This window comes from Oscillospiraceae bacterium MB08-C2-2 (assembly GCA_035621215.1).
In the GTDB taxonomy this organism is placed as follows: domain Bacteria; phylum Bacillota; class Clostridia; order Oscillospirales; family Ruminococcaceae; genus WRAV01.
The window spans coordinates 2,248,814-2,306,484 of sequence record CP141729.1; the positions used below are offsets into that span (position 1 = coordinate 2,248,814).

Below are 57,671 nucleotides of genomic sequence, written 5' to 3' on the forward strand. Positions count from 1 at the left end.
TGAACAAAGTCAAAAACAACGCCAAGCCGATCAGCACCTGATTGGGTGGGGTCTGCTGGAGACCCAAGGCGTTTCGCAGCAGCGAAAATACAATGATGATTCGGGTGAAGCAGGTCATCATAATCAGAATGGAGGGCAGCAGAGTCAGCAAAGTCATCAGCAGGATGATTTTTACCGAATCGGAGCTTTTTCCATTGATGCTGACATTAATGCCCGGCTCCGCCTCCCCCACCTGTTCGGGAACCTCCGGCGCCGTGGGAGCCTGAGGCTGGGTGGGGCCAACGGCCGCCAGCACACTGATGCCAAGCCCGCAAATCAGCAGGAGTGCCACCAAAAGGGCAGCCAACCATTTTCCTTTGATTTTCTTCATTATGAGTCACCGTTATCTTTGGAATTTCGCCCTTTACCCGTAAAGCCTGCCTTGCTAAGAAGCTCACGGAAGCTTTCTCCATAAGGGAAGGCTCCCTGAGGCCCGGTAGGGGCATCGGGTGTAAAATCCTCCAGCCGGGTGATCAGCTGCATATTCTTATCACTAATCCCCAACAGGTAATAGCTTCCTTGAATTTCCACAATCATCAAGCTGGAGCCCGGCGCAAGACCGGCCTGATCCACAACCTTTATATAGTGGCCGCCGGAAACCCGCCCAATACGCTTTGCATACCAGCGGCTGGCATAATAGGTGGCCACCAGCAACAGCACAATCAAAATACCCGAGCCCAGCAGGGCCAGTATATCGGTTAAACCCAAGGCGTTCATTCTCCTTTAATGGATACAGAGCATCTCCGCCAGAGCGGAAGCAGCCCTGCCAAAAAACCGCAGCAGAGCCAAAGGGACTCAGCCCAATACCGCTTTCATAGTCTTGGCAATCCGATCGGGCTTAAAGGGCTTCACAATGAAATCCAAAGCGCCCAGCTTAATAGCCTCCACAACCATGGATTCCTGACCCATTGCAGAGCACATAACGACCTTGGCAGCGGGATTCATCTCCTTAATGGCTTTCAGCGCACCAATTCCATCCAGATTGGGCATGGTTACATCCAGCATAACAAGATCGGGATTCAGCTGCTGAAATTTTTCCACCGCAATGGCGCCGTCCGCAGCCTCCTCTACATCGGTATAGCCCAGCTTATTAAGGGTATCCTTGATCATCATTCTCATAAAAGCAGCATCATCAACCACTAATATTTTACTCATAATCCTGCACCACCTAAAAATTATTTATTAACCCACAGCCTTTTACCAAAAGCTGTCATCTATACTCAGCCACCCTGACTCCGGGCAGACCGACTATATGCTTTTAACTTATCTGGAACAGCGGCATTGCCGCACAAAAGCATGCTGCTACAGTATGCTGAGATCATCCCGGTTTTTGAGTATCTCTGTAATGCGAATGCTGAAATTATCATCCACCACAACCACATCACCACGGGCAATGAGCTGGCCGTTTACAATCACATCCACCTGCGAACCGGCCTGTTTATCCAACTCCACAATAGAGCCCTGCCCAAATTCCAGTATCTCCCGGATCTTGCGTCTGGTGCGGCCAAGCTCTACTGTGACCGTAACCGGAACATTCATAACCAAATCAAGATTGCTGCCGGCAATGTGATCGCCGCCATCCTTGAACTCGTTATAGGCATAGCTCTGCACCTTCATCTGGCTATCCTGAGCAGGCGGAGGATAAGCGCCATACGGCTGCTGGGGCGGATAACCCGGCTGTTGGGGATAAGGGGGGTAATAGGCCTGCTGGGGCGGATAGCCCGGAACCGGCGGGTAGCCGGGAGGCGGCATCATGGGCATCTCCTGCTGGATAGGCGGCATTGCAGGTGCAGGGGGGGCCTGAACCGGCGCCGGAGGTGCTTGCTGTGCCACCGGGGCGGCAGGGGCCTGTGGTGTGGGTGGTGCCTCTGTCACAACTGGTTGCGGAGCCGAATCTTCCACAGCCGCAGGTGCGGAATCAGAATCTTCGCCACTTTCAAAATTCAGAGAAACATCGATGATTTCTTTGGCCAGCTCCACCTGCATAATGCACATGAATTCGCTTTCAATCAGCCCATCTACCGTTAGAGTAAAGGAAACAGTAATAACCGCTTCTTCTCCTTTAAAATAGGTGGCCTTCAGCTCCTCAAACTCATTGATCTGCACCACAACCGGTGTGGAAATATTAATGTTGCGCCCCAAGAAGCAGGAAAGCACCGTTGCGGAGGAGCCCATCATCTGGTTCATCAGCTCACAGATGGCACTTTGAGCCATTTCATCCATTTCAAAGTCTTCGGGGATATCCATCTGCATCATACGGGCAAGAATCTTTTTAATATCATCGGCCCGCAGAACCAGAATATTGGAACCGGTAATCCCCTCAACATAGCGGATATCCACTGCAACTGCCGGCTCCAGTGAAGCAATCTCCAGTTCAGCTACCGGCAGGATTCTCACCACCGGGGTTGTGATGCTCACCTTGCTATCCAACAGGGTTGAGGCGGCTGTAGAAGCCGAGCCCATGCTGATATTCATGATTTCACCGATGGTATCAATCTCCAGGTTGGAGAACAGCGTATCATTGGCATTGCTCATTTATGTTCACACCTCTCTTACTAAAGGACTTCTGCAATACGGATTGCCTTTTTACGGCGCTGCACTCCAATCGCACCTTTGAACCAGCAGGATTCTCCCACATACAAGCTCACCGGGGAACCGATGGGCTTGTTAAGCTGTAGGATATCCCCCACATTCAAATACACCACATCGCCAAGGCTGACTTCCACCTCGCCGATAATCCCTCTCAGCTCCAGCTCGCTTTCGCTGAGATACTTCAGAACCAACGCCTGACGCTCTTTATCGCTGGCGCTGTTGATGGTTTTGAGATTGCGCAGATACTGGGAATTGATCTTTTTAATCACATCCTCCAGACAGACTGCGGGAACGCATATGGTAATGTTGCCCTGCGTTTCCTTAACCAGAATATCCAGCACAATGATCACAACGGTTTCATCCGGCGCAATGCCCTGCGCCAATCGGGAGTTGGTTTCGATTTTCCGGTAACGGGTATCCAGCTCAAAGTAGCTGGCCCATGCATCGGACATTCTGGGAAAAACCCCCTTAAACACACTATCCATCAGCGAGATTTCGATCTCGGTGAAATCCCGGCTAACGGTTAATCCATCTCCCGAGCCGCCCAGCAGCCTTTCGATAACAGCAAAGGTGGTGGCTCTGGAAATATCCATAATCATAATGTTGTTTTCTTCCGGGCTGCCGGGGAAGATCATCTCTCCCATACCGAACATAACCGAATCGGGCATGGCGTTGCTGAACTCCGAATAACGCAGCTCCTCCACATTCACCAGCTCCACGTTTACGAATAACCGCAGTAGGCTGGTAAGATAGGTTGAAAGCTGACGGGAATAGTTTTCATAAACGCTGTTAACGATTTTGAGGTTTTCTTTGGTGAAGCGCTTGGGTGTTTTAAAATCGTATTCCTTAACCTTTTTAGCGGCAGGCTCATCGCCCACAGCGGTAATATCCACATCTCCCGATGTTAGCGAATTGAGCAAATCATCGATCTGGCTTTGTGACAGTACCTCCACTAACTCTTTCCCCCTCGCCCCGTGTTTGTATGAGGGCTTCTATTTATGCAGCCTTAAAAACCGAGGCCGCTTTCAATACCCTGCCCTCTGTCGGCACAAACGCCGAAAGAACTCCTGTGCCTTTTTCCTGCCGAAAAGCGGCAGGCACCGCAAGGTAAAAATGGAAATTGCATTAAAGCGGATTATGACCTCATTATTGTATAGCGGTGGATTCTGAATGTCAATCATTAAGCAGCTTTTCATAGATCAGGTCAGCCTCTTTGGAAAGCGAGTTTTCATCGCTGATTAATATCTCAACACGGCGGTTCCTGGCCATGTTTTCTTCGGTATCGTTATCGGCGATTGGGCGGTATTTTCCGTGAGAAACTGCGATCAGCTTTTCTCCGTCTATGCCAATTACATCTTCGAAATAGATGAGAACCGCATTCGCCCGATTGCTGGAAAGCCTGCGGTCCGAAACCGGATAGTTGGGGTTATCCAGAATCGCCGCAGTAAAGCCATCGATACGAATAACAGCGGCTTTATCCTGCACAGCCTTGATTCCATAACCAATAAAGTTGAGCATTTCCAAATCGCTTGCTTTTAGCGTATCGCTGTTTGGCTGAAACAAGAGGCCATCCATAAAGCGAATAAACACATACCCATCACCTTGGCTAATCTGAACCTGATCGCCCATAGGGTGCTCATCCAGATATTCCTTAAGGTGCTCATAAACCTCCGGCAGGGTGGTTACATCAACCTCCGGTTCGGCTTGCGCCTGCTCAACGCCTCTGCCTTCAGAAGCTGAGTTGGGAGTAGTGGTTCCTCCCGAAGTGCCGGTATCAATGGCAATCCGATCCATCCAGTTGCTGCCGTGTGCACGGAAAGCCTCTGCCAATTGATTGAACTTCTGCTCATTCACATTGGACATAGCAAACATCAGAATAAAAAAGGTAAGAAGCAAGGTTACCATATCGGCATAGGTGTTCAGCCAATCGCCGCTTCCGCCACTTGTATCTGGGGCTTTTCTTCGGGCCATCTCAAACAGCCTCCTAATCTATTATAGCAATAAGGCTAATTTTCTGCTCAGGACTCCTTGGGCTTCATCTTGGCCTGCTGTGCCTGAGAAAGATAGGTCATCAGCTTTTCCCGAATATTTCTCGGGTTATCGCCGGCCTGCATTGCCAAAACGCCTTCCATTACAATCTCTTTGCAGATCATTTCCTTCTCGTGAGCCTGCCGGAGCTGGTTGCCGATGGGAATAAACAAAACATTGGCCATAAAGGAACCGTAGAAGGTTGTGACAAGGGCAACTGCCATGTTTTTGGCCAGCTTTTGCGCACCGCCCTCTTCGGCAAGATCCATTCCCGCCAGCATGTTAATCAGGCCGATCAGTGTACCGATCATACCAAAACCCGGTGCCAAGGCGGCTCCTTTATCAAAAATCGCCCACACCTGTGCGTGGCGCATTTCGATGTTGCTCAGCTCGCTATCCAACTGCTGGCGCACCTTATCCGGCTCAATGGCATCCACAATCAGCATCACGCTGCTTTTCAAAAAGCTGTCGGTAAAGCCGGATACCTGATCTTCCAAGGCAAGAAGCCCCTTTTTCCGGGCATCCTCCGAAAGCTCGCCGATGGTGTTGATATAGTATTCGGGATCGAACTTCTGGCGCCCCAGTACAATCTTGGTAACCTTAAACATTTTGAGGTATACCTTCATGGGGAACGACGCCATCATCGCCAGCAGTGTTCCAAAAACGGTAATCCATATGCTGGACAAATCGATAAAGTTGCCTATATCTCCGCTGGAAACAATACCATATACGATTACAGCGGCAGCACCTAAAAAGCCTAATATAAATGACAGATCCACCTGCTCGCCTCTCCTTTAGCGTAGAAATTTTTAGAGAATGCCCTTCTTATATTTAAGCACGCTCTCCACGATCTCATCCGGAGACTCTGCCACAATATAGAGCTTTCCATTCCGAAGAGTGATCACCGTATCCGGTGTTGCCTCCACTGTTTCGATCAGTTCGCAGTTGAGATAGAATTCCTTTTTATTGAGTTTTGTCAGCTTGATCATAGCCTTTTCGCCCTCCAAAATATACTTCCGGCAGCCGACAGGCCGGGCAGGGCCGCTCGCCTGCCGGAATACACAATTTTTTCTCTTTTACTCAAAGGGTATACCGCATCGTACCGCGCTGTTGCCAAGGGCCGTTACGCCCAAGAAGGCTCACGGACTAAACACCAGAGAATCAGCGCTTCAGGTTAACAAGCTCCTGCAGCATTTCATCCGAAACGGTAATAATACGGGTGTTGGCCTGAAAACCACGCTGGGTGGTGATCATATCGGTAAACTCCTGCGAGATATCCACATTGGACATTTCCAAATAGTTGGAGGCAAGAGCACCTGTTCCCTTGGAACCGGGGCGGCTGTATTCCGCTTCACCAGAGTTGGCGCTGGCAGCAAAGTAGCTGTCGCCGGTTTGTTCCAGAGCCATGGCGTTGGGGAATTTGGCCAGTGCCAAGGTGCCGAAGGTGATGGTCTCCGTATCCGAAGTGATGGTGGCCATCTCACCGAAATAAGGCTTGGTCACCGTTCCGAGGGTGAACTTGATATCCCCGGCGGTGATCACGGAACCGGCGGTAAAGGCAGAAGGCCCGGCGGGGAAAGTTTGGAGGTTGCCGCCCTTATCGGTGACCTTAACCTGATAGAGATTTTCGATGTCGGCGGCTGCAAAAGTAGTCGAGCTGGCCGCAGTGGGGATTGTGGCACCTGTGGAAATCACCATCCCAACTTTTCCGGAGCTATCCTTCAAATCAAAGGTGCCGTTGGCCGTAACGTTGGCGGTATAGCTCGTGCCATCCACCGTCATTTTCAGCTCACCGGGAGTCCCGTTGGTATAGGAAAAAGCAAAATCATTGTTTGCAAAAGCCATATCGCCGAACTGCACATCGGTAATCCAGTTAAAAGCACCCTGCATCTGAGCCAGTTTGGGCAGTGCGCCAACCTTCATCTGCATTTTGCCGGAATAGTTGGAGCCTTCGGCAATGGTCAGGTTGGTCAGATCGTAGTATTCACTCAAGCCTGCGCTGGCCTTAATGGTGGTAGCGCCGGGCTTGGTTCCCACAATATCACCGTTGTTGTTTACACCAAGACCGGTGAGCTCGTTGAGAATATCGGTGGGGATGCTCAGGGAACGCAGAGCACTTTCATCCAAAGTGCCGTCGGCGTTAAACTTCTGCTCCACATTGATGCCCTGCACAAAGTTACCGTTGGAATCGATGATGTTGCCGTTGGCATCAAAGCCCAGAATGCCCAAGCGGGTATACAGGTTGTTGCCGGAGGCATCCTTAACGGTCAGGTAGCCATCGCCGGAGATATACACATCCATGGCCCGGCCGGTGGAGGCGGAGCCGGCTTGAGAAATCAAAACGTCGGTGGTGGCAACAGCCGAGCCATAACCGATCTGGGTGGGGTTGGTACCACCGGTGGTGGTTCCCGGCTTGGAACCGGAGGAAAGGCTTTGGTAATAAACATCCGCAAAGGTTACCCGGCTTCTTTTAAAGCCGTAAGTGTTGACGTTGGCAATGTTGTTACCGATAACGTCCATCTTGGTCTGGTGGCTCTTAAGCCCCGCAACAGCGGAGGAAAGTGATCTCATCATAGGGCAGCTTACTTCCTTTCGAATAATGAACAGGCACCGGGATAAGGCTTTATCGGTCAGTCAAAAGCCCGCAGCTTCCTTGAAAAGGTCCGGCTACAAAATAACGGCGCCATCGATGTTGGTGAATACATTTTCTTGCCGGTCGTTTTGCCCCACAACGGTGACAACCACCCGGCTGGGAACGTTGATGATAAAGGCGGTGCTATCCATCAGCACAAGGGTATCGGTAAGGCCCTTTTTCTCGGCGGTTTCCACCGCGCCCTCCAAACGGAGCATATCCGCCTGTGAAAGTGAAATATCTCTTTGCTCCACCCTAGCTTTGGCGTGCTTGGAAAGAGTAAGGCCTTCCTGCTTTTCCAGTTGCTGCCGCAGCAGCTCTTCAAAGGATGTGCCGGTGGTTTTGGAGGCTGCCGGTGTGCTGACCGGCCGGGTTACAGGCTGTATCCTCCCAGTGGTTACCGCATAAGGTAAACCTTGAATGAACTGGCTCATTGCTATACCACTTTCTCAGGTTTAATCGGATGATTTATCTTGATCGGGATCGGTTGTCTTCGCTCCGAGGGCCTTGATCTCCATTACCTTGTAAAGGTCATAGGATTTGCCGCCCACAATCAAGCGGGGGCTTCCATCGTAAAAAGTGACACTTTCCACAACACCGGCAATGGTTTTCAGATCGCCGTTTTTCTCAGTATCGGCAATGGTGACCGATTTGCCCACATAAGAGGCCGCATAAGACGAAAGCTGCTGCTGCTGGATGGACTGAATGCCCTGCAAGGCGGTGAACTGAGCCATCTGGGCAATGAATTCGGTATCGTTGACCGGGTTCATCATATCCTGATTGGTCATCTGGGCCACCAACAGCTTGAAAAAATCATCCATATCCAGCTTGCTGGAATCTTTGCCCTCGACCTTATCGGTGGTTAGCTTGGTTTTATTGGAGGTATTGGTCATCATATAATCGTTGATATTAAAGGCAGTGCTCATTAAGAAGTTTCTCCTTTCCGGTTTTTAAACCATATAGTTGAGCAGCGTGCTTTGCTGGGGCAAGCTTTCAGTGCCGCTATCGCTTTGCTCGGAGATAACAGAACCGCTGAAAGAGTGTCTCGTGCCCGATTGCTGTTCCTGCTGGCTGCCGGCCCGGCTGTTCATATCAAACTGACCCTCCATATGGCCATCCTTGCCTTGGGTGAGTGTGACAGTGGTGGTGGCCTCCACATCCCGGTAAACTGAGCCAAGAGCGGCGGTTAATGCCTCGGAATTCTTTTGCAGTGCAGAATAGGCTTTCAGGCTGCCAGCCGTAATTTCCACAGCCAGCTTGCCGTTTTCCAGCACCATTTTAACACCCACTGTGCCAAGCTCCCGGGGATTGAGCTGCATCTGAAACTCCATACGGTCTTGGCTGAGTTCGGTGAGAATTCGCTCCCGAACCTGTATTTCCGGATCAGACGTTGCTGGTGCCTCCGGTGCCGTCCGAACCTGTTCAGTCACAATTGTTTCTGTATTTAGTTCGCTATCAGCCTCTATTGTGACCAACCCTTCCTGAATTTCCTGCTTTTTCAGGGGGATATCCAAAACCTTGTCTTCAGGCGCCACAGAGGTTTCCAGCTTGTTCTCCGTTACCGGATGCAAAGGTGCAGTTTCTGTCTTGGGGGCAGTGGGTTCCAGCTCTTTAACCGCCTGACTAAGCTTCTGGTCAAAGCGAAGCTGCTTCTCCTCTTGCTGGGCCGGTTTTATCTGCAAGCTTTCCAGCGGAACGGTAGCGGTCTGCTCCCGCCGTGTTTCAGGGGACTGGGCCTGAGGCTGCGCCAAAACCTGAATCAAAGGGGCATGCTCAGTATGGCTCTGGGCCTGTGTTTGCTGGTCGGTGGAATCCTTGGCCGCCTGTGTGACAGGGGCAGTCTGCATGGGCTGAACCGACTGGGTCTGGAGAGGTGCGGCGGATTCCGTAACCGTCTGAATCGTAGCGGCAGTCAAGGATTGCTGAACCACTCCCACTGCCTGGGTTTCACCGGTATCCACCGCTGTGGCAGGCACTGTGGGCACATCCGGCTGAATCACAACAGGAACCAGAACCATTCCAGCGGCTAAAGCGGCCTGTGCACCGGCTTCGGCTGCCGTTTCGGGCTGCAAAGGCTGGTCGGAATCGGCAGATGCATCGGTCTGCACAGCCTTATCGGTCTTTTTCCCACTTTGCTGCCTGGAGCTTTCACTCTTTTGGCTGGGAGAAGCCGTTTTCTCCGGCTGCTTTGAGGCTGTACCGGCAGAAGAAGCACCCAACGATGTAAGCCCAGCCGCAGTCAGCATTTTCTGAAAATCCACAACAGCCTGTTGAGCGGTGGTTTTATCGGATTTTAGCTGTGCTTTGGGTTCCGGGGCAGATGTTCTGATTTCAATCATTTTTCTCCTCCTTTCTTTTATAATAGGTCCTATATACAGACAGTCCCCTTCATGGGGCGGGGCTATCGGTATGCAGAGCAGAGTTTTCGCCGCTAGTTGGCGGCCATTGCCTTGGAGGTGCTCACATATTCCTCGATGAAGGTTTCCTCCGCTTTGGTGGCTTGGTAGTTGTACTCCTCCAAGCGCTTTTCACGAAGCTTTTCCATACTGGAAATTTCTATTTTCAGGCCACGAACCTTTTCGGTCTGCTTATCAATGGCCTGGGTCTGCATTTCAATCTGCCGGATTTTTTGCTCAATGGCTGTCTCAATGAGTCGGATAAAGCTTTTGTGAACTGCAATTTCGCTGGGGAGCATCCCCACCGAAACCTTCTGGTTGAATTCTTCGGAGCGGGCAGCTAAATCAGCCCGGAGAGCTTCCAGCTCCTGCCGATATTGAAACAGCAGAGCGTTCATTTCGGCCAATATGGCCCGCTCCGCATCCATAAGCTGTTCCTTAAAGCGCAGCAGACGCTGGAGTGAAAAAGAAAATCGCTTCATTGCCTGCCTCCTAGCTGACAGCGGCTTTTAAAAGCTCCACTGTCTGGTCGTAATCAAATTTTTCGGTGGTTTTCTGGGTGAGAAAACCGTTGATGGCCTTTATCTTTAAAATGGCGTTATCCAATTCGGGGTTAGCCCCCTTTTTGTAAGCGCCGATGGAAATCAAATCGTAGTTGGCTTCATAGACCGCCATGATGTTTCGCAAAAGGTTGGCGGCGCTGGTTTGTTCTTCCGAAGCAATGTCGTTCATCAAACGGCTGACACTGCCCAGAATATCAATGGCCGGGTAGTGGTTGCGGGCGGCAATTTTACGGGAAAGGATAATGTGCCCGTCGATGATGCCGCGGACTGTATCCGAAATGGGCTCGTTGGTGTCGTCACCCTCTACCAGAACCGTATAGATGCCGGTGATGGAGCCGGTTTCAAAGTTGCCGGTTCGCTCCAAAAGCTTGGGCATAACGGTGTACATGGAGGGGGTATAGCCCCGAGCCACAGGGGGTTCGCCAGAGGCCAGCCCGATTTCACGCTGGGCCATGGCAAAACGGGTGAGAGAATCCATCATCAGCAGAACATCCTTGCCCTGATCCCGGAAGTATTCGGCAATGGAGGTGGCGGTCATGGCACATTTCAGGCGGAGCATGGCCGGCTGGTCTGAGGTAGCCACCACCAGCACCGAACGCTTCATGCCCTCTTCGCCCAAATCCCGCTCGATGAATTCCTTCACCTCTCTGCCACGCTCCCCCACCAGCCCGATCACATTGACATCGGCGTGAACATTGCGGGCAATCATCCCCATCAAGGTACTTTTGCCAACACCGGAACCGGCAAAGATTCCCATTCTCTGGCCTTTCCCGATGGTGAGCAGGCCATCAATGGGCTTAACCCCAAAGGTCATTTTTGTATCGATGCGGGGGCGGTTCAGGGGATTGGAATAGGCGGTTTCCACCTCCCGGTGGGTGCTGATATCCAGCGGGCCCAGCTCATCAATGGGCTGGCCAAGGGCGTTGATGGTGCGCCCTATCAGCTTTTCGGAAACCGGCACCCGAAGCTTTTCCTTGGTGCCCTCCACGATACTGCCGGGGCCAATGCCGGTCAGCTCTTCATAGGGCATGAGCAGCACCCGGTTATCCCGGAAGCCGGTAACCTCTGCATAGACACAGCCACCCTCCCGGTTGCGGATGCGGCAAACCTCCCCTACGCTTGTGTTGGGGCCGATGGATTCCACCATCAGTCCCACTATTTTATCGATCTTACCCATATATTGATAGGAATCGCATTTGTCGATGGTATTTCGAATCGCTGCAAAATTCAACAAATCCCACTCCTTTTACCGGTTATTCTAAGCTTTAACAGCGTCCTTTAAAATTTCGAGCTGCACCTGCGGGGTAACCTCGGTATAACCCTTGGGGGTTTCCACCAGCACAAGGTTTTCCTCATGGGGGATCACCTCCACTTTGATGTTATTGCCCAGCTCTGTGAGCATCCGGGTCAGTTCACCGTTTGAAACCGCTTCAACAGGGGCCATATCCTTAGAAAAGGTAATCTTGATCCATTCCTCACGGTTGTTCTTTTCCAAGACATCCTCCAGAAGGCCAACAATAGCCTTTCGGTCGGTTTGCAGCTGGGTTTTAATCACCTTGGAGGCCACAGCGAAAACGGTATCCACCATATCGTTTCTGTATTTTTCCTGCATCTCCTGCTCATAGCGCACCAAACGCCCCAAGATAGTCTGGATGCTCTCAAGCTGGGGAACAGCGTGGGAATCAAAATCCGCCTCCGCTTCCCTGTAGCCTTCGGAAAAACCTGCCATATAGCCCTCACTCTGGGCACTTTCAAAAAGGCTCTTCTTCCGGATCTCGGCATCCTTTATGATCTCTTCTGCCTGTGCCCTGGCTTTCCGCAGCAGCGCCTCGCCTTGCTGCTCAACAGACTCCCGTTCCCGGCCAAGAGCTTCTTCCATTTCGGCACGCTCCCGGCGGAGCTCCTCCCGCATAAAGCGGATTTCCTCCATAGGAGAAAGATTGGATTTTTCCAGCAGCTCTCCGTGAGATCTTCTTTTGGAAGCGCCTTCACCGGAAAGTCTAAACACATCCCTTTCGGGATCATAGCTGAGCACCGGCGGCAGCTTTCCCGCCGCCTCAAAATCCAGCACAGCCGCTCCGTTTTTCAGAACGCCGCCAGCTTGATAAGCCTCCCACCGTTTTTCCGACCGGTCAATGGCCCGGGGAAAGGGGGCTTTGAGAATATTAGACAAAGGTATCGTCCTTTCCTTTAGAGATGACAATTTCACCGTCATCTTCGAGCTTTCGGATCACGCCCACGATTCTCTGCTGAGCTTCTTCCACATCCTTCATGCGGACATTATGCAGATATTCCATATCGGAGTGGACGGTCTCGCCCATACGCTGAGACATATTCTCGAAAATAAGGGCACTGACCTCCTCGTTGGCTCCCTTGAGGGCAACCACAAGGTCTTTGCTATCCACCTCACGGAGGAAGCGCTGGATGGCCATGTTATCCAGATTGACAATATCCTCGAAGATGAACATTTTCTTGCGGATATCATCGGCCAGTTTAGCATCTCTTTTATAAAGTTCGTCGAAGATGAATTTCTCAGAGCTTCGGTCAATATTGTTCATGACATCGGCGATATAATCCACACCGCCCACCTCCATAAAGTCGGTGGAAACCATGGTGGCAAATTTGCTTTCCAGCACCTTTTCCACCTGCGCGATGATTTCGGGGGAGGTGCGGTCCATCTTAGCGACACGCTCCACCACCTCAATGCGCACTTCCTTATCCAGCTCCGCAATAATGGTGGAGGCCTGATCGGCTCTGGCGTAAGAAAGGATCAAAGCAATGGTCTGGGGGTTTTCGTTTTGGATGGTGGTCATCAGATTTTTATAATCAGCCTTACGAATAAACTCGAAGGCCTTGGTTTTAAGTGATTTTGTGACCCGATCCAGCAAAGAATTCGCTGTCTGGACACCGAAGGCTTTTTCCAGAACATTGCGGGCATAGGTAACGCCGCCTTCTGTGATAACCTTCTGGGTCAGAGCCAGGGAGTAAAAATCATTGAGGATGGCTTCCACATCGTCGGAGCCGATCTTCTGAATTTTTGCAATCTCGAAAGTCAGTTTTTCGATTTCATCTTCATTTAAATGCTTATAAACACTGGCAGCCGTCTCGGAACCCAGCGAAATAACAATAGTAGCCGCTTTTTGGGCCTCAGTCAGCGATGACATAACAATCCCTCCTTCAAAAAGCTGTTACTTGGAGTTGGCAAGCCATGTGCGAATCAGCTGCGCAACAATTTCGGGGTCTGTATCCGCCAGATCTTTGATCTGTGCTTTCAGCTTCTGCTCGGCAGTTTCCTGCATGACAATCGGATCAAATTCAACCTCCGGGTCCACCAGATCAATGAGCGGCGTTCCCTCATCATCATAATATTCCAGCTCATCGCCTTGGTTCGCTGCCGCCAATAGCTTCTTTCTGCGGCGGGCCATGGTTACAAAGAATATGATCAGCAGGCTGCATAAAATAACGAAGATAATGGCGCCCAGCAAAATTCGGCGAGCCACCACATTGTCGGGCAAAATGGGAACGAGACCGGTGGGTTCTTCCACTTTAAAGCGAACCGGCTGAACCGAAACCTTTTCCCGGCTGATACCGGCGGCCGTGGCCACCAGATCAATAATTTGATCCCGCTGGCCATCCGCCAGCAAAGAAGAATCCACCATCACCGCAACGGTCATATCGGTGATGTCATAGCCTTCTTTGACCACCTGATCCCGAACACTGCTGACCAGATAATCCATCACATCGTGAGTGGCACTGTAGCCATCTGCATTCAAATCGCCGGTTTCGGCTGCATATTGGGGAACATCGGTGTTATCTTCAACGCCGGGAACCCCTGCTGCCAGTTGGCCGCCGCCGGTAGTCTCTCGGCTGCGTTCCACATAGTCCAGAGGATTGTTGCCCGGGTTGGCGGGGTCAGCGGGAATGTAGGTGTTGCTTTCGGTGACCTTGCTGTCCAAATCCAGGATACTGTTGACAGCCACTGTCATTTTGCCTTCGCCAAAAGCCGGCTGAATAAAAGAAAGAATCCGGTTGCGGATGGTGTTGTTAACCTGCTCGGTCAGCACCAGCTTTTGAGAAAAGCCATCCACAAAGTTTCTATCCAGGTTGGTAAGCATATCCCCGTCTTCGTCCACAAGGGAAATGTTTTCTTCAAGGAGCCCGGGCACCGCATTCTTAACAATGTTGAGAATGCCGTAAACCTGCTCGCTGCGCAAGATCCTGCCCCTTTTCTTTTGAATCTTCACCGAAGCGGTGGCGGGGGTGCGGTCTTCCTGCAAAACAAAGCTGCTGCTTTGCGGAAGGCTGATGGTCACCACAGCCTTCTGCACCTCGTCAAAGGTTTCAATGGTGGCGGCGAGCCTGTCCTGAAGGTCAAAGAGTTTATACTGATCCTTTTCCAGCTGAGTAGCAGTCAAGCCCATGCCCCGCTGAAAGGTGGAATAATCAAAGCCATCGGCCTTCGGAATGCCGGCAGTGGCCAGATGCATGCGAACACGGAGCTCATCCTCCGCCGGTATGCTCACAGCGCTGCCATCACCGTTGAGCGAAGCAGTAACCTGCAACTCCTGCAAGGCCGCCACAACCTGAGCCATCTCGGCATTGCCCAGATTATCAAACAGCACTACATTTTTACTGGATCTTACATTCAGCACAACCGCAAGCACAATGGAAATCAACACAATCCCGGCCGCAGAGGAAAGAATTAAAATCCTGGTCTTTTTTGTTTGGCTGTTCCAGAAACTTCGTGTCTTATCAATCAAACCCACAGCTCTATCTTTCATACCGTACCTCAAAGCAATTATTTCCGAACCCAAGTAAGACAAAAATCTCTTCTGTCAAATCCCCGGCCTTCCAAAAAGGCTGCACACATTTAACAGAGAGACTTTTAGAGATTTATTCGCATGATTTCGGAATAGGCATCCAACACCTTGTTTCGCATCTGCACCAACATGGTAACGGCAATATCCGCTTTCTGCATATTGGCCATGGCCGCCCCCAGATCATCGGTAAGCCCCAGTGCCATATCCACGGTATCCTGATCCTTGATTGCCTGTGTCTCCTCCACATTGGTCAGTGCCGATTCAAAAAGCTCTCTGAAAGGTACAGCTCCCTGCACACCGTTTTGCACCTTGCCTGTAGCGGCTGGGGTAAACGTATTAATTGGAATAATATTCACGATGCAGTTACCTCTATTCTATTCAACTCTGCGGCAGAGACCACAGCCTCCCGCACAGGCTATTTGCCGATTTCAAGCGCCTTGAGCGCGATGGCCTTCATTGCGTTAAAAGCGGTTATATTGGCTTCATAGGAGCGGCTGGCCGCCATAGCATCCACCATCTCCTTGGTGTTATCCACATTCGGCATCATCACATAGCCCTCTTCGTTGGCATCTGGATGATTGGGGTCATATACCGGAATCATCTCGGATTGATCTTCAATGATCTCCCGAACCATAACACCCCCGTGGCTGGCGCTGCTTTTTTCGCGATAGCGCAGGCTCTCGCTTTTCAGGCGGGAAGCAAAGCGGCTTTGGCTGGGAATCTCCTGAAAGACAGTCAGCTTGCGGCGGTAAGGGCCGCCTTCGGCCGTGCGGGTGGTTTCGCGGTTTACAATGTTTTCAGAAATAACATCCATCCGCTTTTTCTGGGCGGTAATGCCTGAAGCGGCTATATCGAGTGAGCCGAGAAACGCCATGCTTATCTACCTCCGGTTATGGCATATTTTAGGCTGGAATAATGTGCGCTGATTTTTTGCTGCAGCGCCTGATACTGAATCTGGATGCGGGCAAGCTCCACATGCTCGCTGTCAATATCCACATTGCTGCCATCCGCCCGAATGGAGGTGGTGTTATCTTCATAAACATAGGGCTGGGCTTCCTGCACCTTTTGCAGCAGCTGGGAGCGGGGCGCAGCAGCACTGCGAGCGGCTGTCAGCTCTTTTTGCAGGATATTTTCAAACTCCATGCGCTTGGCTTTATAGCCCGGGGTATCCTCATTGGCTATATTGTGCATAACCAGCTGCATCTTTTGCCATTGAGCTGAGAGCGATTTTTCCGCCAAGGTGGCCGGAATCGAGCTGTTTATCATAACAAAGACCTCCCGCCTTGCATCCAATGACACCAGCCAAAGCTGCCGCCAAAACGAAAACGTGTGTTGTGCAAATTGCCCTGCGCTATAGTAGCATTAGAAAGTTGCACAAAAAAACAGCACAAATTTTATACTATATTCCGCCAAAAAACTTCTATCTATAAAAAAACATTTTTTAAGTGCTCTGATATTTTACTGAAAAAAATATGTTTCAACATGAGAGTTTTTATGTAACAAAGCAAAAAAGCACCGCTTAATCCCTATTTTTTGTATAAAATAAAAAGGGTTCGCCGCCAAAGGTTCAAAACTTTTGCAAGCCGTTCTAAAAATAGATTTACTGGACAATTTTTGTCTCGTTTTTTCGCATAAATCCAGCGTAGTTATCTTGTAAACATTATAGTCTAGGCGGTATAGCTTGTCAATACGGGGTTTGTCGAAAAAGGTAATATTTTGGCAATAATTGTTAAATATTGTCGCTTTTTCACCTTTGCTGTAACTTTCAGCTTTATACCAATTGCGTATGATTTAACTGTATAGAGCATTTTTTCAATTGTGAAAATTACATTTTGCACAGAAAGAAGTCTCTCCCCCTCGCTGCAAGATTAGATCGACTCTGTGCGCTCTTCATGAAAGACTTTTTTGGTATGGTTTTCCTTTTTTTCAAATTTCTACATGATATTCTCCTGAAAAAAATGCGTGAAAAAATTAAAGTAAGCGCTGATCCTGCCGAATATATAGATGCGAGGAAAAGTAGATACAACCGCCTAGAAAACGAGGTGAATTCCCTATGAAAATAGATTCCTTTATTAATGCTTACTCCAGAATTTCCCAATCGGGCAAAGAAGCTGCCAAAACCCACCCAGAAAAGCAAATTGCTTCTTCCCGCAGCAAGACCGATGTTGCCGAATTTTCTTCCAGCCAAAACGTTTTTTCCGATAAAAGCCTGGTAGGAGCGAAATCCCGCATTCATCATGACATTTCTCTAGGTGCCTCCCCCGAGCGTCTGGAGGCTTTACGCAACGATATACGTGCCGGTACTTACCGGGTTTCCACCGAGCAGATTGTCAGCTCGATTTTGGGTGGGGAATAGCGTTGCCTTTTCACTTATCAACTATTAAGGAAGTGACGCCCCATTGAAAAGCTATGAGAATTTTTATGCCTATCTTCAGGAGCTTTGCGGCAGCTATGGCGATCTGGCTGGGCTGATTCGGCAAAAAATGGAGGCAGTCAGCCTCCTGGATGTTGCCCGCTTAGAGAATATCATGAAAGAGGAGCAGGCTTTTGTCTTGTTATCCAAGGGCTTTGATCAGGCGGTATCGGCATTTAAAACCGATTTGGGGCTTTCCGGAAACACGCTGCGGGAGCTGCTCCCCCAAATGCCCCAGCAGGAGCGCCCCCGCTTTGAGGCTGTGCATCAGGAGCTTTCGCTGATTTTAGCCGATGTGAAAAACCTCAACGAAAAATGCCAGGAGCTTTTGGGCGATCATCTGCATGTTGTGGAAAAACAGCTCAGAGAGCTGAGCGGCTCCCCCACCTCCACCTATGGGAAAGGCGGCAGCAAGGGTCAATCCGCCGCCGGGCAGCCACGCATGCTTACCAAGTCTGTTTAGGGACAGGGAAAGGACTGTGTTATTATGATCCGATCAACTTTTTCCGGGTTTGAAACAGCCCGTTCGGCCATTACCGCCAGCCAATTGGGGCTGGATACGGTGGGCCATAATATTGCCAATGTCAACACCTCCGGCTATACCCGCCAGCGGGTGGATCAGGTTTCGGTGAACCTGAACGGTTACCAAACCAAATTTCGCACAAACGGGAAAATGGCAGGGCTTGGCACACAGGTCACCGGCGTGAATCAGGTGCGGGATAAGTTTTTGGATACCCGCTACCGGAACGAGGCCTCCAATTACGGTGAGCTCACCACCAGAAGCAACAGCTTGACTGACCTCCAAAATATCTTTGATGAATCCATGACCACCGGCCTCCATGCTCAAATGGAAAATTTCATCAAGCAGGTGCAGTCTTATCACAGCGATGCCTCCAACAAGGAGCTGGCCGTGGTGGTGCGCACTGCCGCCGAACAGTTTTTGCAGGTTCTCAACAAAAATGCTTCCGAACTGAATACAGCCATGGAGCAGCAGATTTTTGATACGCAAACCGCTGTTGCTGAAAATGTGAATGTCATTTTGGACAGCATTGCCGCTCTCAACGATCAAATTCGGCAGGCCAACATTTATGGTGATCCTGCCAACGAAATGAACGACCAGCGCAACATGCTGCTGGATGAACTTTCACAGTATGTGAATATCCGGGTTGTGCGCACACCGGAAAAAATCAGCGAAGGCAATTACGTTGAGCGCCTGAGCATTGATATGGTAGATGAAAGCTCTGGTACCGCCATTAATCTGGTGGATAACAAAACTTTCAACCAGTTTAAGGTAACCAGCGCCACCACCCCTGCCACCAGCCCTCTCTCTGTTTCTCTCACCGATGAGCATGGCCTGATGGCGATTGCCGGCGGCAGCGATATTACCGAAATGTTTTCCGGCGGTGCCATTAAGGGCTATCTGGATATGATCAACGGCAAGGGGGATTACGCCGCCACCGGCGAAAATACCTTCCGGGGTATTCCTTATTACCAAAACACGCTGGATACATTGGCCAGCACCTTCGCCAAAGTGCTCAACGAGGTTAATGCCGATACCTCCTCCGGTTCAACCGTTGCCAAGGATTTGTTTGTTTCCGGCTCAGCAGCCCCTGTAACGGCGCTGAATATCCGAGTTTCAAGCGACTGGAAAAATGATGCCACTTTCTTGACTACAACCCAGAATCCTAATGTTACTACCGACACTAAGCCAGATGCAAAAAACGATAACCTGCTCACCCTGCTCAATTCTTTAAAAGGAGATCAGAGCTTCTCCTACGGAGGCACTAACCACTCTTTCTCCTTTCAGGGATTTATTATCAACACCACCAGCACCCTTTCACAGGATCTTAAACTGACTGACAGTATGCTGGATACCTCCGGCACGGTTATGACCACCATCACAGATCTGCGTGATGCCAACTCCGCCGTGCAAACCGATGAAGAGGCCATTAATATGATGACCTTCCAAAACTACTACAACGCCGCTGTTCGTTTTATGACCACGCTGGATGAAGCGCTGGGGCAAATTATTCAGGGTATGGGTGTTGTGGGCCGCTGAGTGGCACCATTGTAAAGCAAGGAGAAAACCACATGAGAATTTCCAACTCAATGATCAAGCGCAACTATCTGAATACCCTCTCAGTCAATCAGCGCCGGCTCAATGATGCCAACAATAAAGTAACTACCTCTCGGCGGTTCACCAAGATGTCAGAAGATACGGCCACCGCTGTTCGGGCTATGCAGGTTCGTCGTTCACTGGAGCGGGTGGAATCCCAAATTGACACCACCAAAACCATTAAGAACAAAATGACCGCCGCCGAGGATACCTTGAGCCAGATCAATACCCTCACCCAAAATGCGGCTGCAAAGTTCACCTATGCCATCAATGGCTCCAACGATACAGGGGATCGCGATATTCTGGCCGCAGAGCTGGAAAAGCTGCAGAGTGAAATCCTTCAGCTGGCCAACGGTCAATTTTCTGACCGTTATATGTTCGGCGGAACCAACGATACCGAAGTTCCCTTTACAGTGGTAAACGGCAAGCTGGCTTATCAGGGAATTGAGGTCAATCAGCTGGACCCCAGCAATCCTGACCACAAGGCAATTCTGGAGGATGCCGCTTACGCCGATCTGGGTATGGGGATGAACTTTGATGCTCCCGGTCAGGTCAACTCATCCAGTGTGTTTGAGTTCACCCTGCGGGGCGTGGATTTTATGGGCAAAGATGGCAACAACATCTACGATAACCTCACCGCTATGATTGATGTTCTCAGAGCCCCCAGCTTTGATTCCGATAAAGCCGGTGAGGCTTTGGATGACTTTAAGGGCAGTGCCGCCAATCTGAGCTTACAGGTGACCAAGCTGGGTGCCGATACTCAGTTTTTAGATTTCACCACTGAAAGATTGACCAACGCTCAGACTAATCTGATTGAAAAGCAGGAGTATCTGGAATTTGTTAATCCAGCCGAAGCCATCATGGATTTTAAAATGGCAGAGTATGTTTACAACGCCGCTTTACAGATGGGCAGCCGGGTTCTTCAGCCTTCCCTTTTCAACTTTTTAGGATAGCCCCTTCTCTTCAGAAAATGTGACAGAACTCGAGCCTAATTTTAGGTAAATATTTTTCATCCGATCTCCAATTCTTCTTTTCTTTTTTCAGCTATTTGTGTATAATAGAGGGAGAAAATGCTCAGAGTTCCCGCCTAGGGATTTGACTTTTCACAAATTGTTCTTTTTGTAGCTGCAGGGATTGTTTTATTACAGTCATTCAACTTAAAAAGCATCTAAGCCTTTTAAGTTGTTGCAAAAAATGCAATGTGTGGCTCTTCACACAAATGACACATACAGCAAGATTAAACGCACTTTGTGCGTTCCTGACAACGTCAGGGTTTAAAAATCTCTTTGAGATTTTTAAAATTAATCGGCTATTATAAGGCGGCAAGCTCTGCACCAAATGATTTTATGGTGGTGATTGTATGAAGCCTTTGCTCAAAATTTCAACAGTTCCTATTGAAATCCAAATGCAGACCAAGCGTGCTTCTCTGCAATATAACACAGAGCTGCCCTCTGCCACGGTTACCCGCCAGCGGGGAGGCTTGGAAATGCAGTCTTCACCGGCGCAGATTCGCATGGATTCTTACGAAATGCGGGCCAGCATTGGCCTGAAATCGGTGCGCCGCAGCATCTCTGAATCAGCATCAGCCGGGCGTACAGCCGCTATGGAGGCCTCTCGCCGTTACGCCGAAGAGGGCAACCAGATGCTGGATAGCTACGGAAAAGGCCAGCCTCTTGCAGACATTGCTATGTCTCGAGTGATGAATACAGCCGAAACTATTATGTCTTTTTCGCCTTCGGCTTCCACCCAGTTTGAATATGTCCCTCATTCATTGGAGATGCAGTATACCCCGGATGTGCTCAATTATGATTGGCATATCCAGCAGCGGCCACAGATGGAATATGTTCCAGGCAAGGTAGAGGTTACGGTTACCCAATACCCTTCGGTGAATATCGAATTCATCGGCGAGCCGGTTTATGCGCCTCCCAGCGCAAACCCGAATTACCAGCACCATTCGGCTCTGGATATCCGCGGATAAAATGAATAAATTCGTATAATTACGCGAAATCGTGCCACTCTAGTTGTGTGGCACGATTTGATGCTATTTTGATGAGCCAACGCACAGGAACATTAAAAACATCAATGGAGGAACCATATGATTGTCAACAGCGCAGTATTTGGCGAAATGGATGTAGACGTCCATGCAGTTTATAACATTCCCGGAGGGCTTCTGGGCTTTGAAGACCAAGAAAAATACGCTCTGATCACCAAGCAGGATGAGGACGTTACTTTAAAATGGTTTCAGGCTGTTGAGGATGTTGTGCCTTGCTTTGTTGTATTTGATCCTTTTGATATTATCGAGGGCTATGACCCCATAGTGGAACCCAGTGATTTAAAACACTTGGGATGCAAAACCTTTGAAGAGCTGACCTTTCTGGTGATTGCTGTTGTTCCGGAGGATATGACTCAAACCACTGTAAACCTGAAAAGTCCTATCATTCTGAATAAAAGCAATCAGCTCGCCCGTCAGGTGATTTTAGCCAACCGGGATTACCCTGTCCGTTTCTCTCTTTTCCCGCAGCCCGCCTTTGAAGAACCGGCTGTCGCCGCAGAAAGTCCAGCAGAATAATTCTTAAAATTGGCTACAATGGGGGGACCTCTGTGCTTGTTATCAGCAGAAGGATTGGAGAATCTTTTATTATTGGCGATAATATTGAGGTAACCATTTTGGATATCTCGGGTGGCAAAGCTGTTTTGGGCATCAACGCCCCGAAAGATGTTAAGATCGACCGGGGTGAAATCTCCGGTTTGCTGGTCACCAACCGTCAGGCCGGCGCAAGCAGCGGCAATATTAATATGAAAGGCTTCTCCAAGCTTATTAAAAATCGGTATGGCCGCTGAACCCCAGACCCCTTACCTGGTGTCTGGGGTTTTTCCCTATCAAGCCTGATTTTTATACAGAACAATAGGAATTCTATGATTGGTTTTACTAAAAGGAAGGAGTTTTAATATGGCTATATTGGTAACGGGAGGTGCCGGCTTTATTGGAAGCCACACCTGCGTGGAATTATTGGAACAGGGCTATGAGCTGGTGGTTTTAGATAACTTCTCTAACTCCAAACCGGAGGCTATCGCACGCATTCAAAGAATTGCCGGCAAGGAGCTTCGACTTTATACCGGTGATATGCTTGACGAGGCCATTCTCAACAGAATTTTTAAAGAGAACAAGATCGAAGGGGTCATTCATTTTGCAGGCCTTAAGGCAGTAGGCGAATCGGTTCGGCAGCCGCTGCGCTATTATTACACCAATATAACCGGCACCCTGAACCTGTGTCGGGTGATGGAACAGTTCGGCTGCAAGCGGCTTGTTTTTTCTTCCTCCGCAACTGTATATGGCCTGAACCAGAATGTCCCCTTCCGTGAGGATTATCCCCTTTCCACCACCAACCCCTATGGTGCAACCAAGCTGATGATAGAGGATATGCTGCGTGATATCTGTGCCGCTGACCCGGAGTGGAGCGTGGCTCTCCTGCGGTATTTCAATCCCATCGGTGCCCATGCCAGCGGCCTTTTGGGAGAAGACCCCAACGGAATCCCCAATAACCTGTTGCCGTATATTTGCCAGGTAGCTGTGGGCAAGCTAACAAAGCTTCATGTTTTCGGTGATGACTACGATACACCGGATGGCACAGGTGTGCGGGATTACATTCATGTGGTAGATTTGGCTTTGGGCCATTTGAAGGCCATCGATTATGTCATGGATCACAGCGGTGCCACTGCCATTAATCTGGGCTCCGGACACGGGTACAGCGTGTTGGATGTCATCAAGGCTTTTGAAGAAGCCAGCGGCCTCACCATTCCTTATGTAGTTGATCCCCGCCGAGCCGGAGACATTGCCGTTTGCTACGCAGACTGCACCAAAGCGCTTAAGGAATTGGGCTGGAAATCCTCTCTGGATTTAGCTCAGATGTGCCGGGATTCCTGGAGCTTTGTTCAAAAAAATCCTGACGGTATGTAACTATAAGGCGCAAATAATGGCAGCATAGGCCGATTGCTTTAGACCTATGCTGTGCTTTTACGCTATACGGCTAAAAAAGATTGTGGGAAGGGATGTGAATCCATGAATGCCTTGAAGAGAATCGTAACCTTTCTTTTCAGCCGTCTGTTTGTTGTTGCTTTAATGCTTTTGGTTCAGATGGCTCTACTGATCGCAGTATTGACACATTACAGCCAAAATGCAATTTATCTCTATCTGGGCCTTAACGCTTTAAGCTTCTTTGCTGTTATGGGTGTTGTATCCAACCATGAGAATCCCGCCTATAAAATGACCTGGATTATTGCCATTATGCTGTTCCCTTTGACTGGCGGCGTATTTTATCTGCTGCTGGGCAATAAGCGGATTCCCCATAAGATGCGAAATAAGATCAAGAATACTTCCTTTGTAACCCGAGAATTTCATGGTGAAAACCGTCTGTGCGAAACACAGCTGGAGCCAAAAAACAGTCAGCTTGCCATTCAGAGCCGCTACATTTACAACGTTTCCGGCTTCACGGCTATGGGCAACACTGCCAATCACTACTACGCTCTAGGGGACGATGCTTTCCCGCATATATTGGAGCAGCTAAAAAAAGCGGAGAAGTTTATTTTTCTGGAATACTTTATCATCCGTCCCGGCCGAATGTGGAACACTATTTTAGGCATTTTGCAGAAAAAGGCCGCTGATGGTGTTGAAGTCCGGGTCATGTACGACGACATCGGCTGTATCAATACCCTTCCTCCGGAATATGATCAGCTCTTGGAAAAATCGGGCATCAAGGTACGGGTTTTTAATCCCTTTCGGCCACGTCTTACGCCCTTGGCCAACTATAGAGATCACCGCAAAATTCTGGTGGTTGACGGTAATGTGGCATTCAGTGGCGGCTACAACCTAGCCGATGAGTATATCAACGAATTCGAGCGGTTTGGCCATTGGAAGGATACCGGCTTTATGCTTCAAGGAGACGGTGTTTGGAGCTTCACCTTTATGTTTCTACAGCAATGGGTAAGCTGTGGAAAGACAACAGAGCTGATTGATTACGATGCATACAGGCCCACTTTAACAGTAGCAGAGCAGGATGGATTGGTTCAGGCTTTCGATGATTCCCCGCTGGATCGCTTTAATGTTTGTGAAACCATCTACCGCAATATGCTCAGCCGGGCCCAACGATATATCTATATTGCAACACCTTACCTAATATTAGACAGCGATATGGAAAACACCCTTTGCAACGCTGCACAAATGGGCTTGGATGTGCGAATTTTAACGCCCAGCATCCCGGATAAATGGTATGTACACTTGCTGAGCCGCTCTTACTACAATCACTTAATTCAGGCCGGAATTACTATCTATGAATACTCGCCCGGCTTTATGCATGGAAAAATGATTGTGGCCGACGATGAAATCGCCACTGTAGGAACGTGTAATATGGATTTTCGCAGCTTTTATCTCCACTACGAATGCGGTGCTGTGTTTTATCTTTCCTCTATGGTGGGTAAAGTAAAAGCCGACATGGAAGCCACTTTTGCTGTATCCCATAAAGTGACGCTGGAAGAAGCCCGAAAAATCTCCTTGCCTATGCGTGTTGTAAGGGCATTTATTAAACTCTTTGCTCCTTTAATGTAAATATTCGCCTCTTCTGTTTGGCAAAGCATAAATCAGGCCTCCGGCTAAGCCGGAGGCCTGATTATCTCTAAACGAGCATTATACTGGTAAACATCTAAAAATACATTGAATGCCCTTGTATGTGCATTCCTGCTCCGCTGCCGTTGAGACGGCAAAACTCCACGGCTGTCTTTGTGTGTTCCCTGTTGGCTTTAAAGGTAACAAGCGGGGTAAAGCTAACATTCATCCCACTAATAGGGCTGGCGAATGTCTGTAAATACAAAAAGCGTATCCGATTGGAGAGAAATCGGATACGCTTAATTCTTTTGTTAATTAATACGAAGGATTAATTATTTTTTGAAGGCAACAGCGCCCATAGCAGCCAGAGCCACTACACCAGCAACAACAGCGACATTGGCAAGGCCATTAACGCCAGTGTTGGGGTTGTTGTTGGGGTTAGGATTGACAACAGAAGCTTCGGGAGCGGAAGAGGAAGCTACGGAAGACTCAACAGCTTCTTCAGACTCTTCTACTTCTTCAACAGCGGTAGCAACATCCAGCTTCTTCTCAGACAGATAGATTTTGCTGGAGAAGGGGAGCAGATCAGCAGTGGTGCCGATGGCTTCACCCTTATCGTTATAGGCATAGAACTTGTCGCCGCTCAGGTCAAATTTAACCATTTTGCCGCCAGTGCTGAAACCAGACTGATTCAGGTTATAAACCATCAAGTCAGAATATTTATTCAGCATTTTTTCGTCAGAAGCAGAAACTTCCATGTTGACGGTAAAGTAATATTTTTTACCATCCATCATCTTAGTTACGAGGGAAACACCGTTACCGCCGTATACTTCAACCTTAGAGTTGTAACCATCGGCTTCGGCGACAATATTGGAGGAAAGATCAACATAGTCGCGATCACTCTCAACAAGCTCAACTTCATTTTCCAACTTGCCTACCAACTCAGCATAAGTAGACTGTCTTTTACCATCCTGAGCCAGATAGACTTTAATAGAAAAATCAATGGCCTTTGTGCTAATATGCTCTTTAATAAAGCGAACGCGCACATAGGTAACCTTATTACTATCAGTGTAAAAGTCAATATCACGAATTGCATTGGAACCAGAAGAAATGGTTCTCTGGACCTTAATTTTAGAAGATTTCAAATTGGCTTCATTGATCGGATACGCTTTGTCACTCTTATCTTTTTGAGGAACAACAGCTCCATCTAAGCTAAGAAGGATACTTCCATCTGCACGAACCTCCAAATCATCCAGAGATCCATTGCTTTTTTCAGTCATAGCTACATCTTTATCAACTAACAGTTTTTCATTTGCTGCAAAAGAAGTAACCATCATGCCAACAGATAAAACAGCTGCCAGCGCAAGCGCTAATGCTTTTTTCATTAAAACTTCCTCCTTCATTTTATTTAACTATAATTCGGGAAATTACTCTCCAGTTATTCCCCATTTATTGTTTACATAATACCACAAGTCAAAACAAAAATCAATACTCTTCTGCAAATTTTCGTCATAACTTTGTAACTTTTTTCTATGGTAAAGCAAGATACCCAAAGCAATCTTCTGGAAAGGCTACCATAATACTTATATAAAGACATTGCCTCAATTGCTGTCTCTTCGCCTTTTTACCCGTTAATAGACCCACTCTAATTTCTCTTTTCCATATAGTCAAAACCTCCGGCTAAGCCGGAGGCTTGAATAAGCCCTAGAAGGGCACAATACAGACAGTACCCCTAAAGGGGTCCCGAAAGATCTGCCATCCGCATTGCTTTCTCGGGCAACCCCTAAAGGGGTACGTTTTTATGCCTTGGTGTTCTTGCTACCCGTAAACGGGTCAGTGTACTCCTTGAGACTCATCTGATCGGATAGCTCATCTTCCTCCAATTGCTTTTTGATATACTCCTGTATCTGCTTTTTATTCCGCCCTACTGTATCCACATAATACCCTCTTGCCCAGAAATGCCTATTTCCATATTTGTACTTCAAATTTGCATGACGGTCGAATATCATTAAGCTGCTCTTCCCTTTTAGATACCCCATTATCTGCGATACACTAAACTTTGGTGGTATACTGATTAGCATATGGATGTGATCTGGGCATGCGTTCGCTTCTATAATTTCTACCCCTTTTTGATCACACAATTTCCTTAGGATAAACCCTATGTCTGCTTTAATTTCCCGATATATTACTTGTCTCCTGTATTTTGGTGCAAATACTACGTGGTATTGACATCTCCACTTGGTATGTTCTAAACTGTTTATGTCTTTCATTTAAAGACCTCCTCGATTTTTTAGTTAGGTTGGCAGACCTTAACTTTTAATATATCGGGGAGCTTTTTTCTTGTCCATACCTATAAGGTCTTTCTCCACCGGCAAAGCCGGTGGTTCTTAAGCAAAAGAATCGTACCCGATTGGAGAGTAATCGGGTACGATTAAATTCAATTATTAATTATCCTTTAAAGGATTAATTATTTCTTGAAAGCAACTGCGCCAGCAGCGGCCAGAGCCACTACACCAGCCACAACAGCGATGTTGGCAAAGCCGTTAACACCAGTATTGGGGTTGTTGTTGTTGTTGGCAACAGAGGACTCAGCAGGAGCTTCGGAAGCATCAACATCAGACTCTTCAACTTCAGAAATGCCGCTCATGTCAAGCTTCTTGTCGGACAGGTAAATCTTCTTGGAGAAAGCAAGCAGATCAGCAGTGGTGCCGATAGCTTCGCCCTTCTCGTTGTAAGCATAGTACTTGTCGCCATCAAGGTCAAACTTAACCATTTTGGCACCAGTGGTGAAACCAACCTGGTTCAGGTTGTAAACGATAACATCAGGATATTTGTTGAGGATTTTCTCATCAGCAGAAGAAACATCCATGTTAACGGTGAAGTAGTATTTTTTGCCATCCATCATCTTAGTGATGAGGGATACGTTGTTGCCGCCGTATACTTCGATCTTGGAGTTGTAACCATCAGCTTCGGCAACCAGATTGTCAGAAAGATCCACATAATCGCGATCGCTCTCAACAGTCTCAACTTCATTCTTCATTTCGCCGGACAGCTCAAAGTAGTCAGAGCTTCTCTTGCCATCCTTGGCCAGATAGATCTTCATGGAGAAGGAAGTAGCCTTAGTGCTAACATATTCTTCCAGGAAGCGAACACGGACATAGGTGATCTTGTCCTTAGTGTTGAATTCGATATCACGAATTACATTAGAACCGGAAGAAATGGTTCTCTGGATGGTGATCTTAGCTTTTCTCAGGTTGGATTCGTTAACAACAACACCGTTAGTGGTAAGAGCGTTGACAACAGGCAAAGAAATCTCGCCCTCAGCGCGAACCAAAACATCCTGATAATCGGAACCGATGGTGGACTTTACGCCGGAAGAGCCCAATTGAGATACATCGTTAATGTCCAACTTAGCTTCAGCAGCAAAAGAAGTAACCATCATGCCAATAGACATAACAGCTACCAGCACGAGTGCTAATACTTTTTTCATTAGAATTTCCTCCTTAAAATTTAAAACGTCAATTAGGGGGGACATACTCTCCAGCTATCCCCTTGACTTGTAGGTTCATAATATCATACTCAGAAATAAAATGCAATGGGTTTATGAAAGTTTTTGTAATTTTTTTGTAACTTTTGAATGCAACAAAATCAATTTTAAAAATTTTCCGCTTTGCAATCAGCTTTCCGCGGGCTTGGAAATCTCTATGGGCGGGTCAGCGTATCCGTTTTTGTAATAATCGCTGTCCGGTTCTATGGCTTTATTGAGCTTTTCAGCCGACAGCACATAGTTCCCCAGCGTGTTGGTGCGTATAGTTACGGTGCCGGTGGCTCCACTGCCTTTGTCAAAGCCTGCTTTGGTGGAATCCAGCGCATACAGTGTATCGCCCACAATCTCATAAGTATAAACCCGCACCTGCCCAGCCTTATTGGTAAACTTTTTATTGTTCACATCAATTTTGAGGCTTCCATTGGAGGGGAAGGAATCGTTGCCGCCGAGGAAGTTATAGTATTCCATATAAAACTTGGGATACATAACCGATAAGCTGGGGTCTTTCTCACGGCTCAGATTCAGGTAATAGACACCAGTACGGGTCACTCTCCCGGCATAGGTAATACCTTTGCCGAAATCAAAAGAAACATCCCCATAATAATGGCCGTTGGTCTTAAATTTAGTGGGGGTTTCCGCTCCATATACAGAGTTATCATCAATCTCAACGGTACGGTTGGCAATCTGAGTCCGGAATTCCACCCGGGTTTGCTGGTAGGAAACCTTGTTGACCGAAAGCACCAGCTTAAGCTCCACGGCACTGGGATTCAACCGCAAATAGTCATCCACCAGCTTAATTTTAGCGTAAACGCCAGCTTCCATGCCTTTGATCTTTTCTTTTTTGCCGTCAACGGTATCCACCGATTCCACAAAGTTACCGCCTACAACGCCCTGAATGCTGGCACGCAGCTCATTATCCTTTAAATGTTTGGAAGTTGCCCTCACCAACTGAGGATTTTGATCCCGCTCATCCATAACTACAATAGGCACATAAATAACGGTTCCGGGCAGCAGCTCGGAATAATTCGGGTCGGTATTGAGAATACCGTTGCCAACGACCACCGCTTCATCCTCTGAAAAACCGAAGGAAAGAGTTTCATCGGTGAGCCCGCCGCCGTAATCAAAGCCATAGGCTTGTGTAAGTGCTGTCATTGAGAGCATGCTGGCCAGAGCCACAGCAAGGGCGATCAGCTTTCTGAGCATGACTGCGCCTCCTTTCCATATCTACATCAAATATCTCGGCTATACCACTATTATAATGAAGAGTTGTCTTGCAATTTTATCGTTGTGGCCGGATGTTGCTGCAAGACTTTAGATGCCATAAACCCGGCGGGCGTTTTCACAGGTAGCATCCAGCAGCTCCTGGGCGGATATTCCCTTAATTGCCGCCAAAGCCTGAGCCGTCTGCGCAATCATGCTGGAATCACACCGCTTACCCCGGTATGGCTCAGGGGCCATGTAGGGGCAGTCGGTTTCCACCAACAGACGTTCCAGCGGAACCGCAGCGGCCGCTTCCACGGTCTTGCGGGCGTTTTTAAAGGTGACCACGCCGGTAAAGCCGATATACAGCTCCATTTTCACCAATTCCCGCACCATCTCGGCCGAGCCGGAATAACAATGAACGATCCCCTTGGGGCGATGGCGGCGAAGCAGCTCCATAGTATCGCCGTGGGCCTCTCGGTCATGGATAATCACCGGCAAATCCAATTCTTTGGAAAGGATCAGCTGTTTTTCAAAAACTTCCCTTTGCATCTCCCGTGGGGAAAAATCATAGTGATAATCCAGCCCCATTTCACCCAGCGCCTTGATTTTGGGGGATTCCCCCACCATCTCCCGCAGGGCCTGCTCCCAGCCAGCGGGGGCATCCCCCGCTGGCTGGGGGTGAATCCCGGCGGAAGAGTAAATGAAATCATACCGGGCGGCAAAATCGCATCCAATCCTTGAGGTTTCCAAATTGGTGCCTGCATTCATTATATAAGCAACGCCTTTTTCGGGAAGACCCGCTAAAAGCTCCTCCCGATCCGGGTCAAAGCGGCTGTCATCGTAATGTGCATGGCTGTCAAAAATATGGTTCACAGGTTTAAAGACTCCTTTATTGGTGAGACTTCGTCTCTTTGTTCGGGCTTAAGCAGGCAAAGACGTTACCCTTGCACACAACTGCATTCCTGAAACGTAAAACCTTTTTTACTAAAACTGGTTTTTCTTTGGCCGCTTCCTTTTCTCATAAAGAAAGGACATGCCATCGCGAACATGCTTAACAGCTTCAGTCAGGCTACGCTCGGCGAAAGAGCAAAGCTCCCGCGCTCGTGCCGCGCGGACTGGCACATACTTTCTCTTCAATGAGAAAGTATGCAAAGAATTGCCAAGGGGGCGCTCCCCCTTGGCACCCCCCAGATCCGAAATCGCACTAGGTGGAATTCCTTTCGCTTAGGTCGCGCTTATGCCGCACAGGCAATTTCTTTATTTAGCTGAAAAAAAGCCGCTTACTAATATTGGGTAAAGTTCTCCCATCGAGCACAAGGCAAAATTATTCTTAGAAACTGAGCCCGGCGAAAGGGGCGAAGCCCCTAGCGGATTTTAGAACCAACGGGTACATCCTCATCCACAAAAAGAACCCGGGCAGATTCGCCCACATCGGCGGCTAGGATCATACCTTGGGATTCCACACCCCGCAGCTTGGCGGGCTTGAGGTTTGCCACCACGATAATCTTTTTGCCGATCAGATCAGCGGGCTCATACCACTGGTGAATACCCGAAACCACCTGACGGCCGCCCTGCCCATCATCCAGCTTGAGCAGCAGCAGCTTATCGGCCTTGGGAACCGGCTCACAGGCAGTAACCTGTGCCACCCGCAGCTCAACCTTGGCAAAATCGGCAATATCCAGAGCAGTTGCCACACCGGGGACTTCGTTTTTCTTCTCAGCCTTAGGAGCGGGGGCTTCCTTAGCTTTTTCAGAGGGAGCGTCCAGCTTGGCCAGCTCCTCCAGTTCCTTTTCTAAGTCAATGCGGGGGAAGAGAACCGGGCCCTTAGAGACGGTTACATTCTCAGGCAGCAAGCCGAATTTGGCTGTGGATTCCCAAAGGGTAAGCTCTTCTCCCGCCCCGATCTGCTTTTGAATCTCCACAGCGGTGTGGGGCATAAAGGGGGTGATCAGCACCGAAATGATGCGGATGCTTTCCAGCAGGTTATACATAACAGTGGCCAGCCGGGGCTGATCCTTTTCTTCCTTGGCCAGAACCCACGGCATGGTCTGGTCAATATACTTATTGGTGCGGGCCACCAGCTGGAATATCTCGGTGAGAGCGTGGGGAAATTGAAGCTGCTCCATTTCATCCTCTACCCGGGCTTTGAGTGCACCGGCCATTTGCAGCAGCTCGGCATCCTCGAGGCCTTCGGCTCTTGCGGTGGGCAGGGTGCTGCCAAAGTATTTTTCCACCATAGCCACGGTACGGGAAACGAGATTGCCCAGATCGTTGGCCAAATCGGCGTTGATGCGGCCGATGAGGGATTCATTGGTAAAGCTGCCATCCTGCCCAAAGGGAATCTCCCGCAGCAGATAATAGCGAATCGCATCCACACCATAGCGCTCGCAGAGAATCACAGGGTCCACAACGTTGCCCTTGGATTTGCTCATTTTATCCCCATCAAAGAGCAGCCAGCCATGGCCGTAAATCTTCTTGGGCAGGGGCAGCTCCAAAGCCATCAGCAGAGCGGGCCAGATAATAGCATGGAAGCGGATGATCTCCTTGGCCATGAGCTGCACATCGGCAGGCCAGTAAGCCATATCGTTATAGCGGTCGTTTTCGTAGCCCAGAGCGGTGATGTAGTTGGAAAGGGCATCCACCCAGACATACACCACGTGGCCGGGGTCAAAATCCACCGGAACACCCCATGTAAAGGAGGTGCGGGAAACACAGAGGTCATCCAAGCCCGGCTTTAAGAAGTTGTTAACCATCTCGTTGACCCGGGTTTGAGGCTGAAGAAATTCGGGCTGATCCTCATACAGCTTTAGAATACGGCCGGTATAAGCGGAAAGACGGAAGAAATAAGCCTCCTCCTCGGCGGCCTCAACCTCACGCCCACAATCGGGGCACCGGCCATCCTTGAGCTGGCTTTCGGTCCAGAAGGATTCGCAGGGCTTGCAGTATTTGCCCTTATATACAGATTTATAGATTTCACCCTTATCATACAGCTTCTTGAAAATCCGCTGTACCGATTGGATGTGGTAATCATCGGTGGTGCGGATATAGCGGTCATAGGTGATACCCATCCGCTCCCAGAGAGCCTTGATGCCTTTTACGATGTCATCCACATATTCCTTGGGGGAAACACCGGCTTCCTTGGCCTTGGCCTCAATCTTTTGGCCATGCTCGTCAGTACCGGTTAAAAACATCACATCAAACCCGCGCATTCGCTTGTATCTGGCCATGGCATCGGTTACCACAGTGGTGTAGCTGTGCCCGATGTGGAGCTTATCCGAGGGGTAATAAATGGGGGTGGTGATATAAAACCTTTTGTCGTCCATTGTTCGTTTTGCCTCCTGTAGCCTTTTGGTTTGATGCAGCCCTACCATAGAATCAGTATTGCTGGAAAAGCGCAGATTTATGCTGTTTTCCTCAAAGAGAAAAGGAATCTCCAAAATGGGATAAACTACCTACCAGTATAACATGCGGGGGCTTTTTTATCAAACGTAAAATCCAGTGCTGCCCATTGTGCAAGGGGTGAAAAAATGCTATACTGTTCTCAGAAGACATTTTCACATTTAGGGAAAAGTCTTTCAGTGCATATACCTGTTATAAAAGAGGTTTTAGAGCTTTGGATATGAGCCAACCACCATGCACGGCAATGATACAGTAAATTCACTTCAAACCGGTTTTGATCCTGTTTTGAAGCGCAATTAGTACGAGTAAAGGATTGATGTTCAATGCAATGTAAAACCTGCGGCAGCCAGCTCCCCCCCGGCGCTTCTTTTTGCAGCACTTGCGGTACTCAGGCTGGACCCGAGGGCGTGCAGTGTCCCCGGTGCGGCCAGCAATTTCCCGTGCAGCCCCCGGTCTGCGCCAACTGCGGCTTTCAGTTTATACCCCCGGTAAGCCAGCCTGTTTATGGGCAGAAATCCAGAATGGCGGCGGGCATTCTCGGCATTCTGTTGGGCAGTCTTGGCATTCACAACTTTTATCTGGGCTTTACCCAGCGTGCTCTGATTCAGCTTTTGGTTTCAATCATCGGCGGCTTTCTTTCCTTTGGCATTGCTTCCTTTGGTATGGGCGTATGGGGGCTTGTGGAGGGTATCTTCATTCTCACCGGTGACCCCCGCTACCAGCGGGATGCCATGGGTGTTCCCCTCAAGGATTGATTTTAATCGATAAATTTGCTATAATCAAACATGCGAGCAAGCAAGACAGCGGCAGAAACGACTCCGAAAGGGCGTTTTTGAGGAAAGTCCGAGCTTCATAGGGCAGGATAGCTGCTAATGGCAGCCAGAGGCGACTCTAGGGAAAGTGCAACAGAAATATACCGCCGGTTTTTAACCGGTAAGGCTGGAAAGGCGAGGTAAGAGCTCACCAGAGTGCAGGTGACTGCACTGCTGTGTAAACCCTATCCGAAGCAACGCCAAGCGGGGAAATATACGGCTGCCCGCCGTTTCCTCCCAAGGGCGGCTTGATGCCTCACTGGCGACAGGGGGCACAGATAGATCGTTGTCAAATACAGAACTCGGCTTATATGCTTGGTCGCTTTTAAGAAAAAAGAGAAAGGCTTTTCCCTCAGGGAAGAGCCTTTCTTTTATAGCCACACTTGCCTCATTGTTAAGTTATGGAGCCGGAGGGGATTTTTATGTATGAGCGAATCCGCGGCCTGCGGGAAGATCGGGATATGACCCAAACACAGCTGGCAGCTTATCTGCAAATTCACCAGACAACCTATTCCGACTATGAGCTGGGCCGACTGAACATTCCCATCCCTATTTTAGAGCGGCTGGCGGATTTTTATGAGACCAGCCTTGACTATCTGGTGGGACGCACCGATATAGCCGAGGCATATCCCCCGCACCGTAGATAAAAGCCAATAGGGGCTTTGTCCCTTCTATCAGGATCTTTCTTCCATCGTGTGCAAAGGCAGCTACATGATCAACCTATGCCCCAAGTAGTTTCTCTTTAATCTTGTACTTTTTTAAAAAGAAAGGCTGCCATTGGTCCACAGGAGCCACAAGAGAGGATCGGCGGTATGCAAGGGCACCGGCCTGGATACCGCACCACTGGGCTGGGGATCGGCGCCAAGAGCGCTGATGCCGAAAAAGGCATACTTTTCAAACTGGGAGGTGATCTGGTTGATGAGCTGGCGGTCGGACCAGCCCTCCAGCATACTCTGCACCTCCAGGCTGGTGTTGTGAAACTCAATGCTGTCAAAACTGCCGGGCTCCAGCAGACGGGAAGGGTACCGCAGGCAGCTGGATACATCCAAAAACTTTTCCAGCTTATCGATTTTGGTCAGGCACACGGCAATGGGGATGGGAATCTTACGGCTAAGGGAGCCCATCTTACTTTGGGAGCGGATCAGATGAATCACCCGGGTGAGAATATCCCCGGCGTGAGAAGCCTGCTCCTCGCCACCGCTTTGCCCCGTATATTCCCGCAGGCGGGGCAGTTCCATGGGGTCAATGAGAAACAAAAGCCCCTTGGAATGGACAATGCTCTGGTTAAACTGCTCCAGCAGGCGTGCATCCTCAAAATTGCCGCCGCAGGTATCATAAAAGGTCAGGTTGGTGTTCTTCCCCTTTTTGCGGTTCCCAAAGACAAGGGAATAATAGAGCGGTTCCAAAGATTCCTCCCGGGTGCTTTCCAGACAGTGCTTTTCTACAAACAAAGGCTTGTAATAGGCCTGCTCATAATGGCGGAGGGTCTTATCCCCCCCTTGGGCATAAAGGGTGCAGTCAAAGGCCTTGCCAATCTCGTTTTTCAGCTGGTTGATCAGCACCGCCAGATAGTGGCTTTTCCCGGCCTGCTCCCCGCCGATAACCGAAATGGCGCACTCCTGCCCGGTTTCCACACCAGCGGGCAGTTCTGCCCCACAGCCGGGGCAAAGACGCACCGAAAGCTCCCGCCCGCAGGCCGAACAGATTGGAGTGGGAGAAAAACGCCCCCCCGCCTTAACGGGATGGTCATGATCCCGGCAGTTTACACAGGCCTCGTTTCCGCATAGGTAATTGTACTGGCCCACCAAATACCGTCTGAAGCATTTGGGGCAGGTATAATGACGCATTGCATTCTCTCGCTTTCAGCAGGCTGTTTTAGGTGAGCTTGCAGGAGCTCCCCGGAAGCAGCCTGTTTTTTTCATAGTAGGCTTCATCGCAGAAAAACATCTTAACATAAAGATCCTCCGGCAAATCGGTGGTATGGAATTCATGAATGGTAAGGCCGCCGGTTTCTTTATCCTCCAACGAGAACAGGGGCATCCCATCGGAAATTTTCAGGGGCATGCGCCCTACCCGGCCCACAATCACGGCTGGGGGAAACGCCTGTGTCTGGGGGCTGGAAAGCGTGATGGATACCTTGCCCTTTGCCGAAAACCGTTTGCGCCGGTAGCGCAGCTGATAAACAATATCCCGCCTTGCCCGATTATCCGCCAGCAGGCGGCTGCCGGAAGCGTAAAAGCCCTTGCCTTCCGGGGAAACAAACACCGAAAACACGGCGATGTAATAGGTTACTGGCTCTGGGCCACGGATCACGATGCCTGCGTTGTAATCATACTGCTCCCGGCTGCACCGGAAGGTGGTAGCTCCAATCTCTTCGGGGCTTTCGGGGTAGCGGTCAAAGCGGTAGGCCACCGCCACCTCCCGGACACCGGAGGGCCATTTCAGGTTGACAAACAGCTCTTCTCCCGCTACATCCCATGTCAGCTTATGGACATTGGGAACATTCACCAGATAGGAGGGTTCGCCCACCGTGGCAAACCGGCCGCCCACCACCGCCGCAAACAGATAGCATCCCCCGGTCAGGTCCATATGAAACCGCCCACTGCCGTTATGGCGGGATTCCAAATCCAGACGGCGGTATTTTTGGAGCAGCTCCGCCACCTCCACCATATCCCCGGAGCGATAAGCCGGGCGGCTGGAAGAACTGAGCAGAAGCACATCCTCTTGATGGGCCGTGCTCCAGTTGACCACATACTCATCCGGCCCGGCACCGGCCACCACCAACCGGTCAATGGGGGCCATCCTCGGGTGGGGAACCACGCTCTCACACCGGCCGGGGGAATAAAACAGCTCCTCCCCCACCTGATAGCCCACCACGAAATAATACCAGTATTCCGCCCCATTGCGCAGGCGGGTATCGGTGAAGCCATCCAGCCTTTTGTTTTCCAAGTCAATGCCATCCCCAAGTGTTTTGGGCTTTTCGCCGCCCAGCTTGCGCCACATGCGCACCTCCCGGATAGCTGGGTCAAATTTCCAGGTGATATAGGCTCCGCCATCGGTGGGGAGGAGCATCAGCTCCGAAAGCTCCGGCACCAGCACCACCGGGCCAGCCACCGGGCCTTTGCCGGAACAGGCGTTTCCCCGGCAGGCAAATATTCGATAATAGTAGAGCTTCAGGCGCTGGGCTCCCGTATCCTCATGGCGGCGCAGACCACCGGTATAGATGGTTTCCCCATCCCCCGGGCTTTCAGGGGGGCCACCCTCCTTGCGCACCAATCGATAATAAGGCTCGCCGCTGGCATTCGAACTGCCCCAATACAGGCGGATGCGGTTCTCCTGCACCCGGGCCTGCAAGGCAGAGGGGGGCTCCGGAGGGTATTTAGCCAGCATCCGGTTGATTTCAATGCTGTCGGTTACCATTTCGCCCAGCTCCACCAAAAGCTGAGCGTTGACTTCGCCCTTGATCCGGGCATCGTCCAAAATCCGCTCCACCTCGCCCACCGAGCTTTCCACCGCACGGCGGTAACCTTCCGGCAGAGTGATGCCCTGTAATTGAGCCTCGGCCAGAAGCTGAGCCGCCGCATACAGCTGCTTGTTGGCAAGGCAGTCGTCCAGCGAATCGGCCAAGGCTTTGTATTCATCCACCAGAGCCTTGGTCTGGAGCTCCAAATCGGCCAGCTCCTTATGCCCCGGCCAGAACCGGGCCGCAACCTCCAGACTGCGCCGGGCGGCACCCCAGCGCTTATCCAGCAAAGCGGTCTTGGCCTGCTCCAAGTGGATCAGGGCGTTGTGCATGGCCCCGATACGAAAGCCGCAGGCGGTGCAAACGGCCGCTCCGGGCAGGTTTTCCTCACCGCAGGAAGGGCAGGGGCCTTGCAAAAAGGAGCCGCAGGAGCCGCACAGCCGGGCATCGGCCTGCCGCTTTGCCCCGCATTCCGGGCAGCGAAGCTCCGTTTCGGCCAGGGCTTCCTCCCGACCCATGGGAATGGCATAGGAAAGGCAGTATTCCCGAATATAAGCCTCTGCATTGAGCACCGTTGCGCCGTATTTTTCCACGGCAAAGTTAATGAGCCGCAGAAGAACACCCTCGCTGATGCTTTTGGAGCGGATGCTCTCATCGTGAATCAAATCGTTGAGAGCAGGGAAGGCGGAGATGGCCATATAGCGGTCATAACGGCTTTTGGTTTCAAAGCTCTGGAACTGGCGCAGGCAAATGCCTGCCAGTTCCTGCGCCGCCGCATTGACTGCACTTCGGTTGGCGCTTGCCGTGGCCCAGCGGCGTTTTTCCTCCGCCGCCTCCCGCAGCTTTTTGATAGAAGAATAGCTGGGCAGCTCCAGAAAGTCATAGAGGTTTCTGTGGCCGGTGATTTCCAGCGAGCGGTGAATGTTTTTGGCGGTGAGCCGGTCAATCACAGCGGGGCGGTCATCGGAGGGCGGCTCCTGCATCATGGGAGGAGCCTTGCCTACCGGGCACCGGCGGTATTTTTCCAGCAGCTTTTCCCCGATGCGGTAGGGAGCGTATTTCGCCACGATTTCCCGGGCCTCACCCGGCAGGATATAACCCTTGCCCTCCAGCACCCGAAGCTCTGCTTCAAAATCCCGGAGTGCCTCCCGGCGCAGTTCCCGAGCCGCTAACGCCTCCCGGCCCCGAAGCATCGGATCGGTCATAGCCTTTTCAATTTCCGGAGCCAGACCTAGATATTTCAGCGCCTTACCCCGCCCAGCAGGGTTATCCTGCATGCGGGTCCACTCCTGCTTTTTAGCGGAAAGTGCGCTTTTGATCTGCTTTTCATCCATAACTGGTGGATCAAATTCCAGCTCCAGCAGGATATAATAGTTTTCTCTTTTCACAGGCTTCCCCCTTTGGCCGCTAATGTTTCCACAAAATACCAACGGTTATGCCATCGGGCAGAAATGCAGGCAAATTCCGCCCGCTTTCCTGCCCGAATTGTTTTTAGCTTCTGTTCTTTTAATGGCTCTTCTTTTAGAGAAAGAAAAGCCGGCTCTATAAGCACAGCACCAGCAAGCACCATAGAAAGAATTTCGGCTTGCCTAAGCCCGAATTGGTTTTCTTTTGGTTTCTTTTCTTTTTTCAGGAAGAAAAGGTTGTTCTATAATCCCAGCACCATCGAGCACCATGAGAAGAATTTCGGCCTGCCTGAGCTCGATTTGGTTTTTCTTTTGGTTGCTTTGTTTTTTCAGGAAGAAAAGGTTGTTCTATAATCCCAGCACCATCGAGCACCATGGGAAGTATTTCGGCCTGCCTGAGCCCGGAACGGTTTTCTTTTGGTTGCCTTTGTTTTTTCAGGAAGAAAAGGTTGTTCTATAATCCCAGCACCATCGAGCACCATGGGAAGTATTTCGGCCTGCCTGAGCCCGGAATGGTTTTCTTTTGGTTACTTTTCTTTTTTCAAAAGAAAAGTAACCTAGACGACTTGGGTTTCTTCCAGGCGCTTCTTGGCCTCATCCAGCTCTTCGGCGGTGATGGCATCCACCGTTTCAAAGCGGGCACTAACCTGCCGGCCGCCTGTAATCTCCTGCGCCTCCAGCTCCAGCAAGCCCCCTTCGTTGAGGGTGAACTCAATCTCCAAAGGAGAACCAGCGGCAAGGCCTGGGGGCAGCTCCAACACGGTTTCCCCAATCTCGGTGCCCTCCAGCGGCTGAGCAAGCTCTTGGGATGAAAGGGATTCCAGCACCCGGATGGTCACCGACTGCTGGTTGGGCGCAACGGTAAAGAACTGGCGCTTTTCTCGGGCGGGGAGGGGGGTGTTGCGCAGAATCAGGTTGCAGAGAACCTCCTCCCGCTCACCTTCGGTTTGAATGGCAATGGTACCAAAGCTGCGGCTGGTCACGTTGACAATATCCATATTCACAGCGCCGCCCAGCTCATCGGGGGAAATGCCTGCCTCAAGGGCCAGCTTTTCCACACTGGTAAGCCCCATGCTCAGCTCCTTGCCCAGCTTTTCCCGGCTTTTGCCGGTTTCACGGGCGGCGGTTTCCAGCAGGCGGTCAAAGGCGGCCTGACGGCTGGCGTAAAGAGCGGCACCCTTGGCAACTGCCTCATCGGGATCAAAGGAGCGGCTGGGGATGGCGAACTCCTGCCCGATGCGCTCGGTTACCTGCGGCATCCGGGTGGAACCTCCCACCAGAAGGATCTCCTCCACCTTATCAAGGCTGTAGCCTTTTTTCTTGGCTTCCTCCAGCATTTCCTGCGTCAGCATCACAGTGCGCTCCAGCAGGTCACGGGTCATCTCATCGAAAACAGTGCGGGTCAGCTCCACACGGGCACGGTTCCCCTTATAGTTAATCGCCACCGGGGCTTTATCCCGGGCGCTGAGCATCTTCTTGGCTCGCTCGGCAGAAAGAGCCAGCTCCTGAAGGGTTTCGGGGTCGGCCAAAATATCCTCGGTGTTGCCGGTCTGGCGGGCAAATTCCTCGGCCAGATACTGAATAATGCGGTCATCCCAAAGCTTGCCGCCAAGGGAATGGTCGCCGCCGGTGCAGATCACCTGTATGGCCCCGGCGTTGATGGCGATCATGGTGATATCAAAGGTGCCGCCGCCCAGATCGTAGACAAGCACCACCTTATTTTCGTGGGCGTTGGCAACGCCATAGGCGATAGCGGCGGCTGTGGGCTCGTTGATGATGCCCACCACATGGAGCCCCGCAATCTCACCTGCCTGCCGGGTGGCCTCCCGCTCGTTGACCCCGAAGTAGGCGGGGCAGGTGATCACCACATCGGTGATGGTTTCCTCCGGGCCTAGCAAAGTTTCACTGCGCAGAGTTTCCACCGCATCCCCCACAACCTTTTTCAGGATGTAGGAAGAAATCTCGGAAGGGGTGCGCAAGGTTCCGTGGAGATTCCAGCAGGCGCCCTGCTGGCCAATGGAGCGCTTAACGAAGGAAACCACCTCATCGGGATAAAGGCGGGAGCTTTCCTTGGCGGAGTTGCCCACCACCACGCTTTCGGCGGTTTCAAAAAAGACGACCGAAGGGGTGGTCAGCTCACCCTCCCGGTTTTTCACCACTACAGGCTTCTCGCTGTGATCGATGTAGGCCGCACAAGAATAGGTTGTCCCCAGATCAATTCCCAGTACCTTTTGCATGCATATCCCCCTTACACTTCCAGCTCTGCCGAAGCCATGGAGCCACCGGCGGCCACTTATTTATACACAAATACACTGACCCTTTCAGGCCGGATAATTTTTTCTTGCTTTTCATAGCCGGGGGCTACCCGGCGGGCCACGGTTTTATCCAAGGCCGGATCGGCAGTTTCCACCAGCTCCACCAGTTTTTGGCGGGCCATATCCACCTGACCGCCCGGCACCTCAAAGGGCTCTATTCCTGCCCGATACAAGAGATCGGTCAAATCTTCGCCGACTCCCCCAAGAGCATTCAATACCTTATTATAATTTTCGGCCGTAGGCTCCCATTCCTTAAACAATGCCATGGATTTTTCCAGCCCATCGATAATCCCAATCACATCCAGCTCCAGAGGGCGGGTGAGGCGATCCAGCAATCCCCCACGGTATTCCTGCAACTCCCGGTGGAGGCTATCCAGCATGCTCTGCCGCTTGGTATCGGTTCGAACAATCTGAGCAAGGGTCTGTGTCAATTCCTCCAAGCGCTTATAGGAAGGGGCGGGGAAGGCCTGCCCCAAGGGGCTGGGCATATGCGCTTCCAGACCCGACCACTCAAAAAACCGGGGTGACAGTTCCCGGTAAAAGGGAATATACCCCGCTGGAACCAATCGGTAAAAATCCTCCCGGTAGGCTGCAAGAATCTCCTGCTCGGCTTCTTCCATCGGCTCCTCAAACACCTTGGGGCGAAAAAGGCTGTAGCTGGCCAAAAGCTCCTGATAGCTCTGCTCCTCCCATGCGGCGGGCTGATCGAAAAGAGTGGCGGCAGAGATAGGGTTCTCTAAGGGGTAGGCCTCGGTTTCCACAAAATCAAGCTGCTCGCACCAGTTGACAGTCAGAGGCCGCCCGGTTCGGGCGCACCATGTAACCCATCCGATAGGGCGCTTGGCAGAAGCTTCTCCTTCTCCGGGCGGCAGACCGATAAAGGCAGCATCCCGGTGTTTGCCCCCATAAGGCATGGGAAGGGATAGAAAAACAGTTTCCTCAAAGCCCATCATACGCAGGAGCGGCATCAACCGCTCCTTTGTTATCATTTGAAAGCCGACTGTAAACACCTCCGCCAGCCAGAGGCAGCGGTTTTGCCCTGCCTCTCACTGCAAGCTTATTCATAAGCTGTCCGACTTATGCAAGGGGCAGCTCTTATCCATCAAAAAATACTGTTATATGCGCATTCAGATATAATGCACCGCTCACAGCGGCACAGGGGGAAAACCGTATATACCAACCGGCCGTCATTACAATGAACATCAGGCCGCCCTTTGCTTTTCTATTTGCGGTTTGGCCCGCTGCCGGAAAAATGGATCTTTCCCCAAAAATACCGGCCGATTATGGCACCACAAAAGGGGCATTGTGCGGTATATTCCATCTCCACGTTTTCCACACGAACCGCGTTGATTTTGATCAGATCCTTCATGAGCAGATAGCTATCGCATTTTGGGCATCTCATAGTCAGTCCCCCACCGGTGGTCTTTTATTAAAAAAGGCTTTGTTCCCACCTAGTAAAGCATATTACGTTGCTCTTTAGTATAGCACATTCTTCCATAAATTTCAAAAATCCGCCGTTAAAATCATATGTACTATTATAAAATGTAAATATATTCAATTTTTATGACTTGAGCAGTCCCGATAGACAATTTCTAGCTACTGTGTTAGAATATGTTTAACTATTTGAGGGACATCCCCTCAACATTTTGTACCTATTTCAGCGGCCCCGCCGCTCATACAGGAGGACTTCCATGAAGAAGGTTATACTGATACCCGATTCCTTTAAAGGCACAATGAGCTCACTGGAAATTTGCAGCATTATGGATGGGGTGATTAAGTCCTATTACCCCGAGGCCCAAATCGAGGCCCTTCCTGTTGCCGATGGCGGCGAAGGAACCGTGGAATGTTTCTTAGAGGCCATTGGCGGCCAGCGCATTCCTGTGCAGGCTATGAACCCTTTTATGGAAGAAATGCAGTCTTTTTACGGGCTGGTTTCAGAGGGGAAAACCGCCATTGTGGAACTGGCCGCTTGTGCCGGGCTTCCTCTGGTGGAAAACCGCCGCAACCCGCTGCTGGCCACAACCTACGGCGTGGGCCAGCTGATAGCCGATGCAGCCTCCCGGGGTGTTAAGGAAATTGTTCTGGGTCTTGGCGGCAGCAGCACCAACGATGGCGGTGTCGGTATGGCCGCAGCGCTGGGTGTTGTGTTCCGCAATCAGGCGGGGGATAGCTTTGTCCCCACCGGTGGAAACCTCAGCGAAATCGCTTCTATTGATACCTCCGGTCTCTTGCCCGCTCTTTCCGGGATTACCATCACCGCTATGTGCGATGTGGATAACCCTCTCTGCGGCCCCCATGGCGCTTCTGCCGTGTTCGGCCCCCAGAAGGGAGCGGACCCGGCTATGGTGGAGTTTTTGGATAAAAACTTGGCACATATGAATGAGATCATCAAAAAAGATTTAGGGATGGATGTGAATCCTATGCCCGGTGCCGGAGCAGCCGGTGGAGCCGGCGGTGGTGCCGTGGCTTTCTTGGGAGCGACTCTGCGTTCCGGTATTGAAACGGTCCTGGATGCCGTTAACTTCGACCAGCGGTGTCAGGGAGCGGATCTTGTGCTGACTGGCGAAGGTCGTATTGATTTCCAAAGCCTGCGCGGCAAGGTCATTGATGGCGTTTCCCGCCGGGCACAGAAATGCGGCGCTCCTGTCATTGCCGTGGTAGGGGATATTGGGGATAACATTGAGCCGATCTATGATCAGGGTGTGGTTGCTGTTTACAGCATCAACCGTTTGGCTGTTCCTTTCTCGGAAGCCAAGCTGCGCAGCAAAAAGGATCTTGCACTCACTGTGGATACCATTATGCGAACCATCCATACCTTTGCCAAGGCATAGCATAGAAGACTGCTCTACTTATAGTAAAATGCGTATATAAAAAGAAGGCCCTTTCCCATTTACCGTGGGAAGGGCCTTCTCTATTGCCTGTATCTCATTTCATCAAATCATCAAAGTAAGCAATTGTTATTCACCTAAATAATGCAAAAAACCCATGTACAAAAGTACACAGGTTTTTTGTGCCGGCATCTACTTATCTTCCCAGGACGTCACCATCCAAGTATTTTCAGCACAAGTGAGCTTAACTTCCGTGTTCGGAATGGGAACGGGTGGAACCTCACCGTCATCAACGCCGACTTTCAGGGATATACCCTAAAAACTGAACAATGGAAAAAGAAGGGAATGGAAGCGGCCAAACAAAGCAAGCAACACACTTGCAAGGTCAAGCCCTCGACCGATTAGTACCCACAAGCTTAACGCATCGCTGCGCTTACACATTGGGCCTATCACCTTGTAGTCTACAAGGGGTCTTACCTGATTAACTCAGTGGGATATCTTATCTTAAGGTCGGCTTCACGCTTAGATGCCTTCAGCGTTTATCCGTTCCGCACATAGCTGCCCAGCTGTGCCACTGGCGTGACAACTGGTGCACCAGAGGTGCGTCCATCCCGGTCCTCTCGTACTAGGGAAAGCTCCTTTCAAATATCCTGCGCCCACGACAGATAGGGACCGAACTGTCTCACGACGTTCTGAACCCAGCTCGCGTACCGCTTTAATTGGCGAACAGCCAAACCCTTGGGACCGAATACAGCCCCAGGATGCGATGAGCCGACATCGAGGTGCCAAACCTCCCCGACGATGTGGACTCTTGGGGGAGATCAGCCTGTTATCCCCAGGGTAGCTTTTATCCGTTGAGCGATGGCATTTCCACTAACAAACCACCGGATCACTAACTCCAACTTTCGTTACTGCTCGACCCGTCGGTCTCGCAGTTAGGCTGGCTTATGCGTTTACACTCTAATGCACGGTTTCCGTCCGTACTGAGCCAACCTTTGAACGCCTCCGTTACTCTTTTGGAGGCGACCGCCCCAGTCAAACTGCCCACCTGACAATGTCCCCCAGCCAGATTCATGGCTGCAGGTTAGAATTTCAGCATTCCAAGAGTGGTATCCCAAAGGCAACTCCACAAAGACTGGCGTCCTTGCTTCATAGTTTCCCACCTATTCTGTACATGAAATACCGAAATCCAATATCAGGCTACAGTAAAGCTCCATGGGGTCTTTCCGTCTTGTCGCGGGTAACCGGCATCTTCACCGGTACTACAATTTCGCCGGGTGCGCTGTTGAGACAGTGTCCAGATCGTTACGCCATTCGTGCGGGTCAGAACTTACCTGACAAGGAATTTCGCTACCTTAGGACCGTTATAGTTACGGCCGCCGTTTACTGGGGCTTCAATTCAGAGCTTGCACTCCTCCTCTTAACCTTCCAGCACCGGGCAGGCGTCAGCCCGTATACTTCATCTTTCGATTTAGCACAGACCTGTGTTTTTGCTAAACAGTCGCCTGGACCTATTCTCTGCGGCTCAGTTTCCTGAGCACCCCTTCTCCCGAAGTTACGGGGTCAACTTGCCGAGTTCCTTAACAACGCTTCTCCCGTTGGCCTTAGAATTCTCTTCCTACCTACCTGTGTCGGTTTGCGGTACGGGCGTCTATGATATCCCGCAGAGCTTTTCTCGCCTGATTCCACATGTGCTTCCCTACTAATTTTCGGTCCCTTACGCCCGGGGCAACCAACGCCCGGGTCACACGCTTTCTCAGTGTCCCTCTGCTTAAATCATTCGACGGCTACGGAATTTCTACCGTATGTGCATCGGCTACGCTTTTCAGCCTCACCTTAGCTCCCGGCTAACTTGGAGCGGACGAACCTTCCTCCAAAATCCTTAGGTTTTCGGCCATTATGATTCTCACATAATTCTCGCTACTCATTCCGGCATTCTCACTTGTATGAAGTCCACATGCGCTTCCGCTCATGCTTCACCCCGCATACAACGCTCCCCTACCACTCATCCTAAATGGATGAATCCCAAGCTTCGGTATGTCATTTAGCCCCGTTAAATTTTCGGCGCAGGGTCACTCGACCAGTGAGCTATTACGCACTCTTTAAATGTATGGCTGCTTCTAAGCCAACATCCTGGTTGTTTATGCAACCCCACATCCTTTTCCACTCAATGACATTTCGGGACCTTAGCTGTGGGTCTGGGCTTTTTCCCTTTCGACTATGAAACTTATCTCACATAGTCTGACTGCTGTATATGATTATCTGGCATTCAGAGTTTGATAGGGTTCGGTAACCTTTCGGCCCCTAGCCCATTCAGTGCTTTACCTCCAGTAATCTCAATTACAGCGCTAGTCCTAAAACTATTTCGGGGAGAACCAGCTATCTCCGGGTTCGATTGGAATTTCTCCGCTATCCACACCTCATCCACCACCTTTTCAACGGGGGTTGGTTCGGTCCTCCATGACGTTTTACCGTCACTTCAACCTGGACATGGATAGGTCACCCGGTTTCGGGCCCTATGCATGCAACTCCTTCGCCCTATTCAGACTCGGTTTCCCTTCGGCTCCGGACCATAAGTCCTTAACCTTGCTGCATACATACGCTCGCCGGACCGTTCTACAAAAAGTACCCTATCACACATTGACGTGCTCTAGGTGCTTGTAAGCACAGGGTTTCAGGTTCTATTTCACTCCCCTCCCGGGGTTCTTTTCACCTTTCCTTCACAGTACTATACGCTATCGGTCACTGGGGAGTATTTAGGCTTGGAGGGTGGTCCCCCCGACTTCCCACGAGATTTCTCGTGTCCCGCGGTACTCTGGATACTGATAGCTGCTCTCATCTTTCGCTTACGCGACTCTCACGCTCTATGGTATGACTTCCCATTCACTTCTGCTAGACGATTGCAATGCCGTATTCAGTCCATAACCCCAGAGACATTGCTGCCTCTGGTTTAGCCTTCTCCGCGTTCGCTCGCCACTACTTGCGGAATCTCGGTTGATTTCTTTTCCTCGCCCTACTTAGATGTTTCAGTTCAGGCGGTTCCCCTCATACACCTATGAATTCAGTGTATGATGACAGTGCTTTACCACTGCCGGATCGCTCCATTCAGAAATCCATGGATCAAGGCCTATTTGCGGCTCCCCATGGCTTATCGCAGCTTATCGCGTCTTTCTTCGGCTCCCAGTGCCAAGGCATTCACCCTGCGCTCTTTGTAGCTTGACCTTATGTGTTCTTGCTTTGTTCTTCGGCTTCTTTGTAGTAATTTACCCAAACTATACAGTTTCCTGCATAGATTAAATCTTTACTTAAACCTTCTTTTCCATTGTTCAATTTTCAAGGTACATCCGGATTCTCAAAGAATCCATTGGTGGGCTCAAGTGGACTCGAACCACCGACCTCACGCTTATCAGGCGTGCGCTCTAACCACCTGAGCTATGAGCCCATGTAGAACGGTTAGAGTCGGGGCTTCCTCTACTTGTCTCCTGACCCGAAGGTCATGGTGGAGATGAGGAGGATCGAACTCCTGACCCCCTGCTTGCAGGGCAGGTGCTCTCCCAGCTGAGCTACACCCCCATATGGGAGACTTGTAGGCTCGCTTCCCTCTCTTACCCTTTTGAAAGTACTAAAAGTACCTTCAAAATCGAACAACATTAGTGTTTTTGCCAAAACTCAACGAAAGCAATTCTTTTAAAACTCTCATCTATTCTGGTAACAGCTCTTACCTGACCGGATACTACAAAACTTTACGTTTTGTTAGCTCCTTAGAAAGGAGGTGATCCAGCCGCACCTTCCGATACGGCTACCTTGTTACGACTTCACCCCAATCATCAATCCCACCTTCGGCAGCGCCCTCCTTGCGGTTAGGCTACTGACTTCGGGTGTTACCGACTCTCATGGTGTGACGGGCGGTGTGTACAAGGCCCGGGAACGTATTCACCGCGGCGTGCTGATCCGCGATTACTAGCAATTCCGACTTCATGCAGGCGAGTTGCAGCCTACAATCCGAACTGGGACAATTTTTGGGGATTTGCTCCACCTCGCGGTATTGCTTCCCTCTGTTAATTGCCATTGTATTACGTGTGTAGCCCAGGTCATAAAGGGCATGATGATTTGACGTCATCCCCACCTTCCTCCGTTTTGTCAACGGCAGTCCCATTAGAGTGCTCTTGCGTAGCAACTAATAGTAAGGGTTGCGCTCGTTGCGGGACTTAACCCAACATCTCACGACACGAGCTGACGACAACCATGCACCACCTGTATCCACGCCCCGAAGGGCATTCCCTATCTCTAGGGTACTCGTGGTATGTCAAGACCTGGTAAGGTTCTTCGCGTTGCTTCGAATTAAACCACATAATCCACTGCTTGTGCGGGCCCCCGTCAATTCCTTTGAGTTTCAACCTTGCGGCCGTACTCCCCAGGTGGATTACTTATTGTGTTAACTCCGGCACGGAAGGGGTCAGTCCCCCCACACCTAGTAATCATCGTTTACAGCATGGACTACCAGGGTATCTAATCCTGTTTGCTCCCCATGCTTTCGAGCCTCAGCGTCAGTAAAAGCCCAGTAGGCCGCCTTCGCCACTGGTGTTCCTCCTAATATCTACGCATTTCACCGCTACACTAGGAATTCCGCCTACCTCTACTTCACTCAAGAGACCCAGTTTTGGATGCAGCCCCGCAGTTAAGCTGCGGTATTTCACATCCAACTTGAGTCCCCGCCTGCGCTCCCTTTACACCCAGTAATTCCGGATAACGCTTGCCACCTACGTATTACCGCGGCTGCTGGCACGTAGTTAGCCGTGGCTTCCTCACAGAGTACCGTCATTATCGTCCTCTGCAACAGAGCTTTACAATCCGAAGACCGTCTTCACTCACGCGGCGTCGCTGCATCAGGGTTTCCCCCATTGTGCAATATCCCCCACTGCTGCCTCCCGTAGGAGTCTGGGCCGTGTCTCAGTCCCAATGTGGCCGTTCAACCTCTCAGTCCGGCTACCGATCGTCGCCATGGTGAGCCATTACCTCACCATCTAGCTAATCGGACGCGAGCCCATCAAGAAGCGGATTACTCCTTTCATACCATGAAGATGCCTTCTCGGTATTATATGCGGTATTACCGTCCGTTTCCAGACGTTATTCCCCACTTCTCGGCAGGTTGCTCACGTGTTACTCACCCGTCCGCCACTAAGCCAGCCGGAGTGCAAGCACTCCAAAAGGCTTCGTTCGACTTGCATGTGTTAGGCGCGCCGCCAGCGTTCATCCTGAGCCAGGATCAAACTCTTAATTAATTGGTATATTTAAACCCGCATCACTGCAAGTCCAATATCGCTTTCAATCAAGCTTTGTCACCCTTTGCTCTCAAACTTACTAGCGTTCGTTCGTTCGCTTTAGGTTTTTCTTAAAAGAATTTTCTAAGGGCTGTTTCTTTCTTATCAAAACAGCTAATGTTGTTCAATTTTCAAGGTGCTTTCTTTTCTCGCCGCCGTCGCTCTCGCTCGAGACAGCTTAGTTATAATACCATGCCACTTACTTTATGTCAACACCTTTTTCCAAGTTTTTTAAAAGAATTTGTCAAAAGGTGTTTTTTCCTGTAAAAATAGGGGGAATTTGGCACTTGCAAACCAGGTTTTTTCCTTTACTGGTGCGCAATAATCATAATATGGCCGAATCGGCTAAAAATATACGGATGTTTGAGCTTACCGGGAAATATACTTTATAGTAGCCAAACTTCAAAACAACATTCTGCGAGTCAAAAGCTGCACCTTTGGCGCAAAGCAAGCTGTGTCTGCGTTTAAAAACGATGGTTTGGCTTTCAAGTTTATTGACTATATCATACACCTATTCTCTTGTCCAGCACTAAAAAGGTTTTCCCTGCCATGTATTTTGCCGTATTTTCGGGAAACCCTTTTATTGAAATCTTCCGGCAGGATCTATACATTATATACGCAAAAAAGGGAGGCCGTTTTCATGAGCCGTGTTGCTCAATATATCCTTCGTATTTTAATCGTGGTATTTCTAAATCTATGTGTGATTGGAATTGTAGGTTATATGATTCATCAGGGATACCAGCCCAAAACCGTTGAGGTGCTTTCCAAGCAGGGCTCCCAAGGGAATGAAGTGCAGGAAATCCAGCAGCGCCTTTCCGACTGGGGCTATTACAGCGGGCAGGTGGATGGTATCTTTGGCGATCAGACTGCCAAAGCCGTGCGCCGCTTTCAGCAGGATCACGGGCTGACGGCAGACGGCGTTGCAGGCCCCAAGACTTTGGAGCAAATGGGAATTGCCTCCTCAGAGGCTACCTCCGGCGGCGCCGCAGGCATGGGCGATTCGGATTTTCACCTTCTGGCACGACTGGTCTCCGCCGAGGCCAGAGGCGAGCCTTTTAATGGACAAGTTGCCGTGGCGGCCGTAATTCTCAATAGGGTGGAGCATCCCTCTTTCCCGGATTCCATCTCCGGTGTAGCCTACCAGCCCGGCGCCTTTACCGCTTTGACAGATGGCCAGATCAATGAGAATGTGGCGGATTCCGCTTACCGGGCCGCTCGTGAGGCTTTGAACGGGGCAGACCCCTCCGGCGGTGCTATCTACTATTACAACCCCGACCGGGCTATCAACCAGTGGATTCGTACCCGGCCGGTTATTACCCAGATCGGTAAGCATCTTTTCTGCTCTTGAGGCTGCCTCTTACTTCGGGGAGACTTCGCCTCTTTCGTCGAGCTTAGGCAGGAAAAACCTTTGCCTTAGTACCCAATGGCAAAGGCTACAGTTTTAGACAAGCAAAAAGCCTTACTCTTGTGCTCAATAGCCTTGCCTCAGCGGGAAGCTCTTTTCTTTGTTACCTTTCTTTTTCTAAAAGAAAGGGTGCCCGTGCGGCACAAGCACGACCTAAGCCGAGCCGCCCAGACACCGTTGAATCTGGGCAGGGGAGGGTTCCAAGGGAGGACGCACCTCCCTTGGCGATTCTTTGCATCCTTTCTCATCGTGGAGAAAGGATGTGCCCGGCACGGCATGAGTGCCAAAACTTCAAAGCTCCACTATTTAAAATCCCAAACAAGGCAAATGCCTACAGGACGCCAAAGTGGTTTTTCTTTGAACCCTTTCTTTTATCAAAAAGAAAGTAGGGTATGGGCAATGCGCTCTGCCCCTCTCCCATCCACAAGCCTCTGAGCATTTTGGGAAAGGCGGCGGCGCAAAGCGGCATCCCCGGCAAGCTTTTCTAAACCCTCTATGATAGCGCCCAGCCACTGCGACTCTTGACTGCGCACATCCCCGCCAAAAAGCATTTCTTTTTGGGCAAGGGCCTGAGCGCCTTTGATTTGGTTATCCGCCATAACAAACAGCACAGTCGGCACCCCGCAGGCACACAATTCATATAAGGTAGAGCCCGCCGCTGAAACCGCCAGATCGCAGCCAGACATCAGCGGCTCCATTTTTTCCACCCCGGTGTGAACCTTCACCCCGGGGGTATTTTTTTCCAGCTCCAAAAGCTGGGGCAAATGGGCATTAAACCTTCCCGCTACTATATGAAAGATCAAGCCCCCAAGCAGGGGATGGGCCTTTGCGGCCTCCACAACCTTGCCCGCCACATTATAAGGGTCACTGCCGCCGGTTGTCACCAGCACCGAGCGGGGCGTTTGGGCGGTGCCTTTCGCAGGCAAACCGCTGAATTCCTCCCGCAGGGGCGCATACCGACTGCCCAGCAGCAGCTTGGTGTGGGGATACCGGGCGTCATAGCCCAGCTCCTCACCATAGCGGTTGTAGTTGATCAGGATGTGACAGGGATAAGGGTGCTCATCTAAATCATCCATATAGGCGGTGCAGGTGAGGGTTTTCAGGTGAGCAAGATAGGCTTCGGCGGCAAAATAGCTATCCACCAGCAGCGTTTTGATGCCTCGCTCCCGGATAAGCGCCTGCATTTTCTCACTTTCCTGTTCGAGATCATCCCACGCCGATTCCAGACAGATGACAGAAAACCCCCGCTGTGTAAGCAGGGGCTCCATTTCCCGATCCGCTGTAATAAAGGTACAGTCCCCGCCCAGCCTCCGGGCCGCCACTGCAATGGACATACAGCGCATAATGTGTCCAGTTCCAATTTTGGCGTTTCCATCCGCACGGATATACAACATGTTAAAGCCCTTCCTTTATATGCAGTGGCACTTGAATCTGCTGGATTTCCCGGTTGATTTCCGCCAGCTCCGGCCGCTTCTCCAACAGGCTCGCCAGCTCGTTTAAATAGAAATCATGCTTTCCTTTATACAGCGCCTTATAGATTGCCGAAATCAAGGCAAAATCCTCGGGGGTATCCACCACCAGACGATACCGGGAAAGATCGGGGCTTAGGGTATGGGTATAGGTGGGGAAATTCTCATAAATATAAGGCGTAACATGCTCCCGGTGATAGGGGGCATCCCCTTTTTGGAAAGCCTCTTGCAAGGCAGAAAAGGAGAAAACCTCGGTACCCAAGCCCAAGGGCATACCGACGGTTTTCACGATGGCCGCTACTCGCCGGTTATACTGCTCAATGGCGCTATCCACAATAAAAGGATCAAGAAGGGGGCTATCACCGCAGACCCGCACAATAACCTGCGCCGGGCGGGTGAGAGCGGCCTTATAAAAACGCGCCAGAACATCGTCAAGGCTCCCACGGAAGCAGGAAAAGCCCGCCTGCTCCACCTGTGCCGCCAGTGGATCGTCACTGGGGCTGTCGCTGGTGGCCAAAAGAATATGCCCCACATGGCGGCACTGGGAAAGCCGCTCCAGCAAATGCACAATTAAAGGCTTTCCCTCTAAATTCATCAGCACCTTGCCCGGCAGGCGGGAAGAGGACATCCGGGCCTGCACAATGGCGGTGGCTTTTACCACGCAGTCCACCCCCCATCCACATGAAGGCTCTGGCCGGTGATATAAGAGGAGGCATCGGAGGCCAGAAACACCACAGCCCCCATCAGATCACCCGGCTGACCGATACGGCCCAACGGGGTTTTATCCGCTAGCTTCTGGGCAAACAGCTCATCCTTCTGCACCTGCGGGTTGGGGAAGGGGCCGGGAACCACACAATTGGCCCGGATGCCCTTGCGCCCATACCGGCAGGCAAGGTACCGGGTCATTTGGCCAATGGCCGCTTTGCCGCAGCCATAGTTCATGGGATTGATGGTGTTGGAAGTTCCCTCATACAAGGCCGGGTCGGGGGAAACCACCCCATACATAGAGCCCACATTGATAATATTGCCTCCGCCTTGGGTCAGCATAGCCTTGACTGCCTGCTGGGTAATGCAGTAGGTTCCGCCCAGTGTTCCCTCCACGCCCTTCATGAAAGCTTCCAGCGGCTGCTCTTCAATAGAACCAGGGTTGGAAAAGGCGGCGTTGTTCAGGAGGATATCCACCCGGCCGTGCTTTTTCAACACAGACTCTATAAATTGTTGGGAACTTTTCTCGCTGGCAAAATCCAGCTCCAAACCGATACAGCTTACCTCATAGCGCTGGGAAAGCTCCGCCGCCAGCACCCGGTTGCGCTCCGCATCCCGGCTGCCGATCACCAGATTGGCTCCATACCGGCAAAGGGCTTCGGACATAGCCCTGCCCAAATGGGTGGCTCCGCCGGTGATCACCACTGTTTTGCCGGTCAGATCAAACAAATCCCGCATGTTTATTTCCTCCATTTGGATGGATTGATCAGCTCTTCGGGCATTGCCCCGAAGGCTTCCTCCAGCCTTTCCCGCCCAGCAGGGGAAAGGGGAGGCTGAGAATACAGGTGCAGGTTTTCTTTTACCTGCTCTGTGGTTTCGCAGCCGATAAAGAAGGTATCAATTTCCGGCTGATCCCTTACATATAAAAACGCCGCCTGCTGAGGTGTGAGGCCCAGCTCCCCGCAAAGGGAGCGGAAGGCTTCCAAATGCGGCTTTGCCTGTGAAAGATAGGGGGGGAGCGCCTCCGATTCCAGTAGCAGAAGCCCCTGTAAATAAACCGAACGGCTGTGAAGCAAAATATCCCGGCTCTTCATCTCCGCCAGAAGCGACGGTTCCAGCACACGGCGATCCCATACATTATAAGGCGCCTGAATTACACCCAGCTGGGGAAAGGCAAGGCACGCCCGGATTTCCTCGGGGCTGTAGACCGAAACTCCCACTCGCCCCACCAGCCTCTGCTCCTGAAAAGGAGCAATTGCCTCCAGCGTCACCTGACCGCCCGCCAGCAAATCAGCCGCACTGTGGAAAAGCAGAAAATCCAGCCGCCGGCCCAGCCGATGCAGAGAAGCGGTAATTTCCCGGGAAACAGTCTGGGGTATCAAAGACGGCTCGGTTTGATGAAGGGGCCGGATTTTGGTGGAGATCATCACATCGTCCGCTCCCCGCCCGGCTGCACAGAAGCCGCCGATCAGCTCCTCACTGCTCCCATAAGCGGCGGCGGTATCCCACACCGTAACCCCATGATCACAGGCGGCCTGCAAAATAGCCATGGCCTGCTCCCCGGTGGGCCTGCCGCTTTTGTTGGCAATGCCGTATTCGAGGCCAAGCTGAACCGTTCCCAATCCCATTTTCATGTTGATTCCCTTTCCTCATTGGTTGTTTTTTTGAACAGCTCCTGCCATCGGGAATAAGGGCAGGAATTTCTACCCCACCTAAGCCCGAAAAAAGAGGCGAAGCCTCACTTCTCTTTTTTGGTAAAGAAAAGCAAGACCTTTTTCACCGCTTCTATGACACTTTCCACATCCGCATCGGTCATGGAATAATAAAGGGGAATGGTGATAGCCCCCTCATAAAAAGCCTCTGCCTGTGGGCAAAGCCCCTTCAGGTAACCAAGGTTTTGATAATAGGGCAGGGTATACACCGGAATATAGTGGACATTGCACAGCACCCCTTCGCCAGTCAGCGCATCAAAAATTTCCCGCCGGGTGCCGGAAAGGGTTTGCAGATTCAGCCGCAATACATAGAAATGCCGCACACTGTCGGCTCCGGGAATCTCCTGCTGAACGGTAAGCTGGGGCATACCGGCAAAGGCCTCGTTATACCGCTGAACAATTTCCTTGCGGCGGGTGGCAAACAGCTCCAGCTTATCCAGCTGGCTGAGAATCAGAGCCGCCTGAAAATCGGTGAGCCGGTAATTATAGCCCAGCTCAATCTGCTCATAATACCAAGGGCCCTCCGGTTCCCGGGTCATCTGCTCCGGGTTGCGGGTGATGCCATGGGTGCGGAATAGGGCGAGCCGCTCATAAAAGTCTGGGCGATTGGTGAGCACAGCACCGCCTTCACCACCGGTGACCGTTTTCACCGGGTGAAAGCTGAGAGTGGTCAGGTCTGCGATACTCCCCACCATTTTGCCATTTAAAGAACTGCCCAGAGAATGGGCGGCATCCTCAATCAGTATTAAATTGTGTTTGCGGCAAAGGTCACCCAGCTTTTCCAGATCGGCGGGCTGTCCGCCAAAATCCACCGCTATAATGGCCTTTGTGCGGGGGGTTATTTTCTCCTCCGCTGCCTCTGGGCAAAGATTCCATGTAGCCGGGTCGATATCGGCAAATACAGGAGTTCCCCCGCAATAAAGAACACTGTTGGCTGAGGCGGCAAAGGTGATGGGCGTGGTGATGACCTCATCCCCCGGGCCGATGCCTGCCGCATAGCAGGCGGCGTGGAGGGCCGCTGTTCCATTGGAAATACACACCCCATGGGCTGCTCCGGTTATTTTACAAAGGCGTGCCTCCAGCTCGCCGGGCTTGGGGCCGGTGGTCAGGTAATCCCCCAACAGCACCTCCCGCACGGCGGCGCAATCCGCCTCATCAATGTATTGGCGGCCATAGTGTATAGGGGTTTCCCGCACCGGGGTTCCCCCGAAAATTGCCAGCTTTTCCATAAAGAGCCCTCTTTTTCTTTGCCTAGTGTGCCGCTGTCTCAGCCAGACGGCGCTGTAAATCCTCCACTGAAAGCCACTGGGTGTTGGTTCCCGAGGAATACTCAAACCCTCTCTCAATGGGAATACCCCCGGGAATCAGCTTGTCGGTGTTCCACCAATCCATATGGGGATATACAATAAAGTGCTGATCGTATTCATATGTATTGAGGGAATCCTCACGGGTGACCATGATTTCGTGGAGCTTTTCCCCTTCCCGGATGCCGATTTCCTTCAAGGTACAACCGGGAAGCATGGCCTTGGCCAGATCAGTGATTTTAAAGGAAGGTATCTTGGAAATAAAGGTTTCGCCGCCCTTGGATTCCATCAGAGCCTTGATAACCAGCCGAACCCCTTCATCCAAGCTGATCCAGAAGCGGGTCATGGCAAAATCGGTGATGGGCAGTTCGGTTTTTCCCTGCTGGATGAGGCTGGCAAAAAAGGGAATCACCGAACCCCGGCTCCCAGCCACATTGCCGTAGCGCACAATGGAAAACCGGGTATCCTTGAAGCCGGAATAGGCGTTGGCCGCAATAAACAGCTTATCCGAAACCAGCTTGGTTCCACCATAGAGGTTAATGGGATTAACTGCCTTATCGGTGGAAAGGGCCACCACCCGGCGCACTCCGGTATCCAGCGCCGCTTCGATGACATTCATAGCACCATGGATGTTGGTTTTGATGGCCTCGTTGGGGTTATATTCACAGGCGGGAACCTGCTTCATGGCGGCGGCATGGATGACATAATCAATGCCGTCAAAAGCACGGACAAGGCGTTCCTTATCCCGGACATCGCCGATGAAATAGCGCATCAGCGGCTGGTGTTCCCGAAACCTATTCTGCATATTGAACTGCTTGAACTCATCCCGGGAATAGATGACGATTTTTTTCGGCTTATAATGCTCCAAAACATAAGAAGCAAAGTGATTGCCGAAGGAACCGGTGCCCCCGGTGATGAGAATGGATTTTCCATTAAGCATATTATTTTCTCCTACTCTATCGGTGGTGGTGCTTTTATTTTTTAAGGGCATGCATTGAAAATTAAACTTTGCGAGCGGAAAGAAAAGTGGCCAATCCCACCAGCTTAAAGCACAGGAATTTACACACCACTAAAGTTCGGATCTGGGGGGTACCAAGGGGGAGCGCCCCCTTGGCGATTCTTTGCATCCTTTCTCATCGTGGAGAAAGGATGTGCCCCGGCGCGGCATGAGCGCCAAAATTCACTTAGTGGTGCCTAAAATAAAGCCATTAGCCTGAGAAATAAGCCTTTCGTAATAAGCGAAAGAACTCCGCTTCTATCAAAATATTATTTTGTGGTTTTCGTACTATATTGTAGCACAAACAGCAGTACTTTTCCATGCAGATCGGCGGGGTTTGACGCTGGCGAAAAATCCCGCTATACTAAAGTTATTCGGCTCCGCTGCGCTGTTTTTTAGCCCGGGGGCTGTTTTTTCCTCTTTTGGGCAGGTTGCCCCTCTCTAATTGCCCACCACATTACAGCAAAGGGGGCTATGCCCTTGATTTCAACTATACAGCTTAATCCACAGCAGGCCTTGGTGGCAGAAACCCTTGACCGCCACTTTCTGCTGCTTGCTCCGGCCGGAACCGGGAAAACCAACACCCT

The 57,671-nt window shown here is 50.7% G+C and carries 52 protein-coding genes, 2 tRNA genes, 3 rRNA genes and 1 other RNA gene (2 of these 58 running past the window's edge); 16 read left to right on the forward strand and 42 right to left on the reverse strand.

The features are described from left to right. The 20 genes from fliP to flgB all read right to left on the reverse strand — a co-directional run. Positions 1-370 carry the beginning of a flagellar type III secretion system pore protein FliP gene (gene fliP, locus U6B65_10045; GenBank protein WRS26681.1) on the reverse strand. The gene continues 440 nt to the left of window position 1, outside the view, so 370 of the gene's 810 nt are visible here — the first part of the coding sequence; the start codon lies at positions 368-370; its stop codon lies off the left edge, out of view. Beyond that, positions 370-756, reverse strand: a complete 387-nt coding sequence (locus U6B65_10050) for a flagellar biosynthetic protein FliO (protein ID WRS26682.1) — start codon at positions 754-756, stop codon at positions 370-372. Before U6B65_10050 ends, fliP begins: the two co-directional genes overlap by 1 nt. A 78-nt stretch (positions 757-834) precedes the next feature. Continuing rightward, positions 835-1,194: a response regulator gene (locus U6B65_10055; protein ID WRS26683.1), complete on the reverse strand. Its 360-nt coding sequence runs from the start codon at positions 1,192-1,194 to the stop codon at positions 835-837. 147 nt (positions 1,195-1,341) lie between these two features. Next, a complete protein-coding gene (gene fliY, locus U6B65_10060; protein WRS26684.1) occupies positions 1,342-2,574 on the reverse strand; it encodes a flagellar motor switch phosphatase FliY in 1,233 nt (410 codons plus the stop codon). Between the two features lie 20 nt (positions 2,575-2,594). Further along, complete coding sequence (fliM, locus tag U6B65_10065) at positions 2,595-3,584, reverse strand: flagellar motor switch protein FliM (protein ID WRS26685.1); 990 nt, start codon at positions 3,582-3,584, stop codon at positions 2,595-2,597. Positions 3,585-3,804: 220 nt separating this feature from the next. After that, a complete protein-coding gene (locus U6B65_10070; GenBank protein WRS26686.1) occupies positions 3,805-4,602 on the reverse strand; it encodes a flagellar motor protein MotB in 798 nt (265 codons plus the stop codon). A gap of 47 nt (positions 4,603-4,649) precedes the next feature. After that, entirely contained in the window at positions 4,650-5,438 is a 789-nt protein-coding gene (locus U6B65_10075) for a MotA/TolQ/ExbB proton channel family protein (protein WRS26687.1), read from the reverse strand. 30 nt (positions 5,439-5,468) lie between these two features. After that, entirely contained in the window at positions 5,469-5,648 is a 180-nt protein-coding gene (locus U6B65_10080; protein ID WRS26688.1) for a flagellar FlbD family protein, read from the reverse strand. Between the two features lie 172 nt (positions 5,649-5,820). Beyond that, positions 5,821-7,233, reverse strand: a complete 1,413-nt coding sequence (locus U6B65_10085) for a flagellar hook-basal body complex protein (GenBank protein WRS26689.1) — start codon at positions 7,231-7,233, stop codon at positions 5,821-5,823. Positions 7,234-7,326: 93 nt separating this feature from the next. After that, entirely contained in the window at positions 7,327-7,725 is a 399-nt protein-coding gene (locus U6B65_10090) for a TIGR02530 family flagellar biosynthesis protein (protein ID WRS26690.1), read from the reverse strand. Positions 7,726-7,746: 21 nt separating this feature from the next. Beyond that, positions 7,747-8,217, reverse strand: coding sequence for a flagellar hook capping FlgD N-terminal domain-containing protein (locus U6B65_10095; GenBank protein ID WRS26691.1), 471 nt, complete (start codon positions 8,215-8,217; stop codon positions 7,747-7,749). A 24-nt stretch (positions 8,218-8,241) separates the two neighbouring features. Beyond that, positions 8,242-9,630: a flagellar hook-length control protein FliK gene (locus tag U6B65_10100; protein ID WRS26692.1), complete on the reverse strand. Its 1,389-nt coding sequence runs from the start codon at positions 9,628-9,630 to the stop codon at positions 8,242-8,244. A 92-nt stretch (positions 9,631-9,722) separates the two neighbouring features. Then, positions 9,723-10,169 (reverse strand): flagellar export protein FliJ, encoded by a 447-nt coding sequence (gene fliJ / locus U6B65_10105; protein WRS26693.1) that lies wholly within the window; start codon positions 10,167-10,169, stop codon positions 9,723-9,725. A 10-nt stretch (positions 10,170-10,179) separates the two neighbouring features. Further along, complete coding sequence (gene fliI / locus U6B65_10110; protein WRS28939.1) at positions 10,180-11,427, reverse strand: flagellar protein export ATPase FliI; 1,248 nt, start codon at positions 11,425-11,427, stop codon at positions 10,180-10,182. 81 nt (positions 11,428-11,508) lie between these two features. Further along, positions 11,509-12,423, reverse strand: a complete 915-nt coding sequence (locus U6B65_10115; GenBank protein ID WRS26694.1) for a FliH/SctL family protein — start codon at positions 12,421-12,423, stop codon at positions 11,509-11,511. Continuing rightward, positions 12,416-13,414 (reverse strand): flagellar motor switch protein FliG, encoded by a 999-nt coding sequence (gene fliG / locus U6B65_10120; GenBank protein ID WRS26695.1) that lies wholly within the window; start codon positions 13,412-13,414, stop codon positions 12,416-12,418. Before fliG ends, U6B65_10115 begins: the two co-directional genes overlap by 8 nt. A gap of 24 nt (positions 13,415-13,438) precedes the next feature. Continuing rightward, on the reverse strand, positions 13,439-15,031 hold the full coding sequence (gene fliF, locus U6B65_10125) for a flagellar basal-body MS-ring/collar protein FliF (protein WRS26696.1): 1,593 nt from the start codon (positions 15,029-15,031) through the stop codon (positions 13,439-13,441). A 104-nt stretch (positions 15,032-15,135) separates the two neighbouring features. After that, entirely contained in the window at positions 15,136-15,426 is a 291-nt protein-coding gene (gene fliE, locus U6B65_10130) for a flagellar hook-basal body complex protein FliE (protein WRS26697.1), read from the reverse strand. Positions 15,427-15,485: 59 nt separating this feature from the next. After that, positions 15,486-15,944 (reverse strand): flagellar basal body rod protein FlgC, encoded by a 459-nt coding sequence (flgC, locus tag U6B65_10135; GenBank protein WRS26698.1) that lies wholly within the window; start codon positions 15,942-15,944, stop codon positions 15,486-15,488. Positions 15,945-15,946: 2 nt separating this feature from the next. Further along, positions 15,947-16,336 carry a flagellar basal body rod protein FlgB gene (gene flgB / locus U6B65_10140; protein ID WRS26699.1) on the reverse strand — a complete coding sequence of 130 codons (390 nt, stop codon included), beginning with the start codon at positions 16,334-16,336 and terminating at the stop codon, positions 15,947-15,949. 787 nt (positions 16,337-17,123) lie between these two features. On the opposite strand from flgB, the gene U6B65_10145 reads away from it, so the two are divergent. From U6B65_10145 to cls, 9 genes are all read left to right on the forward strand, one after another. After that, positions 17,124-17,426 carry a hypothetical protein gene (locus U6B65_10145; protein WRS26700.1) on the forward strand — a complete coding sequence of 101 codons (303 nt, stop codon included), beginning with the start codon at positions 17,124-17,126 and terminating at the stop codon, positions 17,424-17,426. 43 nt (positions 17,427-17,469) lie between these two features. Beyond that, positions 17,470-17,946: a flagellar protein FlgN gene (locus U6B65_10150; GenBank protein ID WRS26701.1), complete on the forward strand. Its 477-nt coding sequence runs from the start codon at positions 17,470-17,472 to the stop codon at positions 17,944-17,946. A 24-nt stretch (positions 17,947-17,970) separates the two neighbouring features. Continuing rightward, entirely contained in the window at positions 17,971-19,542 is a 1,572-nt protein-coding gene (flgK, locus tag U6B65_10155) for a flagellar hook-associated protein FlgK (GenBank protein WRS26702.1), read from the forward strand. A gap of 32 nt (positions 19,543-19,574) precedes the next feature. Further along, positions 19,575-20,552: a flagellar hook-associated protein FlgL gene (gene flgL / locus U6B65_10160; protein ID WRS26703.1), complete on the forward strand. Its 978-nt coding sequence runs from the start codon at positions 19,575-19,577 to the stop codon at positions 20,550-20,552. Positions 20,553-20,959: 407 nt separating this feature from the next. Next, on the forward strand, positions 20,960-21,577 hold the full coding sequence (locus U6B65_10165) for a DUF6470 family protein (protein ID WRS26704.1): 618 nt from the start codon (positions 20,960-20,962) through the stop codon (positions 21,575-21,577). Positions 21,578-21,694: 117 nt separating this feature from the next. Further along, the gene (locus tag U6B65_10170; protein ID WRS26705.1) at positions 21,695-22,168 is read left to right on the forward strand and encodes a flagellar assembly protein FliW; all 474 of its coding nucleotides are present in this window, start codon (positions 21,695-21,697) and stop codon (positions 22,166-22,168) included. A gap of 32 nt (positions 22,169-22,200) precedes the next feature. Continuing rightward, positions 22,201-22,440, forward strand: coding sequence for a carbon storage regulator (locus U6B65_10175; GenBank protein WRS26706.1), 240 nt, complete (start codon positions 22,201-22,203; stop codon positions 22,438-22,440). Between the two features lie 109 nt (positions 22,441-22,549). Beyond that, positions 22,550-23,557, forward strand: coding sequence for a UDP-glucose 4-epimerase GalE (galE, locus tag U6B65_10180; protein ID WRS26707.1), 1,008 nt, complete (start codon positions 22,550-22,552; stop codon positions 23,555-23,557). A 102-nt stretch (positions 23,558-23,659) separates the two neighbouring features. Beyond that, positions 23,660-25,201, forward strand: a complete 1,542-nt coding sequence (gene cls, locus U6B65_10185) for a cardiolipin synthase (protein ID WRS26708.1) — start codon at positions 23,660-23,662, stop codon at positions 25,199-25,201. Between the two features lie 329 nt (positions 25,202-25,530). Here the strand turns inward: cls and U6B65_10190 are convergent, their stop codons facing one another. From U6B65_10190 to metG, 6 genes are all read right to left on the reverse strand, one after another. Next, on the reverse strand, positions 25,531-26,583 hold the full coding sequence (locus U6B65_10190; GenBank protein ID WRS26709.1) for a hypothetical protein: 1,053 nt from the start codon (positions 26,581-26,583) through the stop codon (positions 25,531-25,533). Positions 26,584-26,997: 414 nt separating this feature from the next. Continuing rightward, on the reverse strand, positions 26,998-27,468 hold the full coding sequence (gene tnpA, locus U6B65_10195; protein ID WRS26710.1) for an IS200/IS605 family transposase: 471 nt from the start codon (positions 27,466-27,468) through the stop codon (positions 26,998-27,000). Positions 27,469-27,665: 197 nt separating this feature from the next. After that, positions 27,666-28,652 (reverse strand): NPXTG-anchored protein, encoded by a 987-nt coding sequence (locus U6B65_10200; protein ID WRS26711.1) that lies wholly within the window; start codon positions 28,650-28,652, stop codon positions 27,666-27,668. 222 nt (positions 28,653-28,874) lie between these two features. After that, positions 28,875-29,948, reverse strand: a complete 1,074-nt coding sequence (locus tag U6B65_10205; GenBank protein ID WRS26712.1) for a hypothetical protein — start codon at positions 29,946-29,948, stop codon at positions 28,875-28,877. Positions 29,949-30,056: 108 nt separating this feature from the next. Next, positions 30,057-30,821, reverse strand: a complete 765-nt coding sequence (locus U6B65_10210) for a TatD family hydrolase (GenBank protein ID WRS26713.1) — start codon at positions 30,819-30,821, stop codon at positions 30,057-30,059. Between the two features lie 491 nt (positions 30,822-31,312). Beyond that, positions 31,313-33,271 (reverse strand): methionine--tRNA ligase, encoded by a 1,959-nt coding sequence (gene metG, locus U6B65_10215; protein WRS26714.1) that lies wholly within the window; start codon positions 33,269-33,271, stop codon positions 31,313-31,315. Between the two features lie 399 nt (positions 33,272-33,670). On the opposite strand from metG, the gene U6B65_10220 reads away from it, so the two are divergent. From U6B65_10220 to U6B65_10230, 3 genes are all read left to right on the forward strand, one after another. Further along, positions 33,671-34,102: a TM2 domain-containing protein gene (locus U6B65_10220; GenBank protein ID WRS26715.1), complete on the forward strand. Its 432-nt coding sequence runs from the start codon at positions 33,671-33,673 to the stop codon at positions 34,100-34,102. Between the two features lie 33 nt (positions 34,103-34,135). After that, an RNA gene (rnpB, locus tag U6B65_10225) (RNase P RNA component class A) lies at positions 34,136-34,485 on the forward strand. A 96-nt stretch (positions 34,486-34,581) separates the two neighbouring features. Continuing rightward, positions 34,582-34,806 (forward strand): helix-turn-helix transcriptional regulator, encoded by a 225-nt coding sequence (locus U6B65_10230; GenBank protein ID WRS26716.1) that lies wholly within the window; start codon positions 34,582-34,584, stop codon positions 34,804-34,806. 111 nt (positions 34,807-34,917) lie between these two features. Here U6B65_10230 and U6B65_10235 read toward each other — a convergent pair whose 3' ends face one another. After that, positions 34,918-36,006 carry a hypothetical protein gene (locus U6B65_10235; GenBank protein WRS26717.1) on the reverse strand — a complete coding sequence of 363 codons (1,089 nt, stop codon included), beginning with the start codon at positions 36,004-36,006 and terminating at the stop codon, positions 34,918-34,920. A gap of 28 nt (positions 36,007-36,034) precedes the next feature. Further along, the gene (locus U6B65_10240; GenBank protein ID WRS26718.1) at positions 36,035-39,010 is read right to left on the reverse strand and encodes a zinc ribbon domain-containing protein; all 2,976 of its coding nucleotides are present in this window, start codon (positions 39,008-39,010) and stop codon (positions 36,035-36,037) included. Between the two features lie 12 nt (positions 39,011-39,022). On the opposite strand from U6B65_10240, the gene U6B65_10245 reads away from it, so the two are divergent. After that, positions 39,023-39,382, forward strand: coding sequence for a hypothetical protein (locus tag U6B65_10245; GenBank protein WRS26719.1), 360 nt, complete (start codon positions 39,023-39,025; stop codon positions 39,380-39,382). Positions 39,383-39,585: 203 nt separating this feature from the next. Here U6B65_10245 and U6B65_10250 read toward each other — a convergent pair whose 3' ends face one another. The 3 genes from U6B65_10250 to U6B65_10260 all read right to left on the reverse strand — a co-directional run bounded on the left by U6B65_10250 (position 39,586) and on the right by U6B65_10260 (position 42,745). Further along, entirely contained in the window at positions 39,586-41,265 is a 1,680-nt protein-coding gene (locus tag U6B65_10250; GenBank protein ID WRS26720.1) for an Hsp70 family protein, read from the reverse strand. A gap of 56 nt (positions 41,266-41,321) precedes the next feature. Continuing rightward, positions 41,322-42,311: a nucleotide exchange factor GrpE gene (gene grpE / locus U6B65_10255; protein WRS26721.1), complete on the reverse strand. Its 990-nt coding sequence runs from the start codon at positions 42,309-42,311 to the stop codon at positions 41,322-41,324. Between the two features lie 254 nt (positions 42,312-42,565). Continuing rightward, positions 42,566-42,745: a hypothetical protein gene (locus U6B65_10260; protein WRS26722.1), complete on the reverse strand. Its 180-nt coding sequence runs from the start codon at positions 42,743-42,745 to the stop codon at positions 42,566-42,568. A gap of 289 nt (positions 42,746-43,034) precedes the next feature. On the opposite strand from U6B65_10260, the gene U6B65_10265 reads away from it, so the two are divergent. Further along, on the forward strand, positions 43,035-44,174 hold the full coding sequence (locus tag U6B65_10265) for a glycerate kinase (protein ID WRS26723.1): 1,140 nt from the start codon (positions 43,035-43,037) through the stop codon (positions 44,172-44,174). A 180-nt stretch (positions 44,175-44,354) separates the two neighbouring features. On the opposite strand, the gene rrf is transcribed toward U6B65_10265, so the two are convergent. The 5 genes from rrf to U6B65_10290 form a co-directional block, all read right to left on the reverse strand. After that, a 5S ribosomal RNA gene (gene rrf / locus U6B65_10270) occupies positions 44,355-44,471 on the reverse strand. A gap of 81 nt (positions 44,472-44,552) precedes the next feature. Next, a 23S ribosomal RNA gene (locus U6B65_10275) occupies positions 44,553-47,393 on the reverse strand. Positions 47,394-47,536: 143 nt separating this feature from the next. Next, positions 47,537-47,613 (reverse strand) — tRNA-Ile (locus tag U6B65_10280). A gap of 55 nt (positions 47,614-47,668) precedes the next feature. Then, positions 47,669-47,744: transfer RNA gene (locus tag U6B65_10285), tRNA-Ala, on the reverse strand. A gap of 192 nt (positions 47,745-47,936) precedes the next feature. Continuing rightward, positions 47,937-49,453: ribosomal RNA gene (locus tag U6B65_10290) — 16S ribosomal RNA — on the reverse strand. The 16S, 23S and 5S rRNA genes sit together here with 2 tRNA genes alongside, the layout of an rRNA operon. A gap of 679 nt (positions 49,454-50,132) precedes the next feature. Between U6B65_10290 and sleB the strand changes: the two genes are divergently transcribed. After that, positions 50,133-50,840: a spore cortex-lytic enzyme gene (sleB, locus tag U6B65_10295; protein ID WRS26724.1), complete on the forward strand. Its 708-nt coding sequence runs from the start codon at positions 50,133-50,135 to the stop codon at positions 50,838-50,840. 431 nt (positions 50,841-51,271) lie between these two features. Here the strand turns inward: sleB and pseG are convergent, their stop codons facing one another. The 6 genes from pseG to pseB all read right to left on the reverse strand — a co-directional run bounded on the left by pseG (position 51,272) and on the right by pseB (position 57,027). Continuing rightward, positions 51,272-52,291 (reverse strand): UDP-2,4-diacetamido-2,4,6-trideoxy-beta-L-altropyranose hydrolase, encoded by a 1,020-nt coding sequence (pseG, locus tag U6B65_10300; GenBank protein WRS26725.1) that lies wholly within the window; start codon positions 52,289-52,291, stop codon positions 51,272-51,274. A gap of 1 nt (position 52,292) precedes the next feature. Continuing rightward, positions 52,293-53,027 (reverse strand): glycosyltransferase family protein, encoded by a 735-nt coding sequence (locus U6B65_10305; protein ID WRS26726.1) that lies wholly within the window; start codon positions 53,025-53,027, stop codon positions 52,293-52,295. Next, complete coding sequence (locus tag U6B65_10310; protein WRS26727.1) at positions 53,021-53,809, reverse strand: SDR family oxidoreductase; 789 nt, start codon at positions 53,807-53,809, stop codon at positions 53,021-53,023. Before U6B65_10310 ends, U6B65_10305 begins: the two co-directional genes overlap by 7 nt. 2 nt (positions 53,810-53,811) lie before the next feature. Next, positions 53,812-54,705 carry an aldo/keto reductase gene (locus U6B65_10315; protein ID WRS26728.1) on the reverse strand — a complete coding sequence of 298 codons (894 nt, stop codon included), beginning with the start codon at positions 54,703-54,705 and terminating at the stop codon, positions 53,812-53,814. A gap of 104 nt (positions 54,706-54,809) precedes the next feature. Further along, positions 54,810-56,012 carry a UDP-4-amino-4,6-dideoxy-N-acetyl-beta-L-altrosamine transaminase gene (gene pseC / locus U6B65_10320; protein WRS26729.1) on the reverse strand — a complete coding sequence of 401 codons (1,203 nt, stop codon included), beginning with the start codon at positions 56,010-56,012 and terminating at the stop codon, positions 54,810-54,812. Between the two features lie 22 nt (positions 56,013-56,034). Continuing rightward, positions 56,035-57,027, reverse strand: a complete 993-nt coding sequence (pseB, locus tag U6B65_10325) for a UDP-N-acetylglucosamine 4,6-dehydratase (inverting) (GenBank protein ID WRS26730.1) — start codon at positions 57,025-57,027, stop codon at positions 56,035-56,037. A 537-nt stretch (positions 57,028-57,564) separates the two neighbouring features. On the opposite strand from pseB, the gene U6B65_10330 reads away from it, so the two are divergent. Next, positions 57,565-57,671: the 5' portion of an ATP-dependent helicase gene (locus U6B65_10330; protein ID WRS26731.1), read on the forward strand. The gene runs 2,455 nt beyond the window's last position; 107 of the gene's 2,562 nt are visible here — the first part of the coding sequence; its start codon is at positions 57,565-57,567; its stop codon lies off the right edge, out of view.

Excerpts from the sequence above, each read along its gene's own strand:
- U6B65_10050 (WRS26682.1), bottom strand. The coding sequence starts at position 756 with ATGAACGCCTTGGGTTTAACCGATATACTGGCCCTGCTGGGCTCGGGT.
- U6B65_10055 (WRS26683.1), bottom strand. The coding sequence starts at position 1,194 with ATGAGTAAAATATTAGTGGTTGATGATGCTGCTTTTATGAGAATGATG.
- fliY (WRS26684.1), bottom strand. The coding sequence starts at position 2,574 with ATGAGCAATGCCAATGATACGCTGTTCTCCAACCTGGAGATTGATACC.
- U6B65_10070 (WRS26686.1), bottom strand. The coding sequence starts at position 4,602 with ATGGCCCGAAGAAAAGCCCCAGATACAAGTGGCGGAAGCGGCGATTGG.
- U6B65_10080 (WRS26688.1), bottom strand. The coding sequence starts at position 5,648 with ATGATCAAGCTGACAAAACTCAATAAAAAGGAATTCTATCTCAACTGC.
- U6B65_10085 (WRS26689.1), bottom strand. The coding sequence starts at position 7,233 with ATGATGAGATCACTTTCCTCCGCTGTTGCGGGGCTTAAGAGCCACCAG.
- U6B65_10090 (WRS26690.1), bottom strand. The coding sequence starts at position 7,725 with ATGAGCCAGTTCATTCAAGGTTTACCTTATGCGGTAACCACTGGGAGG.
- U6B65_10095 (WRS26691.1), bottom strand. The coding sequence starts at position 8,217 with ATGAGCACTGCCTTTAATATCAACGATTATATGATGACCAATACCTCC.
- U6B65_10100 (WRS26692.1), bottom strand. The coding sequence starts at position 9,630 with ATGATTGAAATCAGAACATCTGCCCCGGAACCCAAAGCACAGCTAAAA.
- fliJ (WRS26693.1), bottom strand. The coding sequence starts at position 10,169 with ATGAAGCGATTTTCTTTTTCACTCCAGCGTCTGCTGCGCTTTAAGGAA.
- fliI (WRS28939.1), bottom strand. The coding sequence starts at position 11,427 with ATGGGTAAGATCGATAAAATAGTGGGACTGATGGTGGAATCCATCGGC.
- fliG (WRS26695.1), bottom strand. The coding sequence starts at position 13,414 with ATGTCATCGCTGACTGAGGCCCAAAAAGCGGCTACTATTGTTATTTCG.
- fliF (WRS26696.1), bottom strand. The coding sequence starts at position 15,031 with ATGAAAGATAGAGCTGTGGGTTTGATTGATAAGACACGAAGTTTCTGG.
- flgC (WRS26698.1), bottom strand. The coding sequence starts at position 15,944 with ATGGCGTTTCTCGGCTCACTCGATATAGCCGCTTCAGGCATTACCGCC.
- flgB (WRS26699.1), bottom strand. The coding sequence starts at position 16,336 with ATGATAAACAGCTCGATTCCGGCCACCTTGGCGGAAAAATCGCTCTCA.
- U6B65_10145 (WRS26700.1), top strand. The coding sequence starts at position 17,124 with ATGAAAATAGATTCCTTTATTAATGCTTACTCCAGAATTTCCCAATCG.
- flgK (WRS26702.1), top strand. The coding sequence starts at position 17,971 with ATGATCCGATCAACTTTTTCCGGGTTTGAAACAGCCCGTTCGGCCATT.
- flgL (WRS26703.1), top strand. The coding sequence starts at position 19,575 with ATGAGAATTTCCAACTCAATGATCAAGCGCAACTATCTGAATACCCTC.
- U6B65_10165 (WRS26704.1), top strand. The coding sequence starts at position 20,960 with ATGAAGCCTTTGCTCAAAATTTCAACAGTTCCTATTGAAATCCAAATG.
- U6B65_10170 (WRS26705.1), top strand. The coding sequence starts at position 21,695 with ATGATTGTCAACAGCGCAGTATTTGGCGAAATGGATGTAGACGTCCAT.
- galE (WRS26707.1), top strand. The coding sequence starts at position 22,550 with ATGGCTATATTGGTAACGGGAGGTGCCGGCTTTATTGGAAGCCACACC.
- cls (WRS26708.1), top strand. The coding sequence starts at position 23,660 with ATGAATGCCTTGAAGAGAATCGTAACCTTTCTTTTCAGCCGTCTGTTT.
- U6B65_10190 (WRS26709.1), bottom strand. The coding sequence starts at position 26,583 with ATGAAAAAAGCATTAGCGCTTGCGCTGGCAGCTGTTTTATCTGTTGGC.
- tnpA (WRS26710.1), bottom strand. The coding sequence starts at position 27,468 with ATGAAAGACATAAACAGTTTAGAACATACCAAGTGGAGATGTCAATAC.
- U6B65_10200 (WRS26711.1), bottom strand. The coding sequence starts at position 28,652 with ATGTCTATTGGCATGATGGTTACTTCTTTTGCTGCTGAAGCTAAGTTG.
- U6B65_10205 (WRS26712.1), bottom strand. The coding sequence starts at position 29,948 with ATGCTCAGAAAGCTGATCGCCCTTGCTGTGGCTCTGGCCAGCATGCTC.
- metG (WRS26714.1), bottom strand. The coding sequence starts at position 33,271 with ATGGACGACAAAAGGTTTTATATCACCACCCCCATTTATTACCCCTCG.
- U6B65_10220 (WRS26715.1), top strand. The coding sequence starts at position 33,671 with ATGCAATGTAAAACCTGCGGCAGCCAGCTCCCCCCCGGCGCTTCTTTT.
- U6B65_10230 (WRS26716.1), top strand. The coding sequence starts at position 34,582 with ATGTATGAGCGAATCCGCGGCCTGCGGGAAGATCGGGATATGACCCAA.
- U6B65_10235 (WRS26717.1), bottom strand. The coding sequence starts at position 36,006 with ATGCGTCATTATACCTGCCCCAAATGCTTCAGACGGTATTTGGTGGGC.
- U6B65_10250 (WRS26720.1), bottom strand. The coding sequence starts at position 41,265 with ATGCAAAAGGTACTGGGAATTGATCTGGGGACAACCTATTCTTGTGCG.
- grpE (WRS26721.1), bottom strand. The coding sequence starts at position 42,311 with ATGCCGCTCCTGCGTATGATGGGCTTTGAGGAAACTGTTTTTCTATCC.
- U6B65_10260 (WRS26722.1), bottom strand. The coding sequence starts at position 42,745 with ATGAGATGCCCAAAATGCGATAGCTATCTGCTCATGAAGGATCTGATC.
- U6B65_10265 (WRS26723.1), top strand. The coding sequence starts at position 43,035 with ATGAAGAAGGTTATACTGATACCCGATTCCTTTAAAGGCACAATGAGC.
- sleB (WRS26724.1), top strand. The coding sequence starts at position 50,133 with ATGAGCCGTGTTGCTCAATATATCCTTCGTATTTTAATCGTGGTATTT.
- pseG (WRS26725.1), bottom strand. The coding sequence starts at position 52,291 with ATGTTGTATATCCGTGCGGATGGAAACGCCAAAATTGGAACTGGACAC.
- U6B65_10310 (WRS26727.1), bottom strand. The coding sequence starts at position 53,809 with ATGCGGGATTTGTTTGATCTGACCGGCAAAACAGTGGTGATCACCGGC.
- U6B65_10315 (WRS26728.1), bottom strand. The coding sequence starts at position 54,705 with ATGAAAATGGGATTGGGAACGGTTCAGCTTGGCCTCGAATACGGCATT.
- pseC (WRS26729.1), bottom strand. The coding sequence starts at position 56,012 with ATGGAAAAGCTGGCAATTTTCGGGGGAACCCCGGTGCGGGAAACCCCT.
- pseB (WRS26730.1), bottom strand. The coding sequence starts at position 57,027 with ATGCTTAATGGAAAATCCATTCTCATCACCGGGGGCACCGGTTCCTTC.